General features: G+C 70.6%; 51 protein-coding genes and 1 pseudogene (2 of these 52 cut by a window edge). 34 read left to right on the forward strand and 18 right to left on the reverse strand.

Annotation, left to right across the window (positions count from 1 at the left end; translation table 11 throughout):
• The 3 genes from ACFQGL_RS05935 to ACFQGL_RS05945 all read left to right on the forward strand — a co-directional run.
• Positions 1–1330, forward strand: partial view of an ATP-binding protein gene (locus ACFQGL_RS05935; protein ID WP_377506543.1) — the end only. 1565 nt of this gene lie to the left of the window's left edge; the window shows 1330 of its 2895 coding nt (coding positions 1566–2895); its start codon lies off the left edge, out of view; its stop codon occupies positions 1328–1330.
• 80 nt (positions 1331–1410) lie between these two features.
• Positions 1411–1572 carry a hypothetical protein gene (locus ACFQGL_RS05940; RefSeq protein ID WP_377506546.1) on the forward strand — a complete coding sequence of 54 codons (162 nt, stop codon included), beginning with the start codon at positions 1411–1413 and terminating at the stop codon, positions 1570–1572.
• Positions 1529–7771 carry a S8 family serine peptidase gene (locus tag ACFQGL_RS05945; RefSeq protein WP_377506549.1) on the forward strand — a complete coding sequence of 2081 codons (6243 nt, stop codon included), beginning with the start codon at positions 1529–1531 and terminating at the stop codon, positions 7769–7771. Before ACFQGL_RS05940 ends, ACFQGL_RS05945 begins: the two co-directional genes overlap by 44 nt.
• An 81-nt stretch (positions 7772–7852) precedes the next feature.
• On the opposite strand, the gene ACFQGL_RS05950 is transcribed toward ACFQGL_RS05945, so the two are convergent.
• The 4 genes from ACFQGL_RS05950 to ACFQGL_RS05965 form a co-directional block, all read right to left on the reverse strand.
• Entirely contained in the window at positions 7853–10390 is a 2538-nt protein-coding gene (locus ACFQGL_RS05950; protein WP_377506552.1) for a DUF6493 family protein, read from the reverse strand.
• Positions 10387–11721 (reverse strand): SWIM zinc finger family protein, encoded by a 1335-nt coding sequence (locus tag ACFQGL_RS05955; RefSeq protein WP_377506555.1) that lies wholly within the window; start codon positions 11719–11721, stop codon positions 10387–10389. The genes ACFQGL_RS05950 and ACFQGL_RS05955 overlap by 4 nt, the downstream gene beginning before the upstream one ends.
• Before the next feature lie 70 nt (positions 11722–11791).
• Positions 11792–12469 (reverse strand): cytidylate kinase family protein, encoded by a 678-nt coding sequence (locus ACFQGL_RS05960; protein WP_377506557.1) that lies wholly within the window; start codon positions 12467–12469, stop codon positions 11792–11794.
• Between the two features lie 155 nt (positions 12470–12624).
• On the reverse strand, positions 12625–13278 hold the full coding sequence (locus tag ACFQGL_RS05965; RefSeq protein WP_377506560.1) for a response regulator transcription factor: 654 nt from the start codon (positions 13276–13278) through the stop codon (positions 12625–12627).
• A gap of 510 nt (positions 13279–13788) precedes the next feature.
• Between ACFQGL_RS05965 and ACFQGL_RS05970 the strand changes: the two genes are divergently transcribed.
• Positions 13789–14364: a DinB family protein gene (locus ACFQGL_RS05970; protein WP_377506563.1), complete on the forward strand. Its 576-nt coding sequence runs from the start codon at positions 13789–13791 to the stop codon at positions 14362–14364.
• A 19-nt stretch (positions 14365–14383) separates the two neighbouring features.
• On the opposite strand, the gene ACFQGL_RS05975 is transcribed toward ACFQGL_RS05970, so the two are convergent.
• Positions 14384–17647: an AfsR/SARP family transcriptional regulator gene (locus ACFQGL_RS05975; RefSeq protein ID WP_377506566.1), complete on the reverse strand. Its 3264-nt coding sequence runs from the start codon at positions 17645–17647 to the stop codon at positions 14384–14386.
• 329 nt (positions 17648–17976) lie between these two features.
• Here ACFQGL_RS05975 and ACFQGL_RS05980 point away from each other — a divergent pair, with 329 nt between their 5' ends.
• The 5 genes from ACFQGL_RS05980 to ACFQGL_RS06000 all read left to right on the forward strand — a co-directional run bounded on the left by ACFQGL_RS05980 (position 17977) and on the right by ACFQGL_RS06000 (position 20589).
• Positions 17977–18486 (forward strand): hypothetical protein, encoded by a 510-nt coding sequence (locus ACFQGL_RS05980; RefSeq protein WP_377506569.1) that lies wholly within the window; start codon positions 17977–17979, stop codon positions 18484–18486.
• Between the two features lie 9 nt (positions 18487–18495).
• Positions 18496–19038: a MauE/DoxX family redox-associated membrane protein gene (locus ACFQGL_RS05985; protein WP_377506572.1), complete on the forward strand. Its 543-nt coding sequence runs from the start codon at positions 18496–18498 to the stop codon at positions 19036–19038.
• Positions 19005–19568, forward strand: coding sequence for a hypothetical protein (locus ACFQGL_RS05990; RefSeq protein WP_377506575.1), 564 nt, complete (start codon positions 19005–19007; stop codon positions 19566–19568). The genes ACFQGL_RS05985 and ACFQGL_RS05990 overlap by 34 nt, the downstream gene beginning before the upstream one ends.
• Positions 19565–19924: a hypothetical protein gene (locus ACFQGL_RS05995; protein ID WP_377506578.1), complete on the forward strand. Its 360-nt coding sequence runs from the start codon at positions 19565–19567 to the stop codon at positions 19922–19924. Before ACFQGL_RS05990 ends, ACFQGL_RS05995 begins: the two co-directional genes overlap by 4 nt.
• Positions 19925–20016: 92 nt before the next feature.
• Positions 20017–20589 carry a hypothetical protein gene (locus ACFQGL_RS06000; protein WP_377506581.1) on the forward strand — a complete coding sequence of 191 codons (573 nt, stop codon included), beginning with the start codon at positions 20017–20019 and terminating at the stop codon, positions 20587–20589.
• 70 nt (positions 20590–20659) lie between these two features.
• Here the strand turns inward: ACFQGL_RS06000 and ACFQGL_RS06005 are convergent, their stop codons facing one another.
• Complete coding sequence (locus ACFQGL_RS06005; RefSeq protein ID WP_377507175.1) at positions 20660–20980, reverse strand: PadR family transcriptional regulator; 321 nt, start codon at positions 20978–20980, stop codon at positions 20660–20662.
• A 537-nt stretch (positions 20981–21517) separates the two neighbouring features.
• On the opposite strand from ACFQGL_RS06005, the gene hpnC reads away from it, so the two are divergent.
• The 8 genes and pseudogenes from hpnC (at position 21518) to hpnH (ending at position 30112) form a co-directional block, all read left to right on the forward strand.
• Positions 21518–22375 (forward strand): squalene synthase HpnC, encoded by an 858-nt coding sequence (gene hpnC / locus ACFQGL_RS06010; protein ID WP_377506583.1) that lies wholly within the window; start codon positions 21518–21520, stop codon positions 22373–22375.
• Positions 22372–23241, forward strand: a complete 870-nt coding sequence (hpnD, locus tag ACFQGL_RS06015) for a presqualene diphosphate synthase HpnD (RefSeq protein WP_377506587.1) — start codon at positions 22372–22374, stop codon at positions 23239–23241. The genes hpnC and hpnD overlap by 4 nt, the downstream gene beginning before the upstream one ends.
• Positions 23238–24614, forward strand: coding sequence for a hydroxysqualene dehydroxylase HpnE (gene hpnE / locus ACFQGL_RS06020; RefSeq protein WP_377506590.1), 1377 nt, complete (start codon positions 23238–23240; stop codon positions 24612–24614). Before hpnD ends, hpnE begins: the two co-directional genes overlap by 4 nt.
• Positions 24611–25618, forward strand: coding sequence for a polyprenyl synthetase family protein (locus ACFQGL_RS06025; RefSeq protein ID WP_377506593.1), 1008 nt, complete (start codon positions 24611–24613; stop codon positions 25616–25618). Before hpnE ends, ACFQGL_RS06025 begins: the two co-directional genes overlap by 4 nt.
• Positions 25618–27570 carry a squalene--hopene cyclase gene (gene shc / locus ACFQGL_RS06030; RefSeq protein WP_377506596.1) on the forward strand — a complete coding sequence of 651 codons (1953 nt, stop codon included), beginning with the start codon at positions 25618–25620 and terminating at the stop codon, positions 27568–27570. Before ACFQGL_RS06025 ends, shc begins: the two co-directional genes overlap by 1 nt.
• A 38-nt stretch (positions 27571–27608) precedes the next feature.
• Positions 27609–28091 (forward strand): annotated as a pseudogene (locus ACFQGL_RS06035) (phosphorylase family protein); the annotation flags it as partial.
• 60 nt (positions 28092–28151) lie between these two features.
• On the forward strand, positions 28152–29111 hold the full coding sequence (ispH, locus tag ACFQGL_RS06040) for a 4-hydroxy-3-methylbut-2-enyl diphosphate reductase (protein ID WP_377507178.1): 960 nt from the start codon (positions 28152–28154) through the stop codon (positions 29109–29111).
• 8 nt (positions 29112–29119) lie between these two features.
• The gene (gene hpnH / locus ACFQGL_RS06045; RefSeq protein ID WP_377506599.1) at positions 29120–30112 is read left to right on the forward strand and encodes an adenosyl-hopene transferase HpnH; all 993 of its coding nucleotides are present in this window, start codon (positions 29120–29122) and stop codon (positions 30110–30112) included.
• 28 nt (positions 30113–30140) lie between these two features.
• On the opposite strand, the gene ACFQGL_RS06050 is transcribed toward hpnH, so the two are convergent.
• Positions 30141–30890, reverse strand: a complete 750-nt coding sequence (locus ACFQGL_RS06050) for an SDR family NAD(P)-dependent oxidoreductase (RefSeq protein ID WP_377506602.1) — start codon at positions 30888–30890, stop codon at positions 30141–30143.
• A complete protein-coding gene (locus tag ACFQGL_RS06055) occupies positions 30881–33589 on the reverse strand; it encodes a wax ester/triacylglycerol synthase domain-containing protein (RefSeq protein WP_377506605.1) in 2709 nt (902 codons plus the stop codon). The genes ACFQGL_RS06050 and ACFQGL_RS06055 overlap by 10 nt, the downstream gene beginning before the upstream one ends.
• A gap of 98 nt (positions 33590–33687) precedes the next feature.
• Here ACFQGL_RS06055 and ACFQGL_RS06060 point away from each other — a divergent pair, with 98 nt between their 5' ends.
• The 5 genes from ACFQGL_RS06060 (at position 33688) to ACFQGL_RS06080 (ending at position 37366) form a co-directional block, all read left to right on the forward strand.
• A complete protein-coding gene (locus ACFQGL_RS06060) occupies positions 33688–34542 on the forward strand; it encodes a hypothetical protein (RefSeq protein ID WP_377506608.1) in 855 nt (284 codons plus the stop codon).
• Positions 34543–34717: 175 nt separating this feature from the next.
• Positions 34718–35455, forward strand: coding sequence for a phosphatase PAP2 family protein (locus ACFQGL_RS06065; RefSeq protein ID WP_377506611.1), 738 nt, complete (start codon positions 34718–34720; stop codon positions 35453–35455).
• Between the two features lie 177 nt (positions 35456–35632).
• Positions 35633–36490 carry a DMT family transporter gene (locus ACFQGL_RS06070; RefSeq protein ID WP_377507181.1) on the forward strand — a complete coding sequence of 286 codons (858 nt, stop codon included), beginning with the start codon at positions 35633–35635 and terminating at the stop codon, positions 36488–36490.
• Positions 36491–36611: 121 nt separating this feature from the next.
• Positions 36612–36917 carry an ArsR/SmtB family transcription factor gene (locus tag ACFQGL_RS06075; RefSeq protein ID WP_377506614.1) on the forward strand — a complete coding sequence of 102 codons (306 nt, stop codon included), beginning with the start codon at positions 36612–36614 and terminating at the stop codon, positions 36915–36917.
• Entirely contained in the window at positions 36914–37366 is a 453-nt protein-coding gene (locus ACFQGL_RS06080) for an SRPBCC family protein (RefSeq protein ID WP_377506617.1), read from the forward strand. Before ACFQGL_RS06075 ends, ACFQGL_RS06080 begins: the two co-directional genes overlap by 4 nt.
• A 102-nt stretch (positions 37367–37468) precedes the next feature.
• Here the strand turns inward: ACFQGL_RS06080 and ACFQGL_RS06085 are convergent, their stop codons facing one another.
• Positions 37469–37753 carry a hypothetical protein gene (locus ACFQGL_RS06085; protein WP_377506620.1) on the reverse strand — a complete coding sequence of 95 codons (285 nt, stop codon included), beginning with the start codon at positions 37751–37753 and terminating at the stop codon, positions 37469–37471.
• 274 nt (positions 37754–38027) lie between these two features.
• Here ACFQGL_RS06085 and ACFQGL_RS06090 point away from each other — a divergent pair, with 274 nt between their 5' ends.
• Positions 38028–39281: a poly(ethylene terephthalate) hydrolase family protein gene (locus ACFQGL_RS06090; RefSeq protein ID WP_377506623.1), complete on the forward strand. Its 1254-nt coding sequence runs from the start codon at positions 38028–38030 to the stop codon at positions 39279–39281.
• Positions 39282–39518: 237 nt separating this feature from the next.
• On the opposite strand, the gene ACFQGL_RS06095 is transcribed toward ACFQGL_RS06090, so the two are convergent.
• A complete protein-coding gene (locus ACFQGL_RS06095) occupies positions 39519–39734 on the reverse strand; it encodes a winged helix-turn-helix domain-containing protein (RefSeq protein WP_377506625.1) in 216 nt (71 codons plus the stop codon).
• A 441-nt stretch (positions 39735–40175) separates the two neighbouring features.
• Between ACFQGL_RS06095 and ACFQGL_RS06100 the strand changes: the two genes are divergently transcribed.
• Both ACFQGL_RS06100 and ACFQGL_RS06105 read left to right on the forward strand, forming a co-directional pair.
• Positions 40176–40394: a flavin reductase gene (locus tag ACFQGL_RS06100; RefSeq protein WP_377506628.1), complete on the forward strand. Its 219-nt coding sequence runs from the start codon at positions 40176–40178 to the stop codon at positions 40392–40394.
• Positions 40391–40564 carry a hypothetical protein gene (locus ACFQGL_RS06105; RefSeq protein WP_377506631.1) on the forward strand — a complete coding sequence of 58 codons (174 nt, stop codon included), beginning with the start codon at positions 40391–40393 and terminating at the stop codon, positions 40562–40564. The genes ACFQGL_RS06100 and ACFQGL_RS06105 overlap by 4 nt, the downstream gene beginning before the upstream one ends.
• Positions 40565–40827: 263 nt before the next feature.
• On the opposite strand, the gene yczE is transcribed toward ACFQGL_RS06105, so the two are convergent.
• Positions 40828–41640, reverse strand: a complete 813-nt coding sequence (yczE, locus tag ACFQGL_RS06110) for a membrane protein YczE (protein ID WP_377506634.1) — start codon at positions 41638–41640, stop codon at positions 40828–40830.
• A gap of 53 nt (positions 41641–41693) precedes the next feature.
• Between yczE and yczR the strand changes: the two genes are divergently transcribed.
• Positions 41694–43181, forward strand: a complete 1488-nt coding sequence (yczR, locus tag ACFQGL_RS06115) for a MocR-like transcription factor YczR (RefSeq protein WP_377506637.1) — start codon at positions 41694–41696, stop codon at positions 43179–43181.
• A gap of 108 nt (positions 43182–43289) precedes the next feature.
• Here the strand turns inward: yczR and ACFQGL_RS06120 are convergent, their stop codons facing one another.
• The 5 genes from ACFQGL_RS06120 to ACFQGL_RS06140 all read right to left on the reverse strand — a co-directional run bounded on the left by ACFQGL_RS06120 (position 43290) and on the right by ACFQGL_RS06140 (position 47612).
• Positions 43290–44636, reverse strand: a complete 1347-nt coding sequence (locus ACFQGL_RS06120; protein ID WP_377506640.1) for a PQQ-dependent sugar dehydrogenase — start codon at positions 44634–44636, stop codon at positions 43290–43292.
• An 84-nt stretch (positions 44637–44720) separates the two neighbouring features.
• Positions 44721–45710, reverse strand: a complete 990-nt coding sequence (locus ACFQGL_RS06125; protein WP_377506643.1) for a CBM35 domain-containing protein — start codon at positions 45708–45710, stop codon at positions 44721–44723.
• A 154-nt stretch (positions 45711–45864) separates the two neighbouring features.
• Positions 45865–46425, reverse strand: coding sequence for a DUF4240 domain-containing protein (locus ACFQGL_RS06130; protein ID WP_377506646.1), 561 nt, complete (start codon positions 46423–46425; stop codon positions 45865–45867).
• A gap of 19 nt (positions 46426–46444) precedes the next feature.
• Entirely contained in the window at positions 46445–46891 is a 447-nt protein-coding gene (locus ACFQGL_RS06135) for an HIT family protein (RefSeq protein ID WP_377506649.1), read from the reverse strand.
• Between the two features lie 34 nt (positions 46892–46925).
• Entirely contained in the window at positions 46926–47612 is a 687-nt protein-coding gene (locus tag ACFQGL_RS06140) for a haloacid dehalogenase-like hydrolase (protein WP_377506652.1), read from the reverse strand.
• A gap of 121 nt (positions 47613–47733) precedes the next feature.
• On the opposite strand from ACFQGL_RS06140, the gene ACFQGL_RS06145 reads away from it, so the two are divergent.
• From ACFQGL_RS06145 to ACFQGL_RS06170, 6 genes are all read left to right on the forward strand, one after another.
• Positions 47734–48429 carry a hypothetical protein gene (locus ACFQGL_RS06145; RefSeq protein ID WP_377506655.1) on the forward strand — a complete coding sequence of 232 codons (696 nt, stop codon included), beginning with the start codon at positions 47734–47736 and terminating at the stop codon, positions 48427–48429.
• Positions 48430–48467: 38 nt separating this feature from the next.
• Complete coding sequence (locus tag ACFQGL_RS06150; protein ID WP_377506658.1) at positions 48468–48926, forward strand: hypothetical protein; 459 nt, start codon at positions 48468–48470, stop codon at positions 48924–48926.
• A gap of 83 nt (positions 48927–49009) precedes the next feature.
• Complete coding sequence (locus tag ACFQGL_RS06155; RefSeq protein WP_377506661.1) at positions 49010–50815, forward strand: GmrSD restriction endonuclease domain-containing protein; 1806 nt, start codon at positions 49010–49012, stop codon at positions 50813–50815.
• Positions 50816–50817: 2 nt separating this feature from the next.
• Positions 50818–51837 (forward strand): CBS domain-containing protein, encoded by a 1020-nt coding sequence (locus tag ACFQGL_RS06160; RefSeq protein WP_377507184.1) that lies wholly within the window; start codon positions 50818–50820, stop codon positions 51835–51837.
• Between the two features lie 285 nt (positions 51838–52122).
• On the forward strand, positions 52123–52950 hold the full coding sequence (locus tag ACFQGL_RS06165) for a peptidoglycan-binding domain-containing protein (protein WP_377506664.1): 828 nt from the start codon (positions 52123–52125) through the stop codon (positions 52948–52950).
• A 60-nt stretch (positions 52951–53010) separates the two neighbouring features.
• On the forward strand, positions 53011–53973 hold the full coding sequence (locus ACFQGL_RS06170) for a hypothetical protein (RefSeq protein ID WP_377506667.1): 963 nt from the start codon (positions 53011–53013) through the stop codon (positions 53971–53973).
• A 94-nt stretch (positions 53974–54067) separates the two neighbouring features.
• Here the strand turns inward: ACFQGL_RS06170 and ACFQGL_RS06175 are convergent, their stop codons facing one another.
• Together ACFQGL_RS06175 and ACFQGL_RS06180 are read right to left on the reverse strand one after the other, a co-directional pair.
• A complete protein-coding gene (locus ACFQGL_RS06175) occupies positions 54068–54823 on the reverse strand; it encodes a formylglycine-generating enzyme family protein (protein WP_377506670.1) in 756 nt (251 codons plus the stop codon).
• 84 nt (positions 54824–54907) lie between these two features.
• Complete coding sequence (locus ACFQGL_RS06180; RefSeq protein ID WP_377506672.1) at positions 54908–55378, reverse strand: hypothetical protein; 471 nt, start codon at positions 55376–55378, stop codon at positions 54908–54910.
• 229 nt (positions 55379–55607) lie between these two features.
• Here ACFQGL_RS06180 and ACFQGL_RS06185 point away from each other — a divergent pair, with 229 nt between their 5' ends.
• Positions 55608–56063 carry a Fur family transcriptional regulator gene (locus tag ACFQGL_RS06185; protein ID WP_377506675.1) on the forward strand — a complete coding sequence of 152 codons (456 nt, stop codon included), beginning with the start codon at positions 55608–55610 and terminating at the stop codon, positions 56061–56063.
• Positions 56060–57318 carry the 5' portion of a catalase/peroxidase HPI gene (katG, locus tag ACFQGL_RS06190; protein ID WP_377506678.1) on the forward strand. It continues 1018 nt past the right edge of the window, so 1259 of the gene's 2277 nt are visible here — the first part of the coding sequence; it begins with the start codon at positions 56060–56062; its stop codon lies off the right edge, out of view. Before ACFQGL_RS06185 ends, katG begins: the two co-directional genes overlap by 4 nt.

Genomic DNA, 57318 nt, shown 5'->3' on the forward strand with positions numbered 1-57318 from the left:
GTGGCCGGCGTCGACCCATCGGCGTTGGCTGGATCGCGCCGCGGAACTCACCACCGAATTCGACTCTCCCGCCCAGCGGCTGAACCTGGCCGGCAACCGAGCCGCAGCGTTGCTCATGCTCGGCGAAGAGGAGGCCTGGGAGGTCGCCGCCAGCCTGCCCATCGACGGTACGACCACGGCGGAACGTCTCGACGTCGCCCGCATCCACACCAACGTCGGGACCGGCGCGGTGATCTGGGGCCGGTACGCCGACGCGGACAAGCACCTCGCCGTGGCCCTGGACATTGCCGAGACCGAGCAGGCGTTCCGGTTGCACCACAACGTCCGACTCGAACAGGCGAACCTGGCGTGGCTCACCGGCCGGTGGGAGGGGCTCGCGGAACAGAGTGCGGCACTCGCCGACGCCGACCGGGACCGGCCGGCGCACTACCTCGGCAGCATCCGGCTCGCGGCCCGGCTGGCAGCCGCAGCCGGACGGCGGCGTGCCGCGGAGGAGCAGTTCCGCCTAGTGCTCGAGGAGTCCGCCCGTCTCGGCGCAGCGGACGACACGATGGAGGCAGCCGCCGCGCTGGCCAGACTGTGGCTGGCGGACGGAAACAGCGGCCGGGCCCTGCAGATCACCAGCGAGCCGATGGACACCGTCCGGAGAAAGGGCATCTGGATCTGGGCGACGGACCTCGTCCCCGCCCGGATCGAGGCGCACCTCGCCGCCGGCGACCTCAATACCGCGACACGCCTGGGCGACCAGCTTGCCAGAGGACTGCGTGGCCGTACGGCACCTGCGCCCCGCGCCGCGCTCGCCGTCTGCCGTGCCCTGCTGCTCGCCGCAGCCGGAGACCACGCCCGCGCGGCGACGGCATACGATCGGGCGGCGCGCGCCTGGAGCGCGTTGCCGCGCCCCTACGACGCCATGCTCGCCCGTGAGCGTCAGGCCGAGGCGCTCATCGCGCAAGGACGCATCGAACACGGCCGAGAGTTGCTGGCCGCACAGTACGAGCAACTGTTCAGGCTCGGCGCCCGTGGCGACGCGGACCGGGTCGCACAGCGGCTTCGCGAACACGGCGCCGAGGTTCCGCGCCTGTGGCGCGGCGGTCGACGAGGGTACGGCGACCAGCTCTCACCGCGCGAGCTCGACGTGGTCCAACTGGTCGTCGCCGGCAAGACCAACCGGGAGATCAGCCGGATCCTGGCCAAGTCGCCGGCCACGGTGGACCAGCAGCTGCGTGCGGCGATGCGCAAGTTGAAGGTGACCTCCCGGACCGCGCTCGCGGTCAAGGCGGTAGAGGCCGGAGTGTTCGCAGAAGAGGACTCCCTCGACGACCCGTCGTGAAAATTGACGTATCCGCTGGATAGCGACGGCCACTCGTCCCCCCGAGCATGGCTCCATGATTCATAGCCCCGGGGCAATGCGTGCCTGAGCGACCAGTCACGCCCGACGATGCCGCCATCGAGCGCCCGCCACCACCTGAGCTGCCCCGCGAGCCGCGCGTCGGCGCTCCCGACGCCCGCGACGCCGACGGTGGCGACGGTGCCGACGGCCACAAGAACCACGACCCCTACCAACCCCTGTAGGCGGAGGACCCCCATGAAACTCAAAGCCCTCGCGGCTTCGCTGGCCGCGGCGGTTGGCCTGAGCCTGATCCAGGCACCACCGGCGTCCGCCGCTGAGCCGGATCCAGGCGCCCCCGCCAACAAGATCGCCCCTAACCTGAAGGACCGGTTCCGCGCGCAGCCGGTGTCCGACTTCTGGATCACGTTCGGCACCGAAGCCGACCTTGAGCCGGCCAAGAAGGTCACCGACTGGGCCGCCCGTGGTCAGTTCGTCTACGACGCGCTGACCGCGGCGGCGAAGAACTCCCTGGCATCCGTCTCCAGCGAACTCGACCGGGCAGGCGTCAAATACACCTCCTACCCGATCGCCAACACGGTGCTCGTCAAGGGAGGCAACGAGAAGCTCGCCCTCAACGTGGCCTCGAAGGCGCAGGTCGCCGAGATCCACGCGACGCCGCAGGTCGCGCTGGTCAAGCCCGTCGACGAGAAGAGCCCAGCTGAGCAGGCTGCCCGCCCGGCCGCCCCGAAGGCCGGCGCGGAGGGCACCTCCACGTGGGGTCTGGACGCCATCCACGCCCCGCAGGCCTGGGCCATGGGCGCCACCGGCGCGGGCATCACCGTGTCCAACCTCGATTCGGGCGTCCAGTTCGACCACCCGGCCCTGATGCACCAGTACCGCGGCACGAAGCCCGACGGCACCGTCGACCACAACTACAACTGGATGGCCACCCGGGGCACGTGTGCGGATGCGCCGTGCGACGACAACGGACACGGCACGCACACCATGGGCACCATGGTCGGCGACGACGGCACCAACCATGTCGGTGTCGCCCCGGACGCGCAGTGGATCGCGACGAACGGCTGCTGCGACAGCACCGGTGTCGAGTCGCTGCTCCAGTCCGGCTGGTGGCTGCTCGCCCCGACCGACGTCCACGGGAGCAACCCGGACCCGTCCAAGCGCCCGCACGTCATCAACAACTCGTGGGGCCAGACCGACGAGCACAACTTCAACGACTTCTTCCAGGCCATCGACGATGCCTGGAGCGCCGCCGGCATCTTCAGCGTCTGGTCGTCGGGCAACACCGTGCCGTACGCGGCCTGCGACACCGTCTCCTCGCCCGGCTCCGCCGAGAGTGCCTACTCCGTCGGCGCCTACTCGTCGGACGGCACGCTCGCGTTGTTCTCCCGCAAGGGCGAGGGTGAGGGTGGCCGGATCAAACCCGAGATCTCCGCACCGGGCGACGGCGTCCGATCGTCCTACCCGAACAACAGCTACGTCGAGATGTCCGGCACCTCGATGGCGGCCCCGCACGTCGCCGGCGCCGTCGCGGCGCTCTGGAGCTACGACCCGACCCTCATCGGGCAGGTCGAGGAGACCCGCCGCCTGCTCGCCGAGTCGGCCGTCGACGTCGACGACACCGAGTGCGGCGGCACCGCCGAGGTCAACAACAAGTACGGCGAAGGCCGGCTGGACCTCGTCCGCCTGCTCGAGCTCGCGCCCCGCAAGGGCGGCACCCTCACCGGTGTCGTCACCGCCAACGGCGCTCCGGTCCCCGCCGCCGAGGTGACGATCAGCGGACCGTTCAGCCGGTCGATCGGAACCGACAAGGACGGCCGGTTCACCACGAACCTGCCGGTCGGCGACTACCAGCTCAGCACCAAGATCTTCGGCTACCTGACCGCGACCGCCAACGTCACGATCACCCTCGGCCAGGACACCTCCGTCAAGCTGCCGCTCACGGCCGCCGCGAGGCACGACATCAGCGGCAGGGTCGTCGACGACAAGAAGAAGCCCGTCCCGAACGCCGACGTCTCCGTCAAGGACACGCCGCTGAAGTCGGTGCGTACCGATGCCAACGGCGCGTTCACGATCGGCGCTGTCCCCGAGGGCGGGTACACGCTGAACGTCAAGCCCAACGCCTGCTTCTCGCCCACGAGCCTCCCGCTGACCGTCGGCGCGCAGAACGAGTCGCGCGAGATCCCCGTCGGGCTCGTCGTCGACGAGGGCGGCTACAGCTGCGCCGTCTCCGAAGGCGAATACCTGCGCGGCACCGCCCCGGTCGCCTTCACCAACGGCGTGTGGGCGACCGTGCAGCTGCCGTTCCCGATCGCGCTCTACAACGGCAGCCACGACACCCTCGGTATCAGCCTGCGCGGCGTGATCTCCCCGGACACCAGCACCGGACCCGGTAGCGGCGGTGCGGGCATCTTCCCGTTCTACGTCCAGACCCCCGTCGAGTTCGCCCCCGGTGGAGGAGTCTTCACGGCAGCCACCAAGGTCAACGGCGAGGACGCGTTCGTCGTCGAGTTCCGCAACGCCAAACTCTGGGCCTATCCGGACCGGTCGGAGTACACCGAGCCGGTCAGCTACTCGGCCACGCTCACCCGCTCCGGCACCGTGACCTTCGGCTACGGTGACGGCATCGGGGCCGACGACCCGGTGACCGCCGGCGCCCACGCCGTTACCGGCATACAGGGCTGGGCCGGCGTCGACGGCATCCGGTTCTCCGACAGCGCCCCGGTGCTGCGCGACGGGATGATCGTCACCTACGACATGCCTGACTTCGGGTACCTCGACGCGACCGTCGTCGACAAGAACGACGGGCTGCCGGTGGCCGGGGCCAAGGTCTCCTTCACGAACAAGTCTGGGCTCGTCGAAACCGTCACGACCAACGGGACCGGCATCGTGCACCGCCAGCTTCCCGTCGGCGACTACACCATGACGGTCGACACGCCGAACTACACGACCGCGGCGTACCCCTTCTCCCTCGACAAGCTCTACGCGAGCGTCAAGATCGACGCGCGTCTGACCACGGGCGTCGCCGACCTGAAGGCCGACGGCCTCGACGCCGTGTTGGGCACCGACCAGAACGGTGTGGGCTCGCTGACGCTGACCAACAACGGTTCCGCCCCACTCACCTACAACCTGGGCGAGGCCGCGCGGCACCCCGACCTTGACGCCGCCGGCACCACCGGGCGTACCGGGAAGGGCGCGGACAGCAGGATCGACCTCGCCGCGTGGAAGACCGGCGCGAGCGGCATGAAGCCGTCGAACGTCGACGGCACGGCGGCGACGGCGAGCGCAGCGGAAGCCCAGGCGGCCGGCAAGGTCGGCGTGACCTCCGGCGGAGACGTCATCACCCGGATCGCCATCCCGGGCAGGATCGAGGACAAGGAGCCCTCCGGCATCGGGTACGACGGTGACGTCTGGGTCCACGACTACAACGCGCGGACCAACACCGCCTACACGGTGACGGGTAAGCCGACCGGGAAGGTCTTCGACGCGTCGTGGAACCCCGCGTACCGGGCGTTCGACATGGCACTCGACACCAAGACCGGTGACATGTGCCAGATGGAGGACAGCCCGGCCAGCTACATCCACTGCTTCAGCCGGGAGACCGGGAAGGAGACCCGGCAGGTCAAGGGTGACTGGTCCACGCTGCAGCTGACCGGGCTCGCCTACAACCCGACCGAGGACGTGTTCTACGTCGGTGGCCGGGCGAACGGCATGATCGGAACCGTCGCCGGGACGTCGCACGACAACCCCGGCGCGCTGCTGTCCTTCTGCGCCCCGCCGCTGCCCGAGGTGATGGGCCTGGCCTACAACCAGGCGTCCGACACCATCTGGTACACCGACCTCACCTCAAACCGGCCCACCCGCCTGCTGCAGGTCGACCCCGACGACTGCTCGCTGGTGAACGCGTGGTGGTTCCCGGGCCAGAAGGCCGGCCAGGGCGGCGGCCTGGAGACCGACTCGACCGGTGCGCTGTGGGCGGTGGACCAGGTCGCCGACGACGTCGTGCTGGTCGACGTCGAGGACGACCTGCTCACCGACCTGCCGTGGCTGTCGCTCTCCTCGGCCGGCGGCACCCTCGCCCCGGGCCAGTCGACGACCGTCAAGGTCTCGATCTCCTCGAAGGGCGCCAAGCCGGGAGTCCTCGGCGCGAACATCGTGGTCAGGTCCGACTCCGGACGCCAGTCCAAGACCTACGTCCCGGTGACGCTCACGACCACGAAGTACCAGGTCGGCGTCAACGCAGGCGGCGCGAAGTTCACCGACGGCTCCGGCTACACCTGGCTCGCCGACCAGGCCGCCGGTAAGAAGGCGTGGGGCTACGAGGGGAAGACGAAGGTCGCCGCCACGACGGCTGCCATCGCCGGCACGACGGACGACGCCCTGTTCCAGTCGCAGCGCACCACGCCCGACAAGCAGCTGTTCTACCGCTTCCCCGATGCGCCCAAGGGCACCTACGCGATCGATCTCGGCTTCGCCGAGATCGAGAAGGTGGCCCGGGGCAAGCGGGTGTTCGACGTCCTCGTGGACGGATCGCTGGCGGAGTACGCGTACGACCCGGCCGCGGCCGTGGGGCCGAACACCGCTGACTGGCGCACCGCCGTCGTAAAGCACGAGGGCGGTCCGCTGACCGTGGAACTGCGAGGCTCGAAGGGACTGAAGGCCCCGACCATTGCCGCGCTGCGGGTGACGCTCGACCCGCGTGCGGACGCGGCGGAGCCAGATCCCCAGCCCGAGCAGCCGGAGCCGGGCCCGGTTCCGGTCGCCCGCGCCGGTCGCTCGTACTCGATGAAGGTGACCGACGGGCTCTACCGCCAGGGCACGGAGGAGTCCGGGTGGCACGGCGACGACCTCTGCGGCGTGCTGTGGTTCGACTCCAGCTTCCTGGCACCGTTCTACGACACGGCCTGGGACGGCGTGTGCGTGACGACGAACGGCACGCTGACCTTCGACCGCGCCAGCACGCCGGGGAACAACACGGAACTGCCGTCGCCGTACCCGATCGACGCGGTCTACCCGTTTTGGGACGACCTCATCGTCGACGACGAGGCGGGCATCTACTTCGGGACGACCGAGGTGGACGGGCTGGCGGCGCAGGTCGTCGAATGGCGCAACGTCGCCTTCTACGATGACCGGACGGCTCGGGTGAGCTTCTCGGTCACTCTGGTCGCGGACGGCCGGATCCAGATCGGGTACGGCGACGGCGTCGGCGGTGACAACCCGCTCACCCGCGGGTCGTCGGCGACGGTCGGCGTGGAGAGCCTGAACCGCAACCCCGCGAGCCAGTACTCCTTCAACCAGCCCATCCTGAAGGCCGGCCTGGGGCTGGAGTACACCCTCCCGTCCGCGGGCACGATCGAGGGCACGGTCACCGACGCGAACGACAGCAAGCCGATCGCGGGCGCGATCGTCACGCTCAAGGGGCCGAACGGTGAACGGGTCATCACCACCGATGCGAAGGGCCGCTGGAAGGCCCAGGCGCTGGTCGGTGAGAACACCGTGCAGGTCGAGGCACCGAACTACGTCACTGCGAGCCACCCGGTGACCATCGCCAAGAAGGATCAGGCCGAGGTGGTCAACACGGCGTTGACCACGGGCATCGCCACCGTCACCGCAGGTGACCTCGACTGGCTCGTCGGCCCGAACCAGAAGGCGACCGCCGACGTGACCGTGACCAACACCGGCTCCGCCCCGCTCGACGTGCGGGTCAGCGAGCAGGAGCGCACCAGCGACGGTGGGCACGAGGCCGCCGACCTTCCCTGGTTGACCCTCACGGGCTCGGCCGCAACCGGCACGGTCACCCTCGCGGCGGGTAGGTCCACCACGGTGACGGTGACGGCGGACAACGCCGGCATCAAGCCCGGCGTACTGGTCGGAGACGTGCTCGTGTCGTCGAACGCCGGCAAGGGCGAGACCCAGCTCAAGCCGGTCCGCCTGGCGACGTCCGCGTACTGGAAGGGCGTCGACGTGGGCGGGTCGGGGTACGTCGATGCCGACGGCTTCTTCTGGGCGCCCGACCAGGCGCTCGGCTCGCGGCCCTGGGGCTACGTCGGCGGCAAGGCGCACGCCACCAAGGCCAACATCGCCGGTACCGAGGACGACGCGCTGTTCCGCACCCAGCGGACCGGCGATACGTTCAGCTATGTGTTCAAGAACGCCCCCGCCGGCACGTACCGGATCGGCCTCGACTTCGCGGAGATCGAGAAGGTCAAGGCCGGCAAGCGTGCCTTCGATGTCCTGGCCGACGGCAAGGTCGTGCTCTACGACCACGACGTGCAGGCGAAGGCGGGTGCGCTGACCGCTGACATGAACACGGTCACCGTCGAGCACACCGGTGGCGATCTGAAGATCGAGCTTGTCCGCGACAAGGGCGAGAGCGACCCGATCCTCAACGCCCTCAAGGTTCAGCAGGACCCGCGCCTCTGAGATAGTCACACCTGTTCACCAACAGTGGTCAGGGCCTCCTCGGAAGTTCCGGGGAGGCCCTGACCGCGACTACGGATCGCATCACCGGTCGAGCGCGTCGGCCAGGCGCCGCGCCTCGGTGACCAGCCGGCTCGACCCGCCGCGGGCGGCGACCTCGGCCAGCCCGGGAACGTCGATCCGGGCGCCGGTCGCGCGCGCCGTCTCGGCAGCCAGGGTCAACAGGTCCGGGGTGCCGCGCGGGGCCTTCGCCGCCGCGAGCAGCGCGGGCAACGCGGCGGCGAGCAGACGCCAGGTGCTGAGCGGGGCACCGGCGGCGGCCGCGTCGCGCAGCGGCTGCAGGGTGCGGGTCAGCGTGAGGTCACCGACGGCGGCGAGGACGCCGAGGTGGGCCCCCGCCGTGCGAGCGTCCAGGTCGCCGGCGGCAGCCAGCATCAGCAGGGCGTCGACGGCGGCGACCCGGTCGGACTCGTGCCGGGCACCCAGGCCGTACGCGAGGGCGAGGTCGACGGCGGGACCGCCGTCGCCGCCGCACTCAGCGAGCAGCGGCAGGATCGCGGCGCCGCCAGACAGGTCCTGGTCGGCGGCGCTGGCGATGTCGGGCAGCGCGTACGCCGCGACCAGTCCCCGGTAGCCGGGCAGCACGGCCGGCCAGAGCAGCGCCGCGCCGCCGACGTAGCTGTCCACGGATCCGGCCGGCACGGTGAGCAGGCCGAATGGGTCGTCCACGCCCTCCGGTGGGCTGACCAGCACGTGCGTCCGCTGCCGGGGCAGCTCGTCGTACCCCCAGTCGAAGCCGTGTCGGCGCTCCCGGCGGGGCAACGTGACCACTCGCTGTTCCGGGGTCGGCAGGCCACCGGCACGCAGCCATCCGGCGAGCCGGTTACCGGCGCGCGTGCCGAGCGCCGCCGCCCTGGCCGCGAGGGGCTCGTCGACCCGCGCGGGCAGCCGTAGCAGGGCCTGCGTCAGGTCCACCTCCCACGCGCCGCGCTCGCCGAGCCGGGTGAGGCGGTCGTACAGCACCTCCGGGTCGATGGCGCCGTTCGCCGTGGTCGGGGCCGCGAGCAGACCGGGGTGCCGGGGCGAGCCGACGCGATCACCGATCTCGGCCAGTCGGGCGCGCAGCAGCCGGTGCGGCGGGGGTACCCGTGGATCGAGGGGCGGTCCGCCCGGCGTGCGGTGCCGCAACGCCGCCAGCATCGCGGCCCACCGTCCCCGCCGTACGCCCCCCTCGATCGGGTCGGCCGCCGCGTGCAGCACCCCGCCGAGGAGACCGCACAGGCAGCACGGATCCCACGGGTGCTCCTCCGCGCCGGCGCGGTGCCGCCGCAGCACCGGAACCAGGGCGTCTTTCAGCCGGGCCCGGTCGCCACCGGCGAGCCGGACCACCGCGTCGAGGACCCGTTCCAGACCGGACGCCGTCGTAGGGCCGCCGAGCAGGGAGGCGACCTCCTCCGCGAGTTCGTCCGGGTCGGTGATGGCCGGTGGCGCCGGCAGCGGGCCGGCCGGTGGCGGCAGATCGTCGCCCACCGCACCGACCACGAACCGCGGAGCGGCCACGTGCCCGTGCCGGGCAGCCAGCGTGCCGGCCCGGTCGCGGACGTCCGCAGCCGGGTGGTCGACCGCTGTCGCGATGACCTCGGCGATCTCCGCCGCCCGGTCGGGGTGCCGGCGGGCGAGCTGGTCCAGCCAGCCGAGCTGGGCGCGGACCAACGCCTTGTCGGGCCGGACGAGGACGGCCCGCGACGTGTCGAGCAGCCCGTCGACCTCCACGGCGTCGAGAGTCCGCAGCGTCCTCTGCGCCATCGACGCCACGGACCCGGGGGCGTCGGCGAGCAGGCGCAGGTAGTCTCCGCGGTGCCGGTCGACCTCGCTGGCGGTGGGCTCCAGCAGAGCGTGCAGGGCGACGAACGCGCGCAACGCGGACGGCCGGTCGCCGCGCAACAGTCGGCTCACGCAGCCGTCGAGCAGCAACGTCCGGTCCAGGCGGCCCTCGCCGGCCAGTCGCGCCAGCGCGCGCGGCAATGCGAGCTTCTCGTCGGTCATGAACTCGTCGAAGGACATCCGCGTCCCGGCGCCGTCCACCTCGAACAGGCGCGGCACCAGGGCGTCGAGGAACACGTCCGCCCGTAGCCGGTCCACCAGCGGGACCGGTCGCTGCCACTCCGGCGGCCACGCCAGCCGGGCGAGCCACCCCTGCACGAACTCCTCACCGGTGGGTGCGACCGCCTTCTCGGCGGTGAGCAGCTCGGCGACGAATCCCCAGCCGTCCCTCGGGTCGTCCCGGCGGAGCCGGTCCGCCAGCCGGTATGCCAACTCGGCCAGCCACGGCACCCCGCGCGTCCGCGCGACCTGCACCACCAGCCCAGCGTCGACGCCCCGCAGCGACACGTTCCGGCGGCCGAGCAGTTCGGCCGCCGTGGCGGCGGTGGGCATGCACCCGACCGCGGCCACCGCCAGGGCCGTCGCCTCGTCGTTCCACCACCAGTTGTCGCGCCGCCGCCGCACGTGGGCAACCAGCCCGTCGGCGAACGACCGCCGCCCCTGGTCATCGAGGCCGTCGACCGCGTCGACGGCCGCGCCGATGTCACCCCGGACCAGGAACTCCAATGGATCGTTCACGCCCCGACCTCCACCGGAGTGGCCACCATCGTCGTGGCGAGCGCATGCTTGCAGGGCCCGCGCTGACCGCGGTGCCGCGCCCACCAGGGGCAGGAGCAGGTGTACGAGCCGTCCGTCCGGCGGCGGACCCGGTAGACCTCGTCGCCGTGGCGTACGGTCGCCGCCTCGCCGTCGAGGGTGACCGCGCCCGCCTCGACCAGCGCCCGCGCCCCGACCAGCCGGGGATTGTCCCGCTCGGCCCTGCCGGCGTCGTACGGCAGCACCCGGTGAAAGTAACCCGCCTCGGCCACGTCGAAGCCGACCCGGCCGGCGGTGCCCAGCTGGGCCAGCGCCGCCCGGACCCGGTCCGCCGAGACCGCCGCCGAGGCGGCCAACGCGTCGACGTCGATCGTCGGGTCCCAGGACAGCAGCGCGGCGACCAGCGCGGCGTCGTCGGCGACGTCGTCCGTGGCGAGCGCGGTCAGCGCGCCGCCCTCGCCGGAGAAACCCCGGTAGGGCTCCGGCGACAGGGTCAGCGACAGCCGCAGCGCGCCGGTGTCGAGTTCCCACACGCTCGGCAGCGGCGGCGAGCCGGCCGCCGCCGGCGGCCCGTACACCCGCAGGGTCTTCGCGTACCGGAGCAGCCCACGCAGCGTGGCGAGCCGTCCGGCGCCGGCCAGGCACACCGCGCCGGGCACCGGGCGCGAGGTCAGCCGCAGTGAGCGCCCGGCTGGCACGACCCAGAGCACCGACCGGTCGTTGCCCGCCGGCAGCCGGCGCAGGAAGGCAGCCGCCTCGGTCGCCGAGATCTCCGCCCGCGGTTCCAGGGTCGCCGCGATCAGGTGGACCTCGGCGAACCCGCGCAGCCAACGCCCGGGCAGCGGCACCTTCTTCTCCACCACCGCGCCATCCATGGTGGACACGGTCAGGTCGTCCGGCCCCACCGACAGGTGCAGCGGGTCGATGCCACCCACCCGGGCCAGTGCCTCCCGCAGCGGCGCGTTCACGTCGACGTTGGTCGTGCCGTGCTCGACGATGTCACCGTCGAACCCGGCTGGCACGACGTCCAGCCGCGCGTACACCCCGCAGCAGCCGGAGAACGACTCGAAGCGCATCCGGTCCCGGCTGCCGGTGACCACGGGATCGAGGCTCGCGGGGCTGACCGGCTGGTGATACCGGGTCCGGGCGACTTCGGCGACAGCCAGGAGCCCGGCGGCTGCCGCCTGCGGAGTCGTCAGGAAGCCGGAGAAGAACCGCGGGTTGGTCGCGGGTCCGCCGCTGGTCTGCAGCGCCAGGTCACCCCGGTGCAGCGTGGACGGCCGGAGGTAGCGGTACGTCTGAAGAGCGCTCACGGCTGCAGAACTTACGACCGACCCCCGACACCTTGTCGGTGCGCGGCGTGTGTAGGCGTGTGGCGAATCGTCATGGGGTCAAGGCGGTCTCCCAGGCCGGCTGCTGGGGCACGTCGTTGTGCACGATGATCTCGGCGTGATCCGTCGGGCGGACCGTGGCGAGGTAGAGCTGCTGGGAGGGGATGTAACGCTCGCGCCAGCGCCGTTCGACCTCGGCCCGAGATGACACCTGGCGCTCTCGGACCACGGCACGATCCACGGTCTTCTCGAGCGCGGTCGACACGAAGATGCGCAGGTCCCACCGATCAAACAGTTCCGGGCGCATGAGGAAGACGCCGTCGAAGACCAACACGGCGTCGGCGGGGGCAGTCGTGACCGGCGGGGACAGCGCGGTATCCGTGGCGCGGTCGTAGACCGCGTGCTGAAATTGTCGATCTCCACCCGGGCCGAGTGGATCGAGCAGAACCCGGTTCAGCGCGTCGTGGTCGTGGGTGTCGAAGTAGCAACCTTCGGCCGAGTACTCGCCGCGCGAATAGCGCTGTGCCCGGGGAAAGAGGAAATCGTCGGCTGTCGCGCGGATGACATCGCGGCCCTGTGTGCGCAGGACGTCGGCGAGCTCGTCGGCGAGCGTGGTCTTGCCTGCGGCGGGCGGCCCGTCGATGGCCACCCGCGTCGGGTGTGCGACCGTGACGGACCCGACTGCCTCAGCGAGGCGGCCAAGCATCTCATCGCGGGTGCCGTGGTCCATGTCCTGCCCCGTCCTGGTCTCGCGGAGGTCGCCGTGTCGAGCCGAGCCGGCCCAGGCTATTCCGAGATAGCAACACTGTCATGCTCATGAGCTCACCACTCTCGCCCCGGCTGGTCGTATCGGCGCGTGATGTTTCCGTGCGGCGACTGGCTCGCTCACTCGGCGGGCAGGCGGTAGCCGAGTCCTCGTACCGTCTCGATCAGCTCGGGCCTACCCAGCTTGGCGCGCAGCGTCGCTACGTGGACCGCCAGGGTGTGTCGGCCCGACCAGGTGGTCTGCCAGACATCCAACATGATGCGTTCGCGGGTGAGCGCGAGGCCGGGCCGGCGGGCCAGCGAGGCCAGGATGTCGAATTCCTTGCGGGTCAACGACACCGGACGGGTGTCCACGTGCACCGTGCGAGCCAGCAGATCGATCCGCAGCCCTCCGACGTCGATGACGTGACCGGGCAGCGGAGCCTGCCGCACTGTTCGCCGTAGCAACGCCTCGATGCGCGCGTGCAGCTCGGCCATCGCGTAGGGCTTGCCGACGTAGTCGTCGGCACCCATCCGCAGTCCGGTGATTCCGTCCCGTTCGCACCGCGCGACCGCGATGATGCCCAGCGCCGGGTTGCGCCCCCGGAGGGTCCGGCACACGTCGAATCCGTCGCCGTCCGGCAGGCTCAGGTCCAGCAGGACCAGGTCGCACGGGGCCGCCACGAGCGCCGCGGCGGCGGTCGAGGCCTGTTCCACCTGATAACCGCGTCGCCGCAGCGTCGAACTCATGACCGCGGAACTCCGCAGGTCGTCCTCCACGAGCAAGATCCGCATCGCCCTCGCCTGTCACTGTCGCGGTGCCCTCCCGCCGTGGGCGAGAGCAGGATCGGCACCCGGACCAGGGCGGCCGGCGTCGTCGTGGATGCACCTCGTCAGTCCCGAACGGCGGGCGGCCGTTCGGCTGCGAACTAGACCCGACAGCGCTGAGCGGGCACTGATTTCTGGCTGAGGCGGCAGGTCGGGTGGGCGGACGCCGAGGGCGCGAAGCCTCAGCGTCCGCCCGGGGGCGGGCGACGGGGGAGCGCCCGACCGCTCAGGTACCGGCGGCAACCGTGGCCGCGACGGGCCGTTCGGCGCGGCGCTGGCCGGGGTGACAGGTCATGTTGCACACCGTGTTTGTCCCCGCACCGAATACTGTTCGGGGAACGACTCGCAGTCGAGGCGGCGCGATCGAACTTGAGAGAGTCTTGACGTACGTCCCAGCTAGGGCGTGTCCTGCCGATCAGGGGCTCCGTGGAGCGTCCGGGGCAGCGCCGACACTGAACCGAATGCCATAGTGCCGCGATGAAGGCAGACCTGCACAGTTACTTGAAGGGCGGCCGTGACGCGCTGCTGTGGAAGCTCGACGGGCTCAGCGAATACGACATTCGGCGTCCGTTGACCCGGACCGCAACCAACTTGCTCGGTCTGGTGAAGCACGCGGCAGCCATGGAGATCCTCTATTTCGGCGCCGTTTTCGCCCGGCCGTTCGAGCAGGAGCTGCCGTACGTCGGTGAGGGGGCGGAGACCAATGCGGACATGTGGGCGACCGCAGATGAGACCCGCGAGGAGATCGTCGCGCTGTACCGCCGTGCGATCGTGCACGCCGACACCACCATCGAAGCCCTTGCACTGGATGAGGTCGGCCGCGTGCCGTGGTGGGGCGACGCAGCGGTCACGTTGCACCACGTCCTGGTCCACGTCATTGCGGAAACACAACGGCACGCCGGCCACGCCGACATCGTGCGCGAACTCATCGACGGCGCGGCCGGGCTGTTGCCCAGGAACGACAACCTGCCCCCCACAGACGAGTCATGGTGGCTGGACTACCGCCAGCGAGTGGAGCAGGCTGCCCTCGACGCAGCAAGTACCCACCGCTAGCAGACCGGCAGGACGCGCCCTAGCCGAGCAATGCCGCCTCGGCGGCGCCGATCTCGCGGAACAGCTCGTGTGCCTCTCGCAACCGGGGCTGGGCCGACGACGGGCGGCCCAGGGCCTCGTACGCGTAGCCGATGGTCGTCAACGTGCGGGCGTACGCCAGGCGTTGTCCTGCCCGGCGTTGGACGCGCAGCGCCTGGCGGCCCTCGACGAGGCACGCCGCGGCATCGCCGAGGCCCAGGCTCGCGGCGGCGAGGCGGCTTCGTGCCTGACCGGCCACCAACGTGTACCCACCGGTGCGGGCGGCCGCTATCGCACTGGTGGCGTACTCGTGGGCTCTGTCGAACTCCTTGCGGGCCGCGGACAGGTCGGAGAGCAGCATCAGCGCCTCGACTCTGGCGCGCTCGTTGCCGGTCCGGTCCACCCCGGCCAGCACGATTTCGAGCCGACTGTTCGCCTCTGACAAGCGGTTCTGCCGCAGCAGTACCTCGGCGAGCGCACTCTGGGTGACCACCTCCAGTCGGCCGTCCGGCAGTCCCTGGACGATGTCGAGGCCGAGGTTGAGCACCTCCTCGGCCTCCGCGTAGCGTCCCGCGTCGGTGTGCACACGGCCGAGCGTGGTCAGCGAAGCGGCCTCCTCGTGTCGGGCGCCGATCGTATGGCCGATGCGTACCGCCTCCTCCGCTGCCGCCCGCGCCTCGTCGAGCCGGCCCAGTTCCCGGGCCACCAGCGCGAGGTTCTCGCTGACCACGGTGGCCCCGAGATGTTGGCCGGTTTCCCGCAGCAACCACATCGCCTGTTCGCCGTGCCGTGCCGCTGCGGCCAGGTCGCCCACCTCCTCGCAGGCGGCGGCCAGGTTTGCCAGTGTGCCGGCCTCGGCCCGGCGGTCGCCGATCTGCCGGTCGATGGCGAGGGCCTGCTCGAAACGGTTGATCGCGGCCCGAGGTCGGCCCAGCTGCGCCAGGGTGATGCCGATGCTGCAGTGCGCGGCCGAGGCGCCGACCTGCCAATCGGCCCGCGCGGCGAGCGCCGCGACCGCCTCGTACTCGGCGCGGGCGGCGCGCAGATCGCCGGTACGCCAGTTCAGCAGTCCCAGGCTCTGCCGTAGCACCGCCTCGCCGCGCAGGTCGCCGTCGTGCCGGGCCGCTTTCAGCCCGGTGAGGGCGATCGACCGCCACTGGCTCAGCGGCGTCCGCATGCGCAGGAAGTCGTATGAGACATGGGCGAGTTGCCATGCCATCCGGTGTCGGCCGTCGGCAGCCGCGTGTTCCAGCGCCGCCACCAGATTCGCCGATTCCGCAGCGAGCCACTCGCGGGCGGATGCCTGGTCGTCGAGCTCGGGCACCTGCACGCCGGGCGGCGGTGGGTCCGGCGGCAACCGTAGCCGCGACGGGCCGTTCAGCGCTGCGCTGGCTCGGGCGACAGCATGCAGGTAGAAGTGCAGCAGCCGGTGCACGGCGGCGGCATTGTCGGCCGCGTCGTCATGTTCGGCGGCGAGCTGTGCCCCGTACTCGAGCAACAGGTCGTGGCTGACGATCCGGGCTGTCCGGGTGATCCGGATCAGGTGCAGTCGGGCCAGGGCGTCGATGAGGGGATCGAGGTCGTCGCAGGGCAGGCCGGCCAACGCCGCGGCTGCGGGAACGGCGAGACCGGCCGGTGCCGGCACCAGCCCGAGCAACCGGAACACCCGGCCCGCCGGGGCCGGGAGTGCCTGGTAGGACAGCTCGAACGCGGCCCGGACGGCGGAGCTGTCATCACCGTCGACCCGTAGCTGCGAGACCCGGCCCCGAGCGATCAGCTCGTCGAGGTGCCTGCGTACGCTCACGTGCGCCCGGTCGGCCAGGCGGGCGCCGGCGATGCGCAGGGCCAGCGGCAGGTGCCCGCAGAGCTCGGCCAACTCCCGGGCAGCAACCGGCTCGGCGTTGATGCGCTCGGCCCCGGCGGTGCCGACGAGCAGTTGGACCGCGTCGGCGGCGGGCAGGACGTCGAGCGTGAGCCGGGCGGCACCGTCCCGGGCGATCAGGCCGCTGAGCCTGTCCCGGCTGGTCACCATGACGAGGCAGCCCGCACCGCCCGGGATGAGGGGTCGGATCTGGTCGGCGTCGGAAACGTTGTCCAGTACGAGCAGGACCCGCCGGCCGGCGAGCGCCGAACGGTACAGCGCGACCTGCGCGTCCGCCTCGGCCGGTATCCGGTCGGCTGCTACGCCCAGCGCGTCCAGCAGGAGCGGTAGCGCCTCACCGGGGGTCCGGCGGGGACGCGGATGGAACCCGAGCATGTCCACGAACAGATGCCCGTCCGGGAAATGATGCTGGACGCCGTGCGCCCACCGCACGGCCAGGCTGGTCTTCCCCGCTCCCGCGGGGCCGCAGACGACAATGATCCGTGCCGCCCGCGCCTCCAGCAACTCGTCGAGGACGGTCATCTCCCGTTGGCGGCCGATGAAGCCGGGTGTGACCGCTGGTAGTTGCCGCGGCACCTCGCCCGTCGGTTCCCGCGTCACCTGCCCGGTGGGTTTCGCGACGGGCTCGGCGCCGGCGAGCATCGCGCGGTAGGCCTGCTGGAGTTCCTCACCCGGCTCGATGCCGAGCCTCTCGACCAGGCTCTCGCGGACCCGGCGGAACAGGGTCAGCGCGTCGACCCGACGGCCGCACCGGTGCAGCGCAATCAGCAGCGCCAGCGCCAGGCGCTCCCGGACCGGGTTGTCAGCTAGCACGTCGGACAGTCCGTCGATGATGTCGCCGTATCGGCCGAGCCTGAGGTCGAGGTCGGCGCGCAGCTCAAGCGCCGCGAACCGCTCCTCGTTCAGCTGCGGGGCGACGAGTTCGTCCAGCCACGGGCCGGCGACGTCGGCCAACGCCGGCCCGCGCCATCGGCGTAGAGCACGGTCGACCAGTTCCCGAGCCCGCTCCGGCTCGCACGTCCGCGCGGCAAGCAGTAGGTCACGAAAGTGGTGCAGATCCACCGCGGACCGGTCGACGGCCAGCCGATAGCCCGATCCCGCCCCCACCAGCTCAGCCGTACGGAGCGGCGCGTCGACCGAGTTGAGCAGGGCCCGTAGTCGGGAGACACAGCCCTGCACCGCGTTGCGCGCCGAGATGGGCGGCGCCGTACCCCACAGCGCCGTCACCAGGCGATCGAAGGGAACGATGTTTCCGCATTCCAGCGCCAGCATGGCCAGTACGGTGCGTTGCTGCGCGGCCGACGGGCCCAGCCAGCGGGTGCCCTGCCACACGCCAACCGGCCCCAGCAGCCGAAACTGCAGGCCGTCCTCGACTTGGTCCACGCCAGGTCCGTTCCGTAGGAAACCGCGACGCCGGGAATGATCTCACCAACGGCATGCCCTTCCGGACGGCCCATCGACGCCCACCGAAGACTGGGAATCGATACGCCGAACTCTCGTGGCGGCTTTGGTCAAGTTCTCTTCAAGAACGCCTCGGCGCGCTGGACCCCTCGAACGCTCCGCTGAAACGGTGGTCGAAAGGGGCAGGGGCAGCACCGATACCCGAGCGAACATCGATGGTGCTGCGCGTCCGCGATGTCGTGTACGTGGTGCCGTGCTCGGGGCACCGACACCTGCAAATCGTCCTCATGGACACGACCCGAGGAGTGAGCATGACCCAGGAAAAGGGACTATCGCGGCGGCAGATCCTACGGGTTGGTGCCGTGGTGGGATCGGCCGTCACCGTGGTGGCCGTCTCCGGTGAGGCGGCTTCGGCCGACGCTGGAACGAGTGCCACTCAGGCCGGATCGCGCGGTGAGCTCGCCCGCGTGTCGACCGTGGAGGCCGGCGGCGCGGTGGTTGGCACGCCAAAGGTGGCGAACCGCACCGCGATCCGGGCGGCGGAGCGGGTTCCGTTCGCCGGCTTCCCGGACGGGATCGCCCCACGGCCGGGCGACCTGGTCACGGTGACCGACCTGTGGCCCGGCCTCGCCGTGGCCGCCGTGCCGGTGGTGCACTGGGTGACTGGAGTGCCGAAGCGGGACGGCAGCGGCTATGCGGTCGCGGGCCAGCGGGTGGCCGCGTCGCCGTTGCTCGACAAGCGAACTGCGCGGCGTGTGCGGGTCTGCCTCCTGGACACGGAGCTGGCCGACGCCCAGGTCCTCGCGGTCGTCCCCGCCTAGATGCCGCTGATGATCGACGCCGCGGTGCGGATCGTCGCGGCTGCTGTCCTGCTCTACACGGCGGGTCAGAAGCTCGTCGCGCCCACCGCCTTTCGCCGCACGCTCGTAGCGCTCAGGATGCCGCGCCCGCGCGTCCTGTCCGTTCTGGTCAGCGGCGCGGAGCTGAGCACCGCGGTCCTCCTGCTGACCGCACCGCACAGCGGGGTGACAGCCAGCCTGGTGATCGCGCTCGGCGCGTCGTTCGCAGGTGCGGCGACGATCGCACTGGCTCGTGGTGAGTCGGTGCGCTGTGCGTGCTTCGGCGGCGGGTCCGAGGCGAAGCTGGGCTGGACGCAACTCGCGCTGCTCCCGATCTGGCTCACCGTCGCCTGGGCAGCGCACGGCGACTCGTCGAATTTCCTCGTCGGTCCTGACGGGGTCGCGCTGACGGCGCTGGTGCTGTGCCTGGTGACCGTCGTTCGTCAGCTGTTGCCTCTGGCCCTGCGGAGCTGGAGCTACCTGAAAGTGTTGGAGAGTCAATGGGCTTCCTCTGGGTCGTCGTCGCCGCATTGAGCGTGCTGATGGGGATCTGCGTGTTGGCGCTGATCGATCAATACCAAACCCTTGAACTTATCCGTACCTCCCTCAAGCTCGAAGACAACCCGTCGCCGATCCCGATCCCGATGGACGACTCGATCAAGCCCTCCCTGGTGGGGCTCCCGCCACGGCTCGACGCGCAGCCGCATCTCGCGCTGCTCTTCCTGTCGGTGTCCTGCACGACCTGCCGGTCGATCGCGGAAGGCCTGCGTCGCAAGGATCTGGATCTCGTCTGGATCGTCCTGCAGCAGGCGCACTCCGAGGAGGAGGGCCGCGCGTGGCTCGAAGGCCTGAACATGCCGCTGGACCGGGCGACCATCGATGTCGACGAAGGGGTCGCGCGGGCGATCGGCATCGACACCGTGCCGTCGGTGGTCCTCTACCGCTCGGGTGAGGCATTCCTGGCCCAGACACTGCCGTCATTCCGGCAACTGCAACCGCTGTTGAACGCTCGCACCGTCCCATCCCCGCTGCCCGTCGCCAAGGAAGGAACCGTACGGCTATGACCAATCAGATGGAGTGCGTGACACCGACCGAGACGGCGGCGATCACCGATCGCCGTCCCAGCCGCCGATTCGCGCTCATGGGAGCGGCCTCCGCGGTCGTCGCCGGCCTGGCCACTGTGCTGAAGGCATCTCCGGCGGTGGCAGACTGCCTGGGATCGCCCTGCTGTTCGCTGGCCAGCTGCACCCGGTGCCACTACGCGGTCGAACCCGATCGCTACACCTGCCCGTCGGGCTATTACCGCACCTTCTGGACCTGCACCAGCGGCGGCCGCACGTACGGCTGCGGTGAGTGCAGCAAGAGCAAGACCTCGTGCTGGAGCGGTCCCTTCGCCTGCTCGATCTGGTACGTATGGTAGTTCTCTGGACGATCGTGCTCGCCGCGGTGGCGGGCTTCGCTCAACTCTTCAGCCCTTGAGGCCAATCCTTCATCGGAGTCATCCGCCCCTTCGTGCAAGGGGACTCGTCCCGGCTCGTTCGAAGCGGCCTACGCTTCGTCGCCGTACTGTCCGTCGCGCACATCGCCATGGCGGGCTTCGTCACCGCTTCGCTCTACCAGGTCGGCACCCTGTTCGCCGGGCGGCTCGATGCCCGGGTCGCAGTGGGGCTGTGTCTGGTGGCGGCCCTGGTGGCGGCGTCCTTCGACGTGCACGCGATCCGGACCGACTCGTACGCCCCCGGGCTTCGGCGCCAGACGTCCAAGGAACTCGGTCATCGGGAGAACATCCCGTGGTGGGTTCCGCCGATGATCTGGGGCCTGGACACCGGGCTGATGTGGAGCACGTTCCGGGTATCGGCGACCACCTGGGTGCTTCTGATGGCGGCGTTGCTCAACGTCGCTCCGCAGTGGAGCGGGCTGGTGTTCGGTGGCGCGTTCACCGTACCGCTGGTCGTGGCGATTCTCGCCGGTCACGGAAGCGTGAGTGACCTGGGCCGCCCCGGTCCGAGGCGGCTGGTGCAGTCCGCGGCGGTTGGCACGGCGTTGCTGCCGACCATCGTGGTGATCGCGACGTCCGCGATCTGAGGTTCGGCCGGGGCCTGTTGTCGAGGCCCCGGCCGAACTGACACTCTCCCAAGCGCTGCGGCGGCCGGGGTCAGGCGAAGTTGGGCCGTGGGGCGCGCAGCCGGGATTCGGCGGCGGACGCGAGCTGGCGGAGTCGTTCCGTCTGGCGCACGAGCTCGGCGCGGCCGTCGGCGCGCAGTCGGTAGTAGCGGCGCAGCCGGCCGTCCACGACCTGCTCGTGGCTGAGCTCGACCAACCCCTGCGCGACCAGCCGGTCCAGGGCGGCGTAGAGGGTTCCCGGCAGCAGGGTGACGCGCCCGCCCGACACGGAGGCGACCTCCTGGATGATCCCGTAACCGTGGCGCGGCTCGTCGGCCAGCGCGGTCAGGATCAGAAAGGTCGCCTCGCGCATTTCAGTCACCGAGGCAACATATATTGCTGATCAATCTATCGTCAACGCTCGGCGCGGGAGAGAGGCCGTCGGCCGCGACCCGCCCGACGGAGCCGGGCTTGATCCGAGGCATTCACCGGGATTTCAAGCGGTAAAGGCGATAAGACCGACTAGGGTAATTTTGTACGTGTTCCGGGTGATCTCGTTCTGTCGTGGCGCCACCAGCGCCATCGATGGCCGGGCCACCGTGATCCGCAGCGTGCTGCGCGCTGCTCCGTCGCCGGACGACCCAGGTCGGCGGGGGGCACGTGCCGATCTGCGATCCATCCGATCGTCGCCGCAGGGCTCGCGCACCCACCGGAGGGAGGAATGATGTCCCTGCTCGGCAGTGTCGACCAGCCCGCCGACCTCCACCGGCCAAGCGGCGGCCGGCTCCGACCGCTCGACGGAGAACTCAAGCCGTTCCCGACGGAGACGGTCTGTCGACGTGGCGGCCACCTCGCGACCAGCGGGGACGCGCCGTGCCGCCCCCTTCCAGCAGAGGAAGGCAATCCCCGGATGAACCCACCCGCCGTCGCCCCGGCGACCCGCCGGATCGAGCAGGCGCGGGCGCAGGAGAACTTCCCCGTCGCGCTGCGGGTGCTGCCCCGTCGGCGCCGCCGCGACCTGCTCGCCCTCTATCGGTACGCGCGCCACGTCGACGACCTCGGTGACGAACCCCTCGCACCGGGGGTCGACCGGCTCGCCGCCCTCGACGAGGTGGAGACCGAGCTGCGGGCGCTGTACGCCGGCCGGCCGGTGACCGACCGGGTGGTGCGTGCCCTCGCGCCCACCGTGGCCGAGTGCCGCCTGCCGCTCGAACCCCTGCTCCGGTTGGTCGAGGCCAACCGGGTCGACCAGCACGTCCGCCGGTACGCGACGTTCGCGCAGCTGGTCGACTACTGCACCCTCTCGGCCAACCCGGTCGGGGAGCTGGTCCTGCACGTCTTCGGCCAGGCCGGGACGGCGCGGCTAGCGCTCTCCGACCGGATCTGCACCGCGCTGCAACTCGTCGAACACCTCCAGGACGTCGCCGAGGATCACCGCCGGGGCCGGGTCTACCTGCCCGCCGAGGACCTCGACCGATTCGGCGTCACCGAGGCCGATCTCGCCGGCCCCACCGCCGACCGGCGGCTGCGCGAGCTCATCGGCTTCGAAGCCGAGCGTGCCCGGGCCTGGCTGGAGGCGGGCGCCCCGCTGGTGGCGGACCTGCACGGGTGGGCGCGGCTGGCGGTGGGCGGCTATCTCGCCGGGGGCCGGGCGACGCTCGACGCACTGGCCGACGCCGACCACGACCCGCTGCGGGTGACCGTCCGTCCTCGGGGCCGCCGGGTCTTCGGTCGCTGGCTGAGCGCGATGGTGCGGAGCGCCGGATGACCGCGACCACGGACGTGGCGGCCGCCTACCGCCGCTGCGAGGACATCACCCGCAGTCAGGCCGCCAACTTCGCGTACGGCATCCGACTGCTGCCGCCGGCGAAACGCCGCGTCCTCTCGGCCATCTACGCCACCGCCCGTCGTATCGACGACATCGGCGACGGCCACCTGCCGCCGGCGGAGAAGCTGGAGCTGCTCGGGGAGACCCGGGCGGCCCTGCGGCGGTTGCCCGGCAACAGCGGCGGCGACCCGGTCCTCACCGCGCTGGGTCACGCCGCCACCCGGATGCCGATCCCGCTGGAGGCGTTCGACGAGCTGATCGACGGCTGCGCGGCCGACGTGACCGGCCGGCGGTACGCCACCTTCGAGGAGTTGCACTGGTACTGCCGCTGTGTGGCGGGTTCCATCGGTCGGCTCTCCCTGGGCGTGTTCGGCACCGCCGACCCGGGTCGCGCCGCGCCGCTGGCCGACGCCCTCGGTGTGGCGTTGCAGCTGACCAACATCCTGCGCGACCTGGTCGAGGACCGGGTCGACGGGCGTATCTACCTGCCCGCCGAGGACCTGGAACGGTTCGGTTGCACGCTGAACCTGAACGACGGCGGGTTCACCGACCCGCCCGCGCGGCTCATCGAGCTGGTGCGTTACGAGGCGGACCGGGCCGCCCACTGGTACGACGTCGGGCTGCGACTCCTGCCGATGCTGGACCGGCGCAGCGCGGCGTGCACCGCCGCGATGGCCGGCATCTACCGGCGCCTGCTCGCACGCATCGCGGCCGACCCGCTGGCGGTCACCCACAGCCGGGTGTCCCTCCCCGGGCACGAGAAGGCCTGGGTGGCGGCCCGCGCACTGGTCGGGCGGTCGGCATGACCGGGTCGGTGGACCGGCCGTCGACCGGTACGGGCGGGGTCTGCGTGATCGGCGGCGGCCTGGCCGGCATCACGGCGGCCATCCGACTCGCCGACCTCGGCCTGCCGGTGACGTTGCTGGAGAGCCGGCCGGAGCTGGGCGGGGCCACCTACTCCCTGCGCCGTGACGGCCTGACCGTCGACACCGGGCAGCACGTCTTCCTGCGCTGCTACCACGCCTACCGAGGGTTGCTGGACCGGCTCGGGACCACCGCGGGCACCGACCTGCAGCCACGTTTCGCGGTGCCGGTACTGCTCCCGGGGCGGGCACCGCACCTGCTGGCCCGTCGCCGGCTCCCGGCCCCGGCGCATCTGCTGCCCGCGCTCGCCGGTTACCGGCTACTCAGTCCCGGTGAGCGGTTCGCCGCGGCGCGGGCCTGCGCCGCGCTGCGACACGTCGACCCGGATCGGCCCGCCACCGACGCGCGAAGCTTCGGCGACTGGCTGGTCGAACACGGCCAGAGCGACCGCAGCCGTCGGCGGCTCTGGGACCTGATCTGCGTGGCGGCGCTGAACCTGCCGTCCGGCGAGGCGTCGCTGTCGCTCGCCGCCCGGGTGTTCCGCACCGGGCTGTTGGACGAGGCGGACGGCGGCGACATCGGCCGGGCACTGGTCCCTCTGGTCGACCTGCACGCGGTCGCGGCCCGGCGGCTGCTGGCCCGGCTCGGCGCCTCGGTGCACACCCGGTCGCGGGTGCGCTGGATCCACCCGGAGTCCACGGGTTTCCGGATCGGGTTGAACGACGGCGAGCTGACCGCGGACGCTGTCGTGTTGGCCGTACCGCACCAGGTTGCCGCATCGCTGGTACCGCCGGCCGCCGCGCCCACCGCCGGCGACTGGCACCGGCTGGGCGCGGTGCCGATCGTCAACGTGCACCTGCGCTACGAACGGCGGGTCACCGCGCTGACGATGGCCGCCGCCGTGGAGTCCCCGGCGCAGTGGATCTTTGATCGGTCCGACCCGGGCGCCGACGACCAGCACCTGGTGGTCTCCCTGTCGGCCGCCGACGCCGATATCGACCGTCCCGCTGCCGAGCTGGTGGCGACGCAGCGCGCAGCCCTCGCCGAGCTGTTCCCGGCGGCCCGGCGCACTCCGGTGCGCGACGCGTTCGTGACCCGGGAGCCGCGGGCCACCTTCCGGCAGACCCCCGGTACGCGGGCGTACCGGCCGGTGCCGACCACCCGCCTGCCCGGGCTGGTCCTGGCCGGCGCATGGACCGACACCGGTTGGCCGGACACGATGGAGGGCGCGGTGCGCAGCGGCCGGGAGGCCGCCGACGTGGTCGCCCGCCAACTCGTGTCCCGGCCCCGACACCACACGGAGGCCGCACGATGACTGTTGTAGGCAGTAGCAGCACCGACCAGATCCAGAGCCACGTCGAGCCGGCCATCCGCGCGCTGCTCGACCGCCTGGACCCCGGCAACCGGCTGGTCGCGGGCTACCAGCTCGGCTACTGGGACGCCGACGGCTCGCCCGCCAACCGGCAGGGCAAGGGGCTGCGTCCGATGCTGGCACTGCTCTCGGCTCGGGCCGCCAACGCCGAGCCCGGGGCCGGCGTCCCGGCCGCCGCCGCGGTCGAGCTGGCGCACAACTTCTCGCTGCTGCACGACGACGTGATGGACGGTGACACCGAACGCCGTCATCGCCCGACCGCGTGGACGGTGTTCGGGGTCGGCCCGGCCATCCTCGCCGGCGACGCCCTCATCGGGCTGGCGTACGAGGCGCTCGTCGAGGTGCCCGGCGGATGTCCCGCGGCCCGCCGACTCGCCCTGGACGTCCGGGCGCTACTCGCCGGGCAGGCGTCCGACCTGGGCTTCGAGCGGCGCGACGACGTCACCCTCGACGAGTGCCTGACCATGGCCAGGAACAAGACCGCCGCGCTGCTCTCCGGCTCGTGCGCGCTCGGGGCACTGCTCTGCGGCGGCCCGCAGCCCCTGGTCGACGGCCTGTCCCGGTTCGGCCTCCACCTCGGGTTGGCGTTCCAACTCGTCGACGACCTGCTGGGGATCTGGGGCGATCCGCAGCGCACCGGAAAGCCGGTCGGCTCGGACCTGCGCTCCCGCAAGCGCAGCATCCCCGTCGTTCGCGCGGTGACCAGCGGGGGCAGCGCCGGCCGCGCCCTGGCCGAGCTGTACCGGTCGCCCGCGCCGTTGGCCGCTGACGACGTGACGCGGGCGAGTGACCTGATCGAGGAGACCGGGGCGCGCGAGTGGACCAGGCAACGGGCCCGGCAGGAGACCGAGCGGGCTCGGGCCGAACTGGCGGCCCTGGACCTGCCGCAGGACGTACGCGGCGAGCTGGCCGAGATCGCCGCCTTCATCACCGGGCGGGACCACTGATGACCGACCTGCTGTCTCCGGAGCCGACGGCGTCCGCCTCGATCGGCCCCCCGACCGGCGCGGATCCGTCCGGCACCGCCCGGGAGGCGCTGCGTCGCGCCCGGGACCACCTGCTCGGGTTGCAGGACGAGGCCGGCTGGTGGAAGGGCGAGTTGGCCACGAACGTCACCATGGACGCCGAGGACCTGCTGCTACGGCAGTTCCTCGGCATCCGTACCGCGGAGCAGACCAGTGAGTCGGCCCGGTGGATCCGGTCCCAGCAGCGGTCGGACGGGTCCTGGGCGACGTTCCACGGTGGGCCGGGCGACCTCTCCACCACCATCGAGGCCTACGTGGCGTTGCGGCTGGCCGACGACCCGCCGGAGGCGCCGCACATGGCCGCCGCCGCCCGGTTCGTCCGCGCGCAGGGCGGCCTGGCGGCGAGCCGGGTGTTCACCCGGTTCTGGCTGGCGCTCTTCGGCCACTGGCCGTGGTCCAGGCTGCCCGCCATTCCACCCGAGCTGGTGCTGCTGCCGTCCTGGATGCCGTTCAACATCTACGACTTCGCCTGCTGGGCCCGGCAGACCATTGTTCCACTGTCGATCGTCCGCGCGCTGCGTCCGGTGCGGGACCTCGGCTTCGCCGTCGACGAGCTGCGTACTGCGGCGCCGGCGACGAGGCCGCCGCAGCTCACCTCGCGGTCCGGACTGCTGTACCGGCTCGACCGGCTCGCCAACGGCTACGAGCGGATCGCACGGGGTCCGGTGCGCCGGCACGCCCTGCGGCGGGCCGCCGAGTGGGTGGTGGCCCGGCAGGAGGCCGACGGCTCGTGGGGTGGCATCCAGCCGCCCTGGGTCTACTCGCTGATGGCGCTGCACCTGCTCGGCTACCCCCTGAACCATCCCGTGCTGCGGGCCGGCCTGACCGGGCTGGACGGGTTCACCGTGCGGGAGCAGACGCCGGACGGCCCGGTCCGACGGTTGGAGGCGTGCCAGTCGCCGGTGTGGGACACCGCGCTCGCCGTCATCGCCCTCTCCGACGCCGGTCTGCCGGCCGGGCACCCCGCGCTGGTGCAGGCGGGCGACTGGCTGCTGGACGAGGAGATACAGGTCCGCGGCGACTGGGCCGTGCGCCGGCCGCACACCCCGGTCGGTGGTTGGGCCTTCGAGTTCGACAACGACGGGTACGCCGACACCGACGACACCGCAGAAGTGATCATGGCGTTGCGGCGGATTGGCGTACCCGTCGAGCCGGCCGTGTTGCGCGCGACCCGGTGGCTCGTCGGCATGCAGTGCCGCGACGGCGGCTGGGCCGCGTTCGACGCGGACAACACCCGTGCGGTCCTCGGCGACCTGCCGTTCTGCGACTTCGGCGAGGTCATCGACCCGCCCAGCGCCGACGTGACCGCCCACATCGTGGAGGCGCTGGCGGCGGAGAACTTCACCGGCACCGTGCCGCTGCGCCGCGCCGTGCACTGGCTGCTCCGGGCGCAGGAGCCGGACGGCTCCTGGTTCGGCCGCTGGGGCGCCAACCACGTGTACGGCACCGGGGCGGCGGTACCGGCCCTGGTCGCGGCCGGCCTGCCAGCCGGTCACCCGGCGATCCGCCGCGCCGTCGACTGGCTGCTCGCGCATCAGAACCCGGACGGCGGGTGGGGTGAGGATCTGCGTTCCTACCGGGACCCGGCCTGGATCGGGCGCGGCGAGTCAACCGCCTCGCAGACCGCTTGGGCGCTGCTCGCGCTGCACGCCGCCGGCCACGGCGCGGGGGAGCCGGCGAGTCGCGGCGTGGGTTGGCTCGTCGCCAGCCAGCGCCCGGACGGCGGCTGGGACGAGCCGCATTACACCGGCACCGGGTTCCCGGGCGACTTCTACATCAACTACGGGCTGTACCGGCTGGTCTTCCCGATCAGCGCGTTGGGACGGATCCTGGCCGCGCGGACCGACGAGGCCGAGGCCACGGTGACCCGGTGACGCGCCCGGACGGCCCGGCCGGAACGCTCTACGCGCCGATGCGCCTGGAAGCGGCCGCGCTGCGGCGCGGCCTGCCCGACCGACCGGGGCAACTGGCGCTGCGCCGCACCGGCGTCGGGCCGCGGCGCGCCCGCTCGGCCGTCACCGGCGGGCGTACCGGATCGGGCCCGGTCGCCGTCGCCGGCATCGGCGGGGGCCTGGCCCCCGACCTGGTCCCCGGCGACGTCGTGGTGGCCAGCGAGGTACGCGTCGACCCGCTGACCCCGTACGGGCCGCCGGGCGTGCTACGGATGCCGGACGCCGCCCTGCTCGCCGCCGCGCTGCGCCGACGCGGGCTGCGGGTGCACGTCGGCCCGGTGGTCAGCACCCACCGGCTGGTCGACGGTCCGACCCGGGCCCGGCTCGCCGCGACCGGCGCACTGGTCGCCGACCTCGAATCGGCGTGGTTGCTGGCCGGCGCCACCGCGCCGGCGGCCTGCGTCCGGGTGGTCGCCGACACCGCGGCCGGGACGCTGTACCGGCCGGCCACCCTGCCCCGGGTCCGTACCGCGCTGCGCGTGCTGCCGGCGGTCGCGGAGGCGCTGACCGAGTGGGCGGCGGCGGCGCGCAGCGTCCACCAGGTCGTGCTGGCCTCGCCCCGATCCTTCTGCGCCGGAGTCGAGCGGGCGATCGCGGTGGTGGAGCAGGCGCTGCGCCGGCACGGCCCACCGGTGTACGTGCGCAAACAGATCGTGCACAACACGCGGGTGGTGGCCGACCTGCGGGCCCGGGGAGCGGTCTTCGTCGACGAACTCGACGAGGTTCCCGACGGGGCGCTCACCGTCTTCTCGGCGCACGGCGTCGCACCGGCGGTACGCCAGGAGGCCGCCGACCGGCGGCTGCCGGTGATCGACGCCACCTGCCCCCTGGTCACGAAGGTGCACGCCGAGGCGCGTCGGTTCGTGGGCCGGGGCGACACGGTGCTGCTGATCGGGCACCCCGGTCACGAGGAGACCGACGGCACCCTCGGCGAGGCGCCGGAGCGGATCCGCCTGGTGCCCGACCCGGCCGCCGCGGAGACGGTGCGGGTGGACGATCCGGCCCGGGTGTCGTACCTGGTGCAGACCACGCTGGCGACGGACGAGGCGGCGGAGATCGTCGATGCGCTGCGGCGGCGGTTCCCGGCGCTGTCCGGTCCCGGCTCGGACGACATCTGCTACGCCACCACCAACCGGCAGCAGGCCGTCACCGCCGTCGCCGGGCAGGCCGACCTGGTCCTCGTGGTCGGCTCGGCCAACTCCTCGAACTCCCGGCGCCTCGTGGAGGTGGCGGAGCGCGCCGGCTCCCGGGCCCACCTGGTCGAGGACGTGGGCTGCGTCGACCTGCGCTGGCTGGACGGGGCCACGACGGTCGGCGTCACCGCGGGCGCCTCGGCGCCGCCGGGGCTGGTCGACGAGGTCGTCGCCGCCCTCACCGCGCTCGGGGCGGGGGAGGTGAGCGAACACACCGCTGCTGTGGAAGACGTGCGATTCACCCTTCCGAAAGAGGTACGTCAGCCGTGAGTATGCCAATGCGTCAAACCCTGCGGGTCGCGCAATACCTGGTCGGGCAGAAGCTGCGCCGGCGGGACCGGTTCCCGCTGCTGCTGGAGTTGGAACCGCTGTTCGCCTGCAATCTGAAGTGCGCGGGCTGTGGCAAGATCCAGCAGCCGGCGAGCCTGCTCAAGCGCCGGATGCCGGTGGAGCAGGCGTTGGCCGCCGTCGAGGAGTGCGGTGCGCCGATGATCTCCATTGCGGGTGGCGAACCGCTGATGCACCCGGAGATCCACACCCTCGTCGCGGAACTCGTGCGGCGCAAGAAGTTCGTGTTCCTCTGCACCAACGCGGTGCTGCTGCCCAAGAAGATCGAGAATTTCCGTCCGTCGCCGTACTTCGCCTTCACCGTGCACATCGACGGGCTCAAGGATCGGCACGACGCGTCGGTCTGCAAGGACGGCGTCTTCGACGAGGCGGTGGCGGCCGTACGGGACGCGCAGCGGCGCGGCTTCCGGGTCACCACCAACACCACGTTCTTCAACACCGACACCCCGCAGACCGTGATCGAGGTGCTCAACTACCTCAACGACGACCTGCGCGTCGACGAGATGATGCTCTCGCCGGCGTACGCCTACGAGAAGGCTCCGGACCAGGAGCATTTCCTGGGCGTCGCGGAGACCCGGGAGCTGTTCCGCAAGGCGTTCGCCGGTGGTCGGCGGGCGCGTTGGCGGCTCAACCACTCGCCGCTGTTCCTGGATTTCCTCGAAGGACGCGTGGACTTCCCGTGCACCGCGTGGGCGATCCCGTCGTACTCGCTGCTGGGCTGGCAGCGGCCCTGCTACCTGATGGCCGACGGTTACGCCGAAACCTACCGGGAGCTGCTCGACGAGACCGACTGGGACAGCTACGGCCGGGGGCGCGACCCCCGCTGCGCGAACTGCATGGCGCACTGCGGGTACGAGCCGACGGCGGTGCTGGCCACCATGTCCTCGCTGCGTCAGTCGCTGCGGGCGGCCCGGTTGAACTGAACGCCGTGCCCACGGAACAACGGCCTGGTCAGCCGAACCGGCTGGCCAGGCGGCGGTACACCGCCGGCAGCAGGCCCTGCACCGCCACCGGCACCCGCAGCCAGGCCGGCAGATAGACCTCGGCCTGGTTCCGGACGATCGCGTCGGCCACCGCGGCGGCCACCCGGTCCGGCGGTATCGCCCGGGGCCGGTCCCGGTGGTACGGCCGGCCTCGGCGCTCGAAGAACGCTGTCTGCACCACCCCCGGCACGACCACCGTCACGCCGACCCGACGGCAGGCCGATTCCAGCCGGAGACTCCGCGCGAAGGTGTCCAGGCCGGCCTTGCTGGCCGCGTACACGGCTTCCTCGGCCACTCCCAGCCGGCCCGCGATCGAGCCGACGAAGACGAGGTGCCCACCGCGGTCGCACATCCCGGGCAGCAGCGCCCGGGTCAACTCGACCGGGGCCCGCAGGTTCACCGCGAGCACCTCCTCGGCGCGCTCGGCCGGCATCGTGCCGAACGGCCCCGCCCAGCCGACTCCGGCGTTGTTGACCAGCACGTCCACCCGGCCGTACCGCTCCATCGCCCGCGCGGCCAGCTGTCCGGCGGCGTCGGGCCGGCTCAGGTCGGCCAGCAGCGGAATCGCGCCGGTCTCGGTGGCGATCCGGTCGAGCCGGTCCGGGTCCCGGCCGACGGCGAGGACGTGGCTGCCGGCCCGGGTGAGCCGCCGTACCAACGCGGCCCCGATGCCCGACGAGGCGCCGGTGACCAGGACCACCGACCCGGTCAGGCGCACCGGCGTACCCCCGGTGGCGCCGGCCCGGCGGACGCCGCGACGTCGGCCCCCAGTTCGTCGCCGCCCACGGCCGGTTCGCCGCCGTCGTTTCCGCTCCGGGACACGGCGTCCCTACCCGTAGCCGCGTCGACGTCGGCGAGTAGTTCGGCCAGGTCGGCGCGGAGCGCGGCCACCAGGGCGGGGCCGCTGTCGGCGAGCGACTCGTCCAGCAGCACCCCGATCTCGAAGGTGGGGCCGCACCGCAGCACGCCGATGCCCACCGGTACCCCGTCGGCCAGGGCGACCACCGGGGTGGCCGTCCGCACCGGCGCACCGGCCAGCCGGTGTGTCCGAAACGGCGCCGGCATGTAGGAGACGATGACGTTGAGGTGCCGGCTGGTGTAGACACGGCGGGCCGCCGCCGCGTGCAACGGCGCGGGGAGCGCGCCCATCGCCCGCATCACCAGGCCGGCGGCCTCGACCTCCCCGCTGGCGAGCGCGGCGCGCAGCGACCCACGTACGGCGGTGACCCGGTCGCGAGCCGCTGCCCGTTCCAGCGGAAGGTCGAGACTGACGGCGCCGGTCCAGTTTCCGTAGGTGGGCGCCCGCCGCCGTGGGCTGGTGGAGACCGCGAACATCGCCCGCAGCCGTGGGGGCGCCGGTGCCGGGTGGACCCGGTTCAGCGCGCCGGCGGTGAGGGCCACCATCAGTTCGCTGGTGTGCGCGCCGCAGGCCCGGGCCGCGCGAAGCACCTCGGCGGCGGGCAGGCTCGCGGTGAACAGCCGCCGACGCGGCGAGCTGAGGGGCCGGTTGAGCGGGCTGCGCGGCGCGGGTCCCTGCGTGGCGAGGCGGGCCAGCCCACGTGCGGTGAGCCGGGCCTGTCGGGCCAGCTCCCGGGCCCGTTCGCCCGGACGGCCGCGCTGGACGCCGCCCGGGGTCGGTGCGCGTCCCGCGCCCACTGCGGCACCGGCCCGGTCGTCGGCCGGAGCCACCGTCGGGACAGCGGTGGCGGGCGCAGCGCTCCGCGACGGGGTCCGGTCGCCGGGATCCATCAGGCGTTGCAGGACGCCGATCGCGGAGAGCCCGTCCCCGAGGCAGTGGTGCAGCTTGACCGCGACCCGGGTACGCCCGTCGGGAAGGCCGCTGACCAGCAGCATCCGCCAGGGCGGACGGTCCAGGGCCAGCGGGTCCGACCAGAACCGGTCCACCGCGGCACCGCCGTCGTCGTCGGGCCCGACCCGGACCTCGTCGACGTGCGCGGCGGCGTCGGCCTGCCGGTCGACGACCCAACCGGGCCGACGCCACCGTCCCCGGGACACCAGGCGGCGACGCAGGGTCGCGATCGCGGGCAGCCGTCGGGCCAGTAACGCGGTCAGGTCCGCCCGGGTGAGCGGCCGGCCGTCCGGGCGAGGGTCCAGATCCAGCACGGTACCGATCTGCTGGGCCACCGTGGGCGATTGCACGTGTACGAAGAACGCGTCCTGGGCGCGCAGCGGCCAGCTCGGCGGCCTGCCGCCCGGCGCCCTTCCGCCCGGCCGTGAACCGGCCGGTACCTCTGCCTCTGCCGGCGGTCGCCGATCGGCCAGCGCCGGCAGCCCGAGGTACGGCAGGAACGGCTCGGGTGGGACCTCGACCAGGCGGGCCGGCGGTCGACCGACCAGTCGGGTACGGACGCACGCGACGAGGGCTGCCGGATCCCGGGCGGTCTCGGCGAGCCCGGCGGCGGTCATCAGCGCGGCGTTGGCCGCCCCGTGCGCGGCGATGGGCCGGTACATGACGACCGGTGTGCCGGTGGCCCACGCCTCCAGCGCCGTGGCCCCGCCGGCGTTGGTGACCAGCAGCCGGGCGGCCCGCAGCAGGGTGGGCATGTCGTCGACCCACCGGCGGACCACCAGCCGGCCCGGGGGAGCGTGCACCGCCTCCAGCCGGTCCGCGAGCCCCTCGTTGCGCCCACACACGGCGACCACCTGCACCGCGTCCCCGATGCCGACCAGCGCGACGATCGCCTCCTCCACCGCACCGAAGCCGTACGAGCCGCAGGCGACCACCACCGGCGCCCGATCCGGGTCGAGACCGCAGCGCCGGGCGGCCTCGGCCTGGTCCCCGGGATGGAACCGGTCGAGTACCGGCGGGGCACAGACGCCGAGCGGTGCCCCGGGCGCGGCGACGGCCGCCACCGGCAGCGCCGACGGATGCACCACGACGTCCAGGTCGAGCTGCGGGTAGACCCAGAACGGGTGCGGGGCGAAGTCGGAGACCCAGGCGCCCATCGGCACGTCGAGCCCGCGATGCCGACGGAGCCAGGCCAGCCCCGCACTGCCCAGCGGATACGTCGAGACGATCAGGTCGGGGTCGAACGCCTCGATGGCCGGTGCGAGCCGCCGGCCCGCCCACGCGCCGGTGAACCACTTGGAGGACGTGGCGAACCAGCGGTGCCGCCACAGCGAGGCCCAGAAGAACTCGTACAACCAGGGCGTCATCGCGACATTGGTGACGTAGGTGCGCCGGAAACCACGGCCGACGCCCGGCCCCATGACCTCCAGCGTGTCGACCCATCCGACCCGGCTCCCCGGCCAGAGCGCGTGGACGCGCTCCTCGAGCGCCCGGCCGGTGGCGTCGTGACCACCACCGATGTCGGCCGAGACCACCAGCACGCGCCGGGCGATCCGCTCGGCCGGCTCGGACCCGGCGGGTGGGGCCGGCCGATTGGGCGTGTTCATCCGCCGCTCGCACGGTCGGTGCGATTCCCGGCCGAAGACGGGTATGCGCAGGTGTTCCGGGCGGCCCCGTCCGGCGTCCAGGACCACGGGAATCCGTCATGGCCATCGGCTTCGTGCTCGCGATCATCGCCGCGTCCTGCAGCGCCAGTGCGGCGATCGTGCAGTCGATCGGCGTCCGCCGGGTGGCGGCCACCGAACACCTCGACCCGCGTCTGCTGTTGCGGTTGGTACGCAACGGCCTGTACGCGACGGGTCTGGTGCTGGATGGCGCGTCTTCGCTGCTCACCTTCGCCGCGCTGCGGACCACACCGCTCTTCGCCGTTCAGGCGGTGCAGGCGGCCAACCTCGGGATGGTCGCGGTCATCGCCCTGTTCGTGTTGCGGATCCGGCTCGGCGTCCGGGACTGGGTGTCGATCGGCGCGGTGGTGGTTGGTCTGGTGCTCCTGGTGACCACGGCGGCCAGTCGGCCGCCGACCGAGGTGTCGGGGTCGGCCGGCTGGTGGCTGCTCGCGGTGGTGCTCGCCCTGGCCGTCGCGGCGTACCTGGCCAGTCCCCGAATGTGCGGGCCGGCCGTGCCGGGTCTCCTCGCCGGGCTGTCGTTCGGCTGCGCGGCGCTCGGGGCCCGGCTGATCGGCCGGGCCGGCTCGGTCGGCGACCTGCTGACCAGCCCGGCCACGTACGCCGTGGTGCTGGCGGGGCTGACCGGCCTGCTGCTCTATGCCACCGCCCTGCAATTGGGCACGGTCACCGTGGCCTCCGCGTCGACCACCCTCGGGCAGACCGTGGCCCCGGCGGTGGCCGGCTGGCTGCTGCTCGGTGACGGGGTACGGCCCGGGTACGTGCCCGTGGCGGCGGTGGGGTTCGCGCTGGCCGTCGCCGGGGCGGTCGCGCTCGCCCGGCACGCCGAGCCGCACCCGCCGCAGCGCGAGGGGGCGACCCGCAGCCGGTGCTGAACCGGGACGCGCGGACGCGGTCGCTGACATGTGGGTGCTCCCAGGCGATGCGCGGCAAAGGGACACTGCCCCTTTAGAGATGATCGTCAGCTTAACGAGCCATTTGCAGTTGATTGGGATACTTTCCAACTCTCGGCATCGGACGCGGGGGCGGAGGACAGAACGGAGCGGAGTCATGGCAGCGGGCAGACCGTCGCCGGCCGGCAAACGGCCGCCGCGGCCGCTCGGCGTACCCGCGCTGGTTCCCGTGCCGCGCGTCTGGTGGTTCGACCTACTCCTGCTCGTCGCGCTGGTCGCGCTGACCGCCGCCTTGGTCTGGTGGTCGCCGCTGCTGCGGCTGGACATCATCGTTCGGGACTGGTGCGATCAGCACCGCCCGCCGCCGGTGGGCACGATGATGTTGATCTTCGACTACCTCGGGCAGGGCGGGGCGATCCTGACGGTGACCCTGCTGGTCTCCTTCTGGCTCGCCTGGCGGCACCGGTCGGTACGTCCGATCATTCCGGCCGGGTTGGCACCGATCATCAGCACTTTGCTGATCGTGGGGCTGAAGCGGTGGACCTCGCGCGGCGCCCCGCACCACGGGTCGGTCCGGATGTTCAGCGACGGGGTCGAGGAGTTCTACCCCTCGGGGCACGTGAGCAACAGCATCGTCTACTACGGGGTGCTGGCGATGCTGCTCGCGCCGTACCTGCCCGTGGTCGCCCGCCGGCTGCTGCAGTGGCTGCCCGGCGTGCTCACCTTCGTCGGCACCACCTACCTGGGCTACCACTGGCTCACCGACAGCATCGGCGGCTACCTGCTCGGGCTGCTGATCGTCCGGCTGCTCCTGCGGGTGCCGTGGCGGACCGTACGCCTGCCGCGCTGGCTGGACCGACCGCCCCATCGAACTGGCCCCGGACGGCCCGTTTGACCCGGTCCGTACGGGGCAACCGCGAGCGACCGGAAACGCGGACGAGCGGCCCAGCCGACGTCCCCGACCCGGTCGCGGTGCTGCTGCGTCAGCGCGGACCGACACGTGACGTCCCGTGGTCAAGGAGGCAGCCCAGGTGAGCCGCCCGGCTGGCGCACAGTGAACGCGGTGTGGGAGATGGCGGCCGGAATTCCGGTCGCCCTCGGCGCCGCGGCGGCGTTCGCCGGCTCGTCGGTCCTGCAGTTCCGCGCCTCCCACCAGGTGCCCGAGGCGCCGGCCGGCCGACCCAGCCTGCTGTTGGCCCTCTTTCGCCTGCGGGGCTGGCGGTGGTCCGTGGTGCTCGCGTTGGTGGCGTTCGCCCTCCAGGTCGCGGCGTTGAGCCTGATCCCGCTGATCCTGGTGCAGCCACTGCTGGTGACCGGGCTGGTCTGGTACATCCTGATGTTCGCCGCGGCCGGGCACGACCGCGTCGACCGGACGATGCTCCTGGAGTCGATGCTCTGCCTGCTCGGGCTCGCCGCGTTCCTGGTGATCGCCCAGCCGACCCGGGGTCAGGGGCAGGGCCTCGAGTCGTTCTGGCCGGCGTTCCTGCTCTGCGTCGCCGTGGTCGTCGGCGTGGGACTGAGCGTGGTGGCCGCGCTGGGGATGGACCGGCGCTGGCGACCGCTGCCCCTGGCCATCGCGGCCGGCATCTGTTACGGAGTGACGGCCGGCCTGATCAGCAGCCTGGCGCTCCACCTCGAAGAGAGCCCGGCGGCGATCTTCGGTCAGTGGCAGGCGTACGCCATCGCCGTGCTCGGCCCGTTCGGGGTGCTGCTCAGCCAGAACGCCTACCAGGCCGGCCCGATGGGCGCGCCCGCGCTCGCCGCCATCACGGTCACCGATCCGCTGGTGGCCATCCTGGTCGGGCTGTTCTGGTTGGACGAGTGGATCCGCACCGGCCCGTGGCTCGTCGGTCAGGCGCTCGCCCTGGCCCTCGTGGTGGGCGCGGTCTTCCTGCTCGCCAGGCGGGCACCGCACGTCGACGGCGCCTGAAGGTCGCCGAGCCGGGACGTGGGCGGTCCGTGTCGATGACGTAGCCCAGCCGCGCCAACCCACCGACCTTGCGTGGCCGATCGGGTTGACACGGGCGCGTCGAGACGCAACAGTGAACCAAATGGTTTACCGTCAGTTCGCGGCCCTGGGCGACCCGACCCGCCTGGCCATCGTCGAGCGGCTCGCCCGCGGGCCGACGTCCGCCGGTGACCTCGCGGCGCCGACGTCGCTGTCGCTGCCCGCCGTGCTCAAGCACCTCCGCGTGTTGGAGGAGGCGGGCCTGGTGACGACGGTCAAGCGTGGTCGGGTGCGTGAGTGCCGGCTGCGCGACGACGCGCTCGTCGCCGTGGCCACGTGGACCGCACAGCAGCAGGCGCTCTGGTCGACCCGGCTGGACGCTCTCGGCACCCTCCTGGAGGACCTGTGACCACCGCTCCGTTCCTGTCGTTCGACCTCGACCGCACGTACCCCGCGCCGCCCGAGCGGGTGTGGGCCGCCTTCACCCGCGCCGACCTGCTGGAGCGTTGGGTCTGCCCCGACCCGGAGTGGCGCGTGTCGACCTGTGAGGTCGACGCCCGTGCGGGCGGAGGTTACCGGCTGCGGTTCGGCCCCCGCCCGGCCGGCGACTCGTACAGCGAGACGGCGACCTTCGCGGTCTTCGAGCCCGTGGAGCGGCTCGTGCTCGACGTGTTCACCGCGGGGGAGGACATGGCCGAGCGCTCCCGTTGCACGGTGCTGCTCCTGCCGGTCGAGGACGGAACCCGGCTTGAGCTCACGGTCGAGGGCCTGTCGGGCGTGGAGTCCGCCGAGCACATGCGGGAGGGCTGGCAGTGGTGCCTGGAGGGCATCGCCGCGCAGCTCGGCGACGCCGAGTGAGCGCGCGGACTCGTATACCAGGCTGCTCACGACGGTGACCTGGCCGCGGCCGGCACCCACCGACAAGACCCAGGCCATCGTGTACGCCGACCGGGACTGTGCTCAGGCGGTGTGCTCGGCGACCAGCTGCCCATCGACATAGGCCCTGACCTGCTGCGGGCGAAAGCCGGCGAAGAGCAGCTTGCGTTCCTTCTCGACGAGCACCGCGTGCCGTTCCTCCTGCCCGACCACGAACTCGTACCGCTTGACCAGCTCGACCGACAGGACCCGCAGCTCCTGGCGAACGGGTTGACCATTCACCAGGATCGACAGACCGCCCCAGAACTTGTCGAACGAGAATGTCACCTCGTGCCGCTCCCGGACACCGACGTCAAAGGTGAACCTCACCCACCCGATTCTGCCGTACGACCAGGGTCGTTGTTGTCCCGAGCCATGCGCGTCCGAATGCGGCGCGCCTGCACCTCACGCCGCGCGCTGCCCGCGTTCACGAAACGAAGCCGACACTGGTGATTGTGCCGATCCCCACCGCCGAAGCGCCCTGCTTGAATCGGCATCTGCCGATCAATGACGACCCTCGGTCATCGGAAGCAGGCGCATCTCGCGCATCCGACAGAACAGCGCCAGCGCAGCCGCTCGGGCGCAGTCAGAAGGGATCTCCGACATGTCTCGCACCAGCGGCCGGCTCCGATCACTCGGTGCGGTGTCCATCAGTCTCGTCGCCCTGGGCGCCGCCTTCGCCGTCATGCCCCCCGCCTCCGCGGCCACATCGATCTACAGCGAGACCTTCGCCAGCGGGCTCGGCACCTTCACCGCGTCCGGCTCCGTCGCGAACAGCGCGGGCGCGGCCCGGTTGGCCGCGTCGTTGGTCTCCGACCCGTCCATCACGTCCGCGCCGATCAGCCTGACCGGCTACAGCAACGTGACGGTGTCCTACACCCGGTCGGCGTCCGGGCTCGACCTCGGCGAGAGCTTCACCGTGGGCTACTCGGTGGCTGGCGGCTCGTTCACCACGCTGGAAGCGGCCCGCACCGCCACCGGAGCGGCGTCGTTCAACCTGCCGGCGTCGGTCAACGGCCGCGACCTGCGGCTGCGGTTCTCGCTGGACGCCAGCAGCATCCTGGAGACGCTGACCGTCGACAACGTGTTGGTCCAGGGCGACGGTGCCGACCCGAACCCGACCGACCCGCCCGGTGGCTCGTTGCCCCCGGTGAGCGACGTGACGAGGCCGGGGCCGTACGCGGTGACCATCGACCAGACCGCCGGGCCCGGCAACGACGGGTGGCTGGTGTACCCGACGAACGCCGGCCAGAACGGTGTGAATCACCCGGTCTTCGTCTGGGGCCCGGGTGCGGGGTCCGACCCGGCCGCCTACGAGGACATGCTGCGCCAGTGGGCCTCGCACGGGTTCGTCGTCTACAGCGAGGTCTCGTCCAGCAGTGGCGACTACATGGTCGACGCTCTCGACTGGTTGGAGGACGAGAACGCCAGGTCGAGCAGCCCGCTGTACCAAGACCTTGATCTCTCCGAGGTGGCCTTCGGCGGCCATTCCCGAGGGTCGATCGGAACGTTCGACGTGGCCAACGAACCGCGGCTGGAGACCACGATCCACGTGGCCGGCGGCTCCTTCGACGGCAACGGTCCGAGCAATCTGCGCAACCCGGCCCTCTATATCGGTGGCGACGAAGACTTCGCCACGCCGAACGTCGAACGCGACTACACCAACACCAGCGTGCCGGTGTGGTTCAACATCCTCGACAACACCGATCACATCATGGCTACCCGCAACGCCCAGCACATCATCACCGCCTGGCTGCGTTGGCAGCTGGCCGACGAAGAGTTCCGCCGCACGGAGAACTTCCTGAGGTCCAACTGCACCTTCTGCAACCTCGGCGAGGTCGCGTACAAGAACTGGTGATGGCGCGCTGACCGTCTGACACTGCCCCGCCGACACAATGTTGGCGGGGCGGTGCGCTTGTCCTCACCTCGGCAGGACACCCGTCTCGCAGCTCAGTTCGGAGTGGGCGGACTGTCGCTTCGCATCGAGACCTGAGGCCGCTCGGCACGGCGTTCGTGCGCCACAGGGTGCCACCCCGCCGGCTCAGGCGACGGCGGCCCAGTTCGAACGGCTGGATTCGGCAGCCCACAGACCCGGCTATTCAGCGACGAAGACGCCCACGCCGGGGAGCGTTTCGGTCATCCCCTTGATCCGTAGTATCTGCATGGCACGGTCGATCACCGGCTCGGTGACCCCGTAGTGCTCGATCAACTCTCGCCGACTGGGCAGCTTGGAGCCGGGCTGGAACTCGCCTGACGCGATGCGTTCGGCGAGGTCGTCGGCAATCTGCTCGTAGCGGTAACGCGGTGGCACGTGGTTCTCCTCGGTTGGCAACACGAGTAGACCACCTATGCCAGCCCTTGACTACCCAACGGTACCTGTGGGAGGTTGCTGAAGAGGTCGATTCCCTCGGTTGGCGCTGTGGGCCGTCCTCGCCGGCGTGGATGTTCGGCGCGTCCCCCGCGTTCGGGCATCCACGCCTCCAGATCGCTGTGCCGCCAGGAGGCGGCGCGACTCCTTCGATGAGGACAGCACGGCAGACCATGGCGCGAGCGGGAGCGGCGAGCTGGTGAAGCGAGTTTCGTTCGACGAGTACGTACTGGCGGTGGCGCTGACTCTGGCTCGCCGGCACCGGCCGGTCTGGTCTTGGCGGCATTGGCGGCGCATCTGCCGCTGCGGTGGTGATCTGCCATGCCGGAGCCGCCACCGCATCCCGATCAACCGCGGCCATTGGCCGAGCCAGGATCCGCCGAGATGACGACTCACCTCCCGGTCACACCGCCATGGACGTGTGGCGGTTGCGGTGCCGACTGGCCCTGCCAGACACGTCAGCGGGAACTGCTCGCCGAGTTCGACCGTGCTCGGGTGTCGCTGGCCCTCTACCTTGCCGCCCATCTCGTCCATGCCGCCCAGGACCTGGCCCACGTTCCCGCCGGCCGCCTGCACCACCGATTCCTCGGCTGGACCCGATGAGCATTCTGCGACGGGGTGACGAGAAGTTCCATTACAGCGACGGCTCGCACAAGTGGATCCCGCCTGATCCGGACTACGACCAGGAGGTCTGGAACGAGCAGGTCCGCCAACACCAGCAAGGGCACCTGAGGAACGAGCGCCCGAAGGTGCGGGTCCAACGCTTCGTGTGATGGCAGCGGCGCGGCAAGCGTGCCAGTCGAACCGGACGGTCTATCCAGTGAGGCCGGGTCCGGCGAGGGTCTATCCAGGGCGCCGAGCGTGCGCCTCGCGTGCGGAGGTCCCCCTCTGCCGCCTCTTACTCCTCTTCCCGGTTTGGGCCCGTAGCCGCTGGTGCCCCGGCGCACCTTTGGTAGGGACTGATCGATCGTAGTTGTTCTTCGGCCGGAATAGGCCACCGCCTATGCGGTCTGTAGCGATACGCAGGTCGCCCGGCTCAGGACGCTTCTGACCGTACGGACGCGACTGCGATCGCGCCGCTGGTAGCGCGGCGGGTGGTGGTCCGGTAGGCGAACCAGGGCAGGAAGTACTGGGTGATCGGGCCGACCGCGAGTGCGTACAGCACGGTGCCGACGCCCAACCTCCCGCCGAGCAGCCAGCCGGCAGTGAGCACGGTGAGTTCGATCGTCGTGCGGACGAGCCGGATCGAGCGTCCGGTCCTGGTGGCGGTGCCGGTCACCAGCCCGTCGCGGGGGCCCGGTCCGAACCGTGCGCCGACGTAGACGGCGACGGACAGCCCGTTGAGCAGTACGCCTCCGACGAGCAGGCCGACCCGGGCGGGGAGCCCGAGGTGTTCGGGGATGAGCTGAAGACCAAGGTCAGCGGCGTACGCCAGGACGACGATGTTGGCGAGAGTGCCGAACGTCGGCCGTTGTCTGAGCGGAATCCACAGCAGGAGCGCGAGCACGCCCAGGGCGGCGGTGATCGTGCCGAAGCTGAGGGAGGTGCGGTGCTGCAAGCCCTCGTACAGGACGCTCCACGGGTTCGCGCCCAGCGCGGCACGAATCAGGACGGACAGGCTGAATCCGTACAGCGCGAGACCGATCAACAGTTGCGCAATGCGTCGCAGCGGCCGTTCGCCGAGGGGGACATAGGTGAGCGCGGGCTTGGGCGGGCGCCTTCTCGATGTCCCCACGGCGGCAACGCGTTCAAGGCGACGGCGCCAGCGTCTGCGCTCGCCGCCATTCGTGATCTGTTGCTGCATGCCTGCCGTCTCCGGTCTGTTCGTGTGCCTGAACGCCAATGGCATCGAGTCTGTAAGGTGATTGGCCCAGACAACCTGGCCAATCTTGGGAGAGTGGTATGGCTGGCGCGCGTCCGTCGAAGCCTGCGGGCAGGGCGGTCCGCACCGACCGAACCCTCGGGAGCCGCCAGTTGGCCGCGATGCTGCCCGACCCGACCGCCGCGCGGCCCGCCTATCGCCACCTGGCCCAGGCGATCAGCACGCTGATCCTGGACGGCAGGATCGCGTTGCACGTCAAGCTCCCCGCGGAACGTGAACTCGCCACCTCGCTGGCAACCAGCAGGGCCACCATCACCGCCGTGTACGACCTGCTACGTGAGAGCGGCTACGCGCACAGCCGCCAGGGATCGGGCACCTGGACGGATCTGCCGGCCGGCCGGCAGCCCAGCGGGATCTCCCGGCTGCTCGGCCGTGCGGACACTGCGATCGACCTGGCGCGGGCGGCACCCGGGCTCGACGAGCAGACCCTCGTCGACGCCCTCGCAGACGTCGTCCCTCGGGTTGCCGAGCACGCGCACACCCCCGGCTACCACCCGTACGGCCTGCTCGAGCTGCGCGCCGCCATCGCCGAACGGTTCACCCGGCGGGGCCTGGCCACCCTGCCCGACCAGATCCTGGTGACCTCCGGCGCCCAGCACGCGTTGACGCTGGTCCTGGGCCTGCTGTGCCGCCAAGGTGATCGAGTCATGGTCGAGAGTCCGTCATATCCGAACGCCCTGGAGGCCATGCGCCGTGCGCGGCTGCGGACCGTGTCCGTCCCCGTGACCGACACCGGCTGGGACATCGAGATCGTCGAGTCCACCTTGCGTCAGGTGGTGCCCCAACTCGCCTACCTGATGCCCGACTTTCACAACCCGACCGGCTGCCTCATGCCCGACGACGACCGTGTCCGCGTCCTTCGCGCCGCGCAACGTTCCGGCACCTGGCTGGTCATCGACGAGACAATGGCCGACCTCGCCCTCGACGTCCCCACCCCGTCGCCCTTCGCCTCCCGCGCCACGCCCGGCGGGACAGCCCAGATCATCACCATCGGCTCGATGAGCAAGACCCACTGGGGTGGCCTGCGCGTCGGCTGGCTACGCGCACCCTCACGACTGGTGACCGAACTCGCTGGTCAACGGGTCGCCACCGATATGGGTGGCTCCGTCCTGGACCAACTGCTGGCACTTGACCTCCTCGGGCCGGGACGGGAGCTGGGACCACGCCGACTGGAGCAGTTGCGCGGTCAGCGTGCGGTGCTGGCCGCGGCACTGACCGAGCACCTCCCGCAGTGGAGGTGGCAGCTGCCGCCAGGGGGCCTGTCACTCTGGGTCGACCTGGGCGAACCCATCGCCTCGGCGTTGGCCGAGCGCGCACTGGACTACGGGGTGCGGATCGAGGGTGGCGGTTACTTCGCCGCCGATCCAGGAATTCTTGAACAGCGCCTCCGTATCCCCTACACAACAACTCCGGACACCCTGCGCGAGGCCGTGCGCCGCCTGGCCACCGCCCTCGCCGACGGCCCTTCGCGCTCGTCCACCACGCGGCAGGCGCACTGGATCGCCTGACCAGGCCGCCGCCGCTTCGAAAAAGGTGTGAGAGGGCTGATCCGGATCAGCCCTCTCACTCATGCGACGTCCACCCACCGCCGGTGCGAGGGGTGCTGATCAGCCCAACTACGTGGTGGCGAACCGCAGCCGGACGATGGTGTTGTCAAGCACGCTCGGCGTACCGCCGTTCTTGTCGTTGTTGGTGGAGGTGAGCCAGAGCCCACCGTCGGGCGATTTCACCACCGTGCGCAGACGTCCCCAGGTGCCGTTGAAGAAGGCACGCGGCGCGTCGGTCGTACTGCCGGTGATCCGCATGACCCACAGCCGGGACCCGCGTACAGCCGCCATGTAGACCCAGTCGTTCACGATCTCCAGGCCGCTGGGTGACGCCGACGCGGTGTCCCACTGCCGAACCGGGTTGGTCATGCCCGAGACGCTGCAGGAACCCTCGCAGGTCGGCCAGCCGTAGTTCTGGCCCGGCTGGATCAGGTTGAGCTCGTCCCACACGTTGTTGCCGAACTCCGCCGACCAGAGCCGCCCCTGCGAGTCCCACGCCAGCCCCTGGGGGTTGCGGTGGCCGTAGCTGTAGACCCGCGTGCCGAAGGGATTACCCGGTGCGGCTGCCCCGGTCGGCGTGACGCGGAGGATCTTGCCGTTGAGCGAGCTCAGGTTCTGTGCCCGGTTGGCGTCCTGCCCGTCGCCGGTGGCGATGTAGAGGAAGCCGTCGGGGCCGAACTTGATCCGGCCACCGTTGTGGAAGGTGTTCTTGGCGATGCCGGTGATCAGTGGCTCGCGGGCGCCGATCGTCCCGTTCTCGAATTTGAAGCGTACGACTCGGTTGTCGGACGCCGCGGTGTGCATGGCGTACACGTAGTGGTCGTTCGCGAAGTTCGGTGATGCTGCCAACCCCATGAGGCCGCCCTCACCACTGGTGGTCACCGCCTCAGTGACCCTCCCGACCACGGTCTTCTGCCCGCTCAACGTCACCTCGACGATGTCGAAGCGGTCCCGTTCGGCCACCAGGGCGGTGCTGTCGGGCAGGAAGGTGATCCCCCACGGCAGGTCCAGTTGGCTGTTGATGGTCCTGTCGAAGACCGGGTCACCGCCGGTCGCCGTGGTGCTGGTACGCACCGAGAGACCCGCGCTGCGCGGCGAGGCGTTGTTGTTGGCGTCGAAGGCCTCGATGGTGAAGACGTAGGTCGTGTTCGGCGTCAGGGCGTCCGCGGTGGCGGTGAGGTCCGGCACGGTGGCGAACTTGACGCCGTCGCGGTAGACGTTGTACCCGGTCACCCCGATGTTGTCGGTGCTGGCGTTCCAGGCCAGGCTCACGCTCGTACCGCTGACGCTGGTGGTACGAAGGTTGGCCGGCGTGGTCGGGGCCTGGGTGTCGTCGCTGGGTGGCGTGGTGAGGTTGAGGTTGTTGCTGCCCTGCGACGGGTTACCACTGGCGTCGTAGGCGAGCACGCTCAGCACGTAGTTGGTGTTGGGCTGCAGGTCGACGGTGACCGCCGTGATGTTGCCACCCGCCGTCTTGATGACGTTCCCGCCGTTGTAGACCTAGTACTGCGCGACACCGACGTTGTCCGTCGACGCGTTCCAGGCGAGATCGACGCCGTACGGGCGCACCTCGCCGACCACACGCAGATTGCTTGGCCGGGTGGGCGGCTCGACGTCGGTGGGGCGGTCCACCCGCAACCGGTCGAGGTTCGGGCCGCCGTTGGCGGTCGTCGCCGTCGCCCGGATGGTGTTCGAACCGGCGGTGAGGCTGAGCGAGAGGCTGACGTCGGCCCAGGTGTCCCAGGTGGGGGTCGGGGGGAAGGCAAGTGCCGGGGCGGCCACGGCACCGTTGACGGAGATGTCCATCGGGCGATTGACGCCCGACCCGTGCGAGTGCCGGAACGTGACCGGGTAGATGCCGCTCGTGGCGACGCTGACGGTGAACTCGACGTAGGAACCCACGACGTTGTCACCGTTGACGAAACCCGTACCGGTGTAGCCGGGCCAGTTCGACTCGACCACGCCTCGTGAGATCAGTGCGTTCTCGGCCTGGTAGTCGGTGAACGACTGCGGAGGCTCGAAGTCGACATAGTCCAGGTTGGGACCGCCCGACGCCGCGGAACTGCTGACCCGGATCGTGTTGGAGCCCGCATTGACCGACGCCGTTACGGTCTTGGTGGCCCAGGTGGCCCAGGCTCCCGTGCTCTGGAAGGCGAGTGCTGAGGCGACGGTGGTTCCGTTGACGGCGACATCCGCCGGGCGACTGGCGGTCGATCCGTTGGCGAAGCGGATGCCGAACGTGGCGGTGCCGGCGATGGTGGAGTTCACGGTCCACTCGACGTAGCTGCCGACGACGGGATCGGTGTTCACGAAGCCGGTACCGGAGAAGTTGGCGTGGTTCGACTCCACCAGGCCCTGCGAGATCGTCGCGTTCTCGGCCTCGTAGCGGACGGGTGCGGCGGCTGCCGGGCCGACGTAGATCACGACCGTCATGAGCAGCCCGGACGCAAGCGTCGCGAGTGCCTTTCTTCCTGTGCGGTGCGCGAACATGCCACCTCCAACAGATAGTAAAGTTTACTAACATCTATGTCTGGATGGCACCGCATCCGATGCGTACATGTCAATGGGGTGACGTACCCGAAACCGTTCTCGGTGGGCGCTGGCCAGCTCGCGGCCCGCCCGATACGGCGGCCAGGTGGAAGAGTTACCGGATTTCTCGGCCGACTACGTGACGTTGCCACGGACGCTCGATCCACGGGTTGGCGTCGAGGTACGCCGTGAGCCGGGGAAACCGGTGCCTCGTAAGGGCTTTGTCGGTCAGGTCGGCTGGAATCCCGGCGGGCGTGTCGGGTCCGCAGGACCCATCCATCGCGAAGGGAGCCCCGGTCGCGGCGATGTGCGCCTCGATCGGGAGGCCGCAGAACCAGTCGATCCGGGCGTTGTGCCGGTCGGGCGCCAACTCGACAAGGCAGTCCGGGTCGTCCCGGACACGCCGCGTGATCTGCCGCCCGTGCGACACGATCCAGTCCTGCACCGCGAGGAAGTCGTCATCGCCGAAGGCGCCCAGCAACAGCGTGGCGGCGTCCCGGATCGGCCAGCGGTAGAGCTCGTCCTGCTCGTGGAACCAGAGTTCCTCAAACCGTTCAATCTCGTCCGGAGTCAACGCGCAGAGGCGACGAAGGAGCACCTGGGCCGCCCGTTCGGTGTCACTGCCCGCTTCGGCCCGGGCACCCTCGACGAGGCGCCAGAAGGCCGCCGACTCCACCGCCAGACCGTACCAAGCGCTAGCCCAGGTCGAGTTGGGCGCGAAGTGCCGTGGCGAGCTCGTCCTGCTGCTGCTCGCCGAAGCGATCGTCCTCCGGAACGCCGAGGTAGCCAAAGATGCGCGGGCCGCGGCGTTCGTCGGGAAGGTCAGGCATTCGTGGTACGACGTGGAAGTGCACGTGGGCGAAGCCCTCCTGCTCGGCGAACTGCACCACGTAGGTCTTCGTGCATCCGCTCAGGGCCCGCAGTGCCCGGGAGAGCCGGACCTGCCAGGTTCCGAGGCTGGCCGCCTCCGCATCGGTCAGGTCGGCGATCGAGGTCACGTGCCGGCGCGGAACGAGGATCAACCAGCCCGGCAACGCCGAATCGAAGGCATGGGCACAGCGCCAGTGCTCGTCGGCGGCGACGAGTTCGCGTGCCGGCAGACTGTCGATCAGCTCGTTGTTGCGGCAGGTGTAGCAGTCCATGGTCGAACGGTAGTGCGTGTCTCTGCCCCGGTGTCTACCTCTTCCCAGAGGGACGGTTGCCCGCCCAGGTCTCGGTGGCCAGCCGGGCACCAAGCAGCCGCCGCGCCCTGGCGATCTGCCGTGCGGTCGCGTCGACGAGCACTGCCTGCTGCGCGGCGTCAAGGATGGGAAGGTCCGACAGCGAGTCGCTGTAGGCAATCCGCCAGGGCGGTAGCACCCCCTGGGCGGCGAGCTGCACAACCTTGGTCGCCCCATAGTTGTGCACAATCAGCCTCGGCCCGTGGATGTGCGAGGCTACGAGTTCGACCTCGGCGAGGCCGATCGTGTCGAGGACCGCGCGCGCCAGGGTGTGCTCGCACGCGGTGACCACGATGACCCGGTCGCCCGCTCCGAGGTGAGCACGGATCATCCGCAGACCGGGCGCGATGACTCGCTCTGGCTCTTTGCCGAGGTCCGCGCCGAAACGCTCAAGCTCGGCCCGTACCTGTTCGGCGCTTCGGCCCAACAAGCCGATCCGGCTTATCCACCGCGCCGCCCAGGGACGGGAGGCGGGGATGGCGACGACGGGTGCGAGGAGAACGAGCAGGACGACGCCGAGCGGCAGCCGAGCACCCGCGAAGGCAACGCGTCGCAGGAAAAGACCGAATGCGTCCCCACGCAGCAGTACGCCGTCGAGATCGAAGATGACCGTGGCGGGGGTCCGCCGCGGTCGGTTCGACATGAGCCGAGTGTATGGGCAGCGGGGCACCGTCTGGTGTCCCTGCCCTACAGCCGCCGGGTCAATACAGGGAGTCGCGCGCCGAGGGCGAGGCACGGTTGGCAGCGGGTTGCATCATGGGCGGGTGGGGCGACGTGAGCGGTTGTATCGGAACACCGCGAAGCAAAGGCGTAACTACGTCTTCTGTGGTCTGTTCGGAGCGCTCGCCTGGGGGGCGGCGCTGGTGGTCAAAGGCAATCCAGATCACCTGTACCACGACAGGGCTTTGCTGTTCGAATTCTTCGGCGCGGTCATGGTCGTCTTCGCTCTCATCGCTCTGTTCACTCTCCGGTGGCCGTTTCTGATCGAGGTGGACCGCGTGGGGCTGACGTTCCGCTTGCGCGGGTCCACGACTCGGCTGCCCTGGGAATCGGTCGAGGCGCTGACGGTGGTGAAGGTGGGGGAGACGTGGGAGAGCCCGAACCTCGACGTTCGCCTGGCTCCCGGCGTGCGGCTCAGAGGTCGTTTCGCCAGCAAACAGGACGGGCGGCATACGTACACGCTGCTCTCCCTGGGCGACTTCACGGTTGCGCCGGAAGAAGTGATTGCGGTTCTTCAACGGTATGGCGAAGGCAGGGTCGACGCTCAGGAGTACCTCCAGTTCCGGGCCGCCCGGCGGGCCGTCGCCCGATACATGCGCGGCGATGGACTTCAGGCCGACCCGTACCTGACCGATTACATGGCCGAGCAGCGGCGCGTCGAGGTCGAGGAACCCGGAGCCCCCGACGCCGGCCCCGGGCACGGCAGAGTCCGCCGCCGATCTGTGGAACAGGCCGACTAGGTGCCAACGCGACGGCGGCGCACCGGTGAGGGGGTCAAGTGCCCGGCTTCAGATCGAGGTCGCTCATACTCTGCGGGCTGATCGGCGGCACTCTCGTCGTCGCGGCCTGCGGTTCAGGCGACGCTGAGCTCACCTACTGGAGCAACGGCACGGACCAGAACAAGGCCGTCGAGTCGTACGCGGGTTCCGAGCACTGCGGGTGGCAGGACGTGACCTTTCTGCACGTCCAGTTGCCGCTGCCGGGGCAGACCGGCGTGGCCGCGAACCGGCAGTACGTCAGGGATCCCGCCGGACGGCTCGATGCGGAGGTACGCGCGACCTACGCCCCACGCACCGAGTTGCCGGCCGATGCCCGCAGCACCGGCTACGCCGGCCCGGACGGGCGGCAACTGTGGTTGGCGCCGAGCGACTCCGACACCCTGGCGTACGTGGTGTACCCGGATTCCCGGCGAGTCGAGGCCTGGCCACGCACGACTCAGACGCTCGGCTGCGACTGACGGTCGACCCTCTTGACACAAACTGAAGCACGTCGATAGCCTGGCCGGTCGCTCTCTTGACGAATCTTCAGGGGGATCGCTCGGTGGCTCTCGACAGTCCAAAGCTGCAGAAGGTGTTAGAAGATATCGAGTCCGGAGTACTGCAACTCCCGGACTTCCAGCGCGAATGGAAGTGGGACGACCAGCGTATCCGCGAGTTGATCGCGACGGTTACCCTCGACTACCCGCTCGGCGTCGTCATGACGCTTGAGACCGGTGGCAGGAAGCCGTTTCGACCCCGCATACTCACCGGCGCTGAGGCGGGGCGCTCGGTGACGCCGGATCTGCTGCTGCTCGACGGTCAGCAGCGGCTCACGTCGCTGTTCCAGGCCCTACACCTCGGTCAGCCAGTCCGGACCACCGACGAACGGAACAAAGAACTCGAGCGCTGGTACTACGTGGACATCCGCAAGGCCGTCGGCTCACCAACCGACCGGGATGAGGCCATCGTGTCCGTGCCGAAGGAACGTGTCCTGCGGTCGAACTTCGCCCGGACGGTGGAACTCGACCTCAGCAGCCGGACGCTGGAATGCAGAGCCAGGCACTTTCCGCTGAGCGCCGTCTTCGACAGTGACAGCGTAACCGCCTGGCAGAAGGAATTCGTCCTCATGGACGACGCCAACTGGAGCCTGTGGGCCCAGTTCGACCAACGCATCCTGCACAACATTCGGTCGTTCCAGATTCCCATGATCAAGCTTGCCGCCTCGACGACCAAGGACGCGGTGTGCTCGGTGTTCGAGCGGGTGAACACCGGTGGAGTCCCCCTGAACGTGTTCGAGCTCCTGACCGCCACCTACGCTGGCGACCAGGAGTACGAGGAGACCCACGGCGACTACTACCGATTGCCGGACGCATGGCAGGACATCAAGAAGAGCCTCGCGACCTCGTATCCGGTCTTCGGGCGCATCGAGCAGGGAGTCGACGACGGGCTGAGCCGCAGCGACTTTCTTCAGGCTGTCACGCTCGTCAACACCTGGGAACGCAAGAAGGAGAAGCTGACCATGGCTGTCTCCTGCAAGCGACGCGACGTGTTGAACCTGCCGCTGGACGACTTCATCCGGGTCTCGCCGCGGGTGGCGAGCGCCTTCGAGTGGGTCGGTGATTTCCTCAGCGAGCAGTTCATCGTGCGCCACGCCGACCTGCCATACCGGACTCAGCTGGTACCCATGGCCGCGGTGCGGGCGATCCTCGGCGAGCAGGCCGATGAGCCCGGCACCCGGGACCTCATCACCCGCTGGTACTGGTGCGGCGTGCTGGGGGAGATGTACGGCGGGGCCACCGAGAGTCGATTCACCAAAGACGTCGAGCAGCTCGTCGCCCGAGCGATGGGCGCAACGCGCGCAATACCAGACACCATTACCGAGGCGGCCTTCCTCGCCGATCGACTGGACACCATGACCACTCGAAACAGCGCTGCCTACAAAGGGATCTACGCGCTGCTGGTAAAGCAGGGAGCGGTCGACTGGTACCACAGCGAAGGTCCGCTCACCGCTGGCACCCTTCTGCAGCATGCCGTCGGCATCCGGCAGGTGTTTCCGAAGGCGTGGCTCGCTCGACACGTCCCCAATGACGGCCGCGGCAACTCAATTGTGAACAAGACCCCGCTGTCCTACCGTGCGAGCAAGAGCTTGGTCGGATCACCATCGGCGTACCTTCGGGTGCTCGCCCGGGAGACCGGTACGCGGCCCGAGTGGTTCGATGATGTGATCGCGACCCACGTCATGGATCCGGCTGCCCTGCATGAGGATGACTTCGACGGCTTCTACACCGACCGATCCGCGCGACTTGTCGAGCTGGTCAACGAGGCCATGGGCAAGCGCACGGTGTTCCGCGATGAGTCGGACCGGTGACCATGGCCGGTGCGCGGCGTCCGAATCGCCAGGAACTGGTCGCGCTGAAGGGGCGGACCCTGCGAATCCCCGAGCTGCTCGCGCTGTTCGGTGAGCGGGTACGCAACTATCAGACCGTGCCGATGATTCAGGAGGCACTGCAGGAGGTGGGGCTCGACACCCGTCCATCGTTCACCACCTGCGGGCTCATGACCGACATGCTGGTTGTCACGCAGAGCGCGGTGCCGGTGGTCGAGGGTGAGGTCGAAGAGGAGGTTCAGCCCGGCACGCTGCCTCAGCAATCGTTCAAGATTGGCGACATCCCCTCGGCTCGCGGGGGAGTCGACTCGGTCAAGTCCAGTGACCTGCTCAGCGCGGCTACCCATATGATGCGTCGGAAGAGCTACTCACAACTGCCAGTGATCGACGGTCTCGCCGAGCTCAAGGGCGTCATCACCTGGAGCTCGATTGCCGCCCGGTACGAGATGGGCGACACGCCGACCCTCACGAACTCGATGGTCCGGGACTCGATTCCGATGGCCGAGGTGCACCAGGAACTTTTTACGCACCTGCCCGAGCTGAGGCAGCACGGCTATCTGCTAGTGCGGGAGAACAACGGCATCTTCGTGGGGATCATCACCGGCGCCGACATCGCCGGACGGTTCCACAAGCTCGCGCTGCCCTTCTTCCTCGTGGGCGAGATCGAGTTCCGGCTGCGGCTGTGCCTCGGGCCGAAGTTGACTGGCGATCCGGTCCGAAACCTGAAGGGTCCGAACCACTCGGGCGACTTCTCGAAACTGATGTTCGGCGAGTATGTCAGGTTGCTGGACGGCGATCAGTCCAACGGCACGCATCGCCTGCACGCCGACGACAATTGGAAGACGCTGGGCTGGGGTGGGGTTGACCGGGCTCAGTTCGTAGCGCAGCTGAACCGGGTGAGGGTGATACGTAACCAGATTGCGCACTTCGACGAGCAGCCGCTCAGCGAGCAGCAGCTCGACGAACTGGGTGAGTTCTCCGGGCTGCTCAAGCAGCTTCTCTGATCTCGTCGCCGCCTCGGTCGATCCTTGGCCGAGGCGCGCCACCTCCGGATGAAGGAATCCTTGCCCGGAGGCCGGCGGTGTGAAAGATTCCTAGCATGAATCGACGGGCGGCGATCGCAGGTTTGGGCTTCCTCGATTCGGCGGCGTCGGCGCTGGCCGTCAAGGCCGTGTAGGCCGAACCGGGAGAGGCGGGGCCTGGCTGGCCCCGAGTCCTCCGGTGCCGGCGCGTGGCGAGGGCACCCCTGTTGCAGACCGTAGGGATTTTCCGACTCACCCGGAGGACAAGTGCTAACAAGAAGGACTCTGCTCGCCGCTGGCGGCGCGGTGGTCGTCGGCGCCCTGCCGCTGGGCAACCCGGCCACGGCCGCGTTGCCGCAGCTCGACATGGAGGCGCTGATCAAGGCGGCGCAGATCGACCCGCGTCGGCCGGACACCGCACTCACCGCGGGCGCGAAGGACAGCGTTCTGCTGGTGGAGCGGGCTCTGCAGGCCAAGGGGCTGCTCTCGTCGACCTACGTCGACGGGCACTTCGGTACCAGCACGGTTGCCGCGTACGCGGCGTACCAGCGGTCGCTCGGCTACACCGGTCTCGACGCGACGGGCCTTCCCGGGCCGACGTCGCTGCGGTCGCTCGGCGAGGGGCGGTACACCGTGGTCAAGGCGATCTCGCCCGGCAGCGTGGTGACCCTGCGCGGGGTCCAGGTCAACACCCGAACCAGATCGATGCTGTACGAGGCTGAGCGTCTGCTCGGCCGGCAGCTCGGCATCACGCAGGGTTCGTACAGCACCGATGTGGGCGCTTCCGCCGGGACGCATGACGGCGGCGGAGCGCTCGACCTCTCGGTCAGCGGTCTCTCCTCGGCCACCCGCACGGACGTGCTGCGCCGACTGCGCACGGTGGGCTTCGCCGCCTGGCTGCGGACCCCGGAGCAGGGTGACTGGGGCTACCACATCCACGCCATCGCGCTCTCCGACACCGACCAGTCGACCGGGGCGCAGAACCAGGCCGGCGACTATTACCTCGGCCGTAACGGCCTGGCCAACCGGGGCGCCGATGATGGCCCCGCGGTCAGCCCGAAGCGGACCTGGGAGGAGTACCAGCGGACGCTCTGACGGCTTGTGCCGTCGAGCGCTGGTGGAACACCGGCCTGGATCAGTATCGAGGAGGAGAGTTTGTCCATCCGTAACAGCCGTATCGTGCGCGGCACGGTCGCCGTGCTCAGCACGGCACTCATGACGGCGGCGGTCAGTGTCGCCAGTTCCACCGGGGCCCAGGCCGCCGTGAACACTTCGGCGAATTACCTGGTGGTCTACAACAACAACATCGAGAACTGGCTGCCGAGATCCTGTGCGGACGGGTACGTCTGGGACCGGCTGATCACCTACATCAAGGGCCGGCCGCTGAGCCCGGACATCTTCACCGTGCAGCAGATCTCGAATCAGACGCAGCTCAACACGTTGACGCAGCGTCTGTCCGACGAACTGCCCGGCACCTACGCCGGGCAGATCGCGATCGCGAGCCCCGGTTCGATGGGCTACACCAGCACCTGCGGCAAGCTGAAGAACCAGCAGACCAACGCGGTCATCTACCGTTCGGACCGGTTCACCTACGAGGCCGCGACCCGGTGGCGGTCCGACGCCCCGGAGGACTACGACGCGGGCACCGGTGGGTGCCAGAACCTGGAGCCCACCAGCAGCAGCCAGGACCGCGTCCACAACGTCGCCGTGCGGCTGCACGACAACGTCCGTAACGAAGATGTGTCGGTGGCCTCCATCCACTGGCCGACCAACACCTGGCATGGTCCGTTGTGCGCGGACGAGAACATCAAGGAGGCCGACGAGGCGATGGACCGTCTCGGCGGCGACCTCAAGATCGTCGCGGGCGACGCCAACGCAGAGCCCGAGGACGCCGGCTGGTGGAACGACGGCAAGGCCGACGGGTACCGCGACCCGATCGCCGAGAAGTGCGGCAGCCGCGACTGCTCCTCGGCGTACGACACCAACGGCAGCCGACGGATCGACTTCCTGCTGGTCAAGAGCGGCAACGGCTTCAGCAACGTCGCGACCATCACCCCGTCGATGACGGGCGGCGAATACTCCGAGCACCGCGCCCTCACCGCGTACGTGAACTACTGACGAGCGGCACAGCGGCACCGCTCGACCTCCGGTGGTACCAGGCGGCGGGCGGTGCCGCTGTCCCGTCGCTGCGACAGGCGGCGGGTGACGGGTTCTAGGCCGGCGGCAGCGGTGCGACCGGGCGAACCGCCGTGAAGTCGGCGTGCTCGTAACGGGTGGCGGAGAGCAGCAGCAGCCACTCGTCGCAACCCTGCCACGGGTAGAGGTCGGCAGCGCCGCCACGTACGGTCCGGGGCCCGTCGCCGGTGCGTGGCCGCGCGTCCGTCGGCGCGCCCGCGAACCCGGAGATCCACACGTCGGCACAGAGCTCGTTGGCCGAGCCCATCGCCGCCAGCCCGAACGCGTTCTCGGCGGCGGCGATCCGCGCCTCGTCGCCGAAGTCGTCGAGCAGTTGGTCCTCGCCGGGTTTCCGGTCACCGCGGAACGTCAGCGTGGTGGTGCCAGCGCGGGCGGCGTATTCCCACTGCGCCTCGCTGGGCAGTTGGAAGGGCAACAGTTCGAGTAGCTCGTCCAGGTCGCCTTCGAGCCGGGCAGTGCCGGTGTCCGCGTCGGCGTACTCGTCCTCGTACTCGGGCAGCCAGTGTCGGACCTGCGCCACCGTCAGCGGATGCCGGGCGATCAGGAACGGCTCGACCCGCACCTCGCGTACCGGCTGCGCGTCCCCGGCGCTGGCGAGGAACGGCTCGACGGTGTCCTCGACCTCGCCGCCGCGCTCGATGGCGCGTACCGCGTCCAACTCCGCGTCGGACAAGCCCATCCGGAACGCGCCGCCCGGGACCTTCCGGAACACCACATCCGACGGGGTGTGCCGCCATGCCGGCCGCCCGGCCACGATCTCCTCGGTCCACATGGCTAGGTGCCGCGGTGAGCCGTTGACGTAGCCGGCGCGGGGCGACGGCGTCCGTCATGGGGGAGTCGGCCCGTCGGTGGCGGCTCAGCGGTGGTCGCGACAGCCGACCTGCTGGCCGATCTCCTTCGGGATGCCGAACGGGCTGCATTCGATCGCGCTGCCCTCGCCCAGCTTCTTCCACCCGCCGGCCTTGTACTCGAACACCAGCACGCCGTCCCCCTGCATCTTCGGGTCGAGCGCCAGCACACCTGCCGTGGCCCATCGGCGCGCGCAGTTGATCTGGTCCGGGTCGATCCGGTGGCTCGTCCCGAGCCCCGACACCCGCTGCAGGGTCGCTGCGCTGACCGGACAGGCGGCCTCGGTGGTCGGTGTGACGGCCGTCGCTCCGGTCGGTGACGTGGTGCTGGAGGCGGACGGTACTGCCCCGGTGGCGCCCGTGGCGCTGGGCGCGGGCGAGGTGGTGTTCGGTCCCGCTACCGGAGCGGGTGAGGTGGTGGTGCAGGCGGCCAGCCCCGCCAGCACGGTGACGGGTACGAGGGCGCGTAGGGCAGTCATGGTCGTCGCTCCTTGAGATCCGGCATGACGGTGATTTCCAGGTACACGCCTTCCGGGCTGGTCGGGTTGCGGCCGACCGGACGCACGAGGGCCCTGGAACGGTCGGACGACCGACCCAAAGCTGATCTTGGCGTCGCCGGCAGGATGACCGCAGGTCCGGGCCGACGCGCCAGGGCGGGGATCCGGCCAAAACTTGATCTGATCCAGATCAGTGGGATATGTTCGGAGCGTGACGTCCGACTTCGAGGCGCAGTTGCGCGCGGTCTCGCTGCGCGTGACCCGGCCCCGATTGGCGGTGCTCGCGGCGCTGCACGACCATCCGCATGTCGACACCGACACGGTGATCGCCCTGGTACGGGCGGATCATCCCTCGGTGTCCCATCAGGCGGTCTATGACGTGCTGCGCGCGCTCACCGTCGCCGGTCTGGTGCGGCGCATCCAACCCGCCGGTGCGACCGCCCGCTACGAGTCCCGCATCGCCGACAACCACCACCATGTCGTGTGCCGCTCCTGCGGCGCGATCGCCGACGTCGACTGTGCCGTCGGCCATGCCCCCTGTCTCACCGCCTCGGACGATCACGGGTTCGTGATCGACGAGGCGGAGGTCGTCTATTGGGGCACCTGCTCCGACTGCGCGACCGAACGCACGCCCCAGAGATCCGCCAGCTCGGAAGGAAGTAAATGAGCGACACCCAGGACAACCGTCCCTCCAGCGCCCAGGGCGTGGAGGAGATGGCAGCGGCCGGCTGCCCGGTCGCGCACGACTCCGTGACCGCGCAGGGCAGCGAGAGCGAGAACCCGGCGATCGACTCGCCGACTCCGAAGACCGGCGGTCGCCCGCGCACCAACCGGGACTGGTGGCCCAACCAGCTCGACCTTTCGGTGTTGCACGCCCACTCGGCCAAGGGCAACCCGCTGAAGGAGGACTTCAGCTACGCCAAGGAGTTCGAGAAGCTCGACGTCGAGGCCCTCAAGCAGGACATCGTCGAGGTGCTCACCACCTCGCAGGACTGGTGGCCGGCCGACTTCGGCCACTACGGCGGCCTGATGATCCGGATGAGCTGGCACGCCGCCGGCACGTACCGTATCCAGGACGGTCGGGGTGGGGCCGGCGACGGCGGTCAGCGTTTCGCGCCGCTCAACAGCTGGCCCGACAACGCCAACCTCGACAAGGCCCGCCGGCTGCTGTGGCCGGTCAAGCAGAAGTACGGCCAGAAGATCTCGTGGGCCGACCTGCTCGTGCTCGCCGGCAACGTCGCCCTGGAGTCGATGGGGTTCAAGACCTTCGGCTTCGGCTTCGGCCGCGCGGACGTGTGGGAGCCCGAGGAGATCTTCTGGGGTCCGGAGGACGCCTGGCTCGGCGACGAGCGTTACGTCTCCGAGGCGCAGATGTCCGAGGGCGTCGGCGCGACCGAGATGGGGCTCATCTACGTCAACCCCGAGGGGCCGCGCGGCAGTGCGGACTTCCGGGCGGCGGCGCACTTCATCCGTGAGACCTTCGGCCGGATGGCGATGAACGACGAGGAGACCGTCGCCCTCATCGCCGGCGGCCACACCTTCGGCAAGGCCCACGGTGCCGGTCCCGCCGACAACCACGTGGGCGCGGAGCCCGAGGGTGCCGAGCTGGAGGCGCAGGGCCTCGGCTGGCTGAGCACCCACGGCAGTGGCAAGGGCGGTGACACGATCACCAGCGGTCTCGAGGTGACGTGGACCGACCGGCCGACGCAGTGGAGCAACCGCTTCTTCGAGATCCTCTTCGGCTACGAGTGGGAGCTCACCAGGAGCCCCGGTGGCGCCAAGCAGTGGGTCGCCAAGGACGCCGAGGCGATCATCCCGGACGCCTTCGACTCGTCGAAGAAGCACAAGCCGACGATGCTGACGACCGACCTGTCGCTGCGCTTCGACCCGACGTACGAGAAGATCTCGCGGCGCTTCCTGGA

Origin of the sequence: Micromonospora vulcania (assembly GCF_042658605.1) — a bacterium.
Taxonomy (GTDB): domain Bacteria; phylum Actinomycetota; class Actinomycetes; order Mycobacteriales; family Micromonosporaceae; genus Micromonospora; species Micromonospora vulcania.

What these genes read in the sequence shown, in the direction of transcription:
- ACFQGL_RS05960 (WP_377506557.1), bottom strand. Translation starts at nt 12,469, where the DNA reads ATGGACCACGGCACCCGCGATGAGATGCTTGGCCGCCTCGCTGAGGCA.
- ACFQGL_RS05965 (WP_377506560.1), bottom strand. Translation starts at nt 13,278, where the DNA reads ATGCGGATCTTGCTCGTGGAGGACGACCTGCGGAGTTCCGCGGTCATG.
- ACFQGL_RS05970 (WP_377506563.1), top strand. Translation starts at nt 13,789, where the DNA reads ATGAAGGCAGACCTGCACAGTTACTTGAAGGGCGGCCGTGACGCGCTG.
- ACFQGL_RS05980 (WP_377506569.1), top strand. Translation starts at nt 17,977, where the DNA reads ATGACCCAGGAAAAGGGACTATCGCGGCGGCAGATCCTACGGGTTGGT.
- ACFQGL_RS05985 (WP_377506572.1), top strand. Translation starts at nt 18,496, where the DNA reads ATGATCGACGCCGCGGTGCGGATCGTCGCGGCTGCTGTCCTGCTCTAC.
- ACFQGL_RS05990 (WP_377506575.1), top strand. Translation starts at nt 19,005, where the DNA reads ATGGGCTTCCTCTGGGTCGTCGTCGCCGCATTGAGCGTGCTGATGGGG.
- ACFQGL_RS05995 (WP_377506578.1), top strand. Translation starts at nt 19,565, where the DNA reads ATGACCAATCAGATGGAGTGCGTGACACCGACCGAGACGGCGGCGATC.
- ACFQGL_RS06005 (WP_377507175.1), bottom strand. Translation starts at nt 20,980, where the DNA reads ATGCGCGAGGCGACCTTTCTGATCCTGACCGCGCTGGCCGACGAGCCG.
- hpnC (WP_377506583.1), top strand. Translation starts at nt 21,518, where the DNA reads ATGAACCCACCCGCCGTCGCCCCGGCGACCCGCCGGATCGAGCAGGCG.
- hpnD (WP_377506587.1), top strand. Translation starts at nt 22,372, where the DNA reads ATGACCGCGACCACGGACGTGGCGGCCGCCTACCGCCGCTGCGAGGAC.
- hpnE (WP_377506590.1), top strand. Translation starts at nt 23,238, where the DNA reads ATGACCGGGTCGGTGGACCGGCCGTCGACCGGTACGGGCGGGGTCTGC.
- ACFQGL_RS06025 (WP_377506593.1), top strand. Translation starts at nt 24,611, where the DNA reads ATGACTGTTGTAGGCAGTAGCAGCACCGACCAGATCCAGAGCCACGTC.
- shc (WP_377506596.1), top strand. Translation starts at nt 25,618, where the DNA reads ATGACCGACCTGCTGTCTCCGGAGCCGACGGCGTCCGCCTCGATCGGC.
- hpnH (WP_377506599.1), top strand. Translation starts at nt 29,120, where the DNA reads ATGCGTCAAACCCTGCGGGTCGCGCAATACCTGGTCGGGCAGAAGCTG.
- ACFQGL_RS06055 (WP_377506605.1), bottom strand. Translation starts at nt 33,589, where the DNA reads ATGAACACGCCCAATCGGCCGGCCCCACCCGCCGGGTCCGAGCCGGCC.
- ACFQGL_RS06060 (WP_377506608.1), top strand. Translation starts at nt 33,688, where the DNA reads ATGGCCATCGGCTTCGTGCTCGCGATCATCGCCGCGTCCTGCAGCGCC.
- ACFQGL_RS06065 (WP_377506611.1), top strand. Translation starts at nt 34,718, where the DNA reads ATGGCAGCGGGCAGACCGTCGCCGGCCGGCAAACGGCCGCCGCGGCCG.
- ACFQGL_RS06070 (WP_377507181.1), top strand. Translation starts at nt 35,633, where the DNA reads ATGGCGGCCGGAATTCCGGTCGCCCTCGGCGCCGCGGCGGCGTTCGCC.
- ACFQGL_RS06075 (WP_377506614.1), top strand. Translation starts at nt 36,612, where the DNA reads ATGGTTTACCGTCAGTTCGCGGCCCTGGGCGACCCGACCCGCCTGGCC.
- ACFQGL_RS06090 (WP_377506623.1), top strand. Translation starts at nt 38,028, where the DNA reads ATGTCTCGCACCAGCGGCCGGCTCCGATCACTCGGTGCGGTGTCCATC.
- ACFQGL_RS06100 (WP_377506628.1), top strand. Translation starts at nt 40,176, where the DNA reads ATGACGACTCACCTCCCGGTCACACCGCCATGGACGTGTGGCGGTTGC.
- ACFQGL_RS06105 (WP_377506631.1), top strand. Translation starts at nt 40,391, where the DNA reads ATGAGCATTCTGCGACGGGGTGACGAGAAGTTCCATTACAGCGACGGC.
- yczE (WP_377506634.1), bottom strand. Translation starts at nt 41,640, where the DNA reads ATGCCATTGGCGTTCAGGCACACGAACAGACCGGAGACGGCAGGCATG.
- yczR (WP_377506637.1), top strand. Translation starts at nt 41,694, where the DNA reads ATGGCTGGCGCGCGTCCGTCGAAGCCTGCGGGCAGGGCGGTCCGCACC.
- ACFQGL_RS06125 (WP_377506643.1), bottom strand. Translation starts at nt 45,710, where the DNA reads ATGTTCGCGCACCGCACAGGAAGAAAGGCACTCGCGACGCTTGCGTCC.
- ACFQGL_RS06135 (WP_377506649.1), bottom strand. Translation starts at nt 46,891, where the DNA reads ATGGACTGCTACACCTGCCGCAACAACGAGCTGATCGACAGTCTGCCG.
- ACFQGL_RS06140 (WP_377506652.1), bottom strand. Translation starts at nt 47,612, where the DNA reads ATGTCGAACCGACCGCGGCGGACCCCCGCCACGGTCATCTTCGATCTC.
- ACFQGL_RS06160 (WP_377507184.1), top strand. Translation starts at nt 50,818, where the DNA reads ATGGCCGGTGCGCGGCGTCCGAATCGCCAGGAACTGGTCGCGCTGAAG.
- ACFQGL_RS06175 (WP_377506670.1), bottom strand. Translation starts at nt 54,823, where the DNA reads ATGTGGACCGAGGAGATCGTGGCCGGGCGGCCGGCATGGCGGCACACC.
- ACFQGL_RS06180 (WP_377506672.1), bottom strand. Translation starts at nt 55,378, where the DNA reads ATGACTGCCCTACGCGCCCTCGTACCCGTCACCGTGCTGGCGGGGCTG.